Genomic DNA, 50,278 nt, shown 5'->3' with positions numbered 1-50,278 from the left:
TATAAAAATGATATTTTACAAACATTGTAACAAAATATAGAATCATAATCATCGATTCTGAGTGATTCCTTTGTAACCTTGTTAAATAATTTATATAGGGCGAAACGTAGGATGATTTATATCCTTTATTTATGTAAAATAAAGGATGAGGATTTGAAAAGGGGAGATTGCATGATCTATAACAAGTTGGTAAGGGATAAAATTCCTACAATCATTGAGCAGTCTGGGAAAATAGCAATACATAAAAAACTATCTAATGCTGAACATATGAAATTCGCAGCTCATAAACTTCATGAAGAAATCAAAGAGTACGAGGAAACAAACATCGATGAAGAATCACTCGAAGAACTTGCCGACGTACTGGAACTTGTCTATACGCTCGGGAAGATGCACGGTGCGAGTTTTGAAGAATTAAATCGCATTCGTGAGGAGAAGCGCGAGAAGCGGGGCGGTTTCGAAAAAGGTATCTTCTTGGAAGAGGTCCTTGATCATGAGTGAGTTACGTCTGCACACCAGTCATTTACGAATTCCATTACAGAATCAAATCAACGCGGCGACTGAAATTTATATGGTCGTCGCGTTTGCGCAAGTATCAGGTGTTCAAGAACTCACCGCTTCACTTAAAAACGCAGTCAATCGAGGTGCCCAAGTCCGGATTTTGATTGGGGATTATCTCTATTTGACGAACCCGGACGCGCTCGAGATGTTAATGAACATTCAAGGAGCGGAGCTACGGCTCTACCGCTCGAAGGGCCAATCGTTCCACCCGAAGGCGTATTTGTTCCGCACACAAGATGGAGGAACGTTCTTTGTTGGCTCGTCCAATCTGTCGCACAGTGCCTTGAATCAAGGCGTTGAATGGAACGTCGAGATTCCGGCAAGCATCTCAGAAGACGTGTTCGAGCAATCGGTCGATGCTTTTCACGAGCTGTTTTATAGTGAGTATGCTCAAATCATGAATCCAATCTCGTTACAGCCTTATCGCGAAGAGTATATGGCCCGTCAAGAGCGGATGAAGGAAGCTGAACAAGTAGCAGAGGCAACTCCGGTCTATATCGAGGACGACACGATCACGCCGAACACCGTCCAAGATGCCGCTTTGAAGGCGTTACGTGAAACGATAGAAGAGGGCAGACGGAAAGCGATGCTCGTGCTCGCTACCGGTTTAGGGAAGACATATTTAAGTGCCTTCTTCGCTCGACAGTTCAAACGGGTGCTCTTCATTGCTCATCAAAAAGAAATTCTGCTTCAAGCTGAGGCTTCTTATAAGAAAGTCTCGACTGAATGGAAAACGGGATTATTGCTCGGTGGTGACTCGAGAGGGGAAACGACAGCGGACGTCTTGTTCGCGTCGATTCAAACGTTGGCCTCCAAACATCGGATGCAACAGTTCGCGCCTGATCAGTTCGATTTGATTGTCGTCGATGAATTCCATCACTCGGCCGCGCCATCCTATCGTCGTGTCCTCGACTATTTCGAGCCGAAGTTTTTGCTCGGATTGACGGCGACGCCGGACCGACTGGATGGGGGAGAAGTTTACGCTCTCTGTGATGACAATGTCGCCTATCAAATGCACTTTACTGAAGCGATTGAAGAATCTTACTTAACACCGTTTCATTATGTCGGCATTTATGATGAAATCGATTATTCGCAAATTCGATTGATCAATGGCCGCCGTTATGACCAGGACGAACTATTGGCTGAACAGTTAAAGGAAAGTGTCGCTCAAAAAATCTTCGAAGCGTGGCAGATGCATCACCAGACGCGTGCGCTCGGATTCTGTTCTTCGGTCGCTCAAGCCGAATATTTAGCCGACTACTTCCGCCTCCAAGGCGTTCAAGCCGTCGCCCTACATAGCCAGACCGAATATGACCGAGCGGACGTCATCAAACAATTGAAGCAAGGACACCTTGATATCATCTTTGCGGTGAACTTGTTCAATGAAGGCGTAGACATCCCTGAAATCGATACGTTGTTGTTCTGCCGTCCGACCGAATCATTGACCGTCTTCACGCAACAGATTGGCCGTGGACTCCGATTGTTGAGCGGGAAGACGCATTGCACCATCATCGACTTGATTGGGAACTACAAGAACATCGACAAGAAGTTGGCGCTCTTGACGACAAAGCGACAACCAATTGTCAAAGCACTTCCGACAGAAGTCGATTTACCGTACGGATGCACAATCGAATTTGATTTACATGCCATCGATTTGTTGAAGCGGATGGTGACTCGATCTTCAACCCGCCAGCAGCAGTTAGAACGGAACTACTTCATGGTGAAAGAGGAACTTGGAAGACGACCGAGTTATATGGAGTTGATTCAACGAGGCGAGTACTCGATGGACGCCTATCGCTCTCTATGGAAGAAAGACGGGGGCTACTTCGGTTTCTTGAATCGAATTAGTGAGTTGGGAGAGGAAGAAAGTCATCTGTTTGAAGGTGCGAAATCATTGTTAGTCGAAGTTGAATACACCGACATGACGAAGAGTTATAAGATGATTGTACTATCGATCATGTTGAACCGCGGGCTAGAAGGATGGCTCGGACCACTTTCAGCGAGCGAGGCAGCTCGGCCGTTTTATGACTTCATCAATGCAATCCCGTACCGTCAACAGATTGACGGCCAGACAAAAGACTTCCAATCACCGTTCCATCAGCAAAGAATCGAAAAGTTACTGTTACGGATGCCTTTTGATAAAATAGCGAAAGGACCGTTCTTCGTCTCAGAGGAATCGCTACATATCGAGCATAACGAAGCGTATGCTCATCCTTTGGTTTACGAATGGGTCAGTCAAATCGTTGAAGTTCGACTGCATCACTACTTCAGTCGGAAAGCTTCAGAGTGATTGGGAAAGGAGTCTTTAACTTGAAACGCGCACTACTTCGCAAAATCCAATTCGCCCTCCAGCACTACGGTGGGACGGCGTCATTGAAAGAAATCTACGACTATATCGAAAAGTCGTATTATCAACTCGAGCTCGATCGCTACAAAGATTGGAAGGCTCACGTCAATAAACAGATTCGCGCCCATTCGAGCGATTCAGCCAGCTTCAATGGCAAAGATGACTTGTTTTATGCCACGGGAAATAAAGGGATCTGGGGCCTTCGCCAACCGAATATCTAACCGAAAGCGGAACCATTTCAGTTGGTTCCGCTTTCAAAGTTTACAATACGTCACACCCCCTTGTCACAGAATGTTCAATCCTGTAAAATTCGAAACAGTGTGAAAAAAATGTATAAGGGGTTACTTCATGGAAATCGTTCAGCAATTATCGCAAATGCAATTACTCAACCAATTCTGGTTACTTGTGGCCTTCATCATCCCGATGGTCATTTTATCGCGGATGGTCGTGGCCGGTTCACGGTTCTCACCAATCCTCGTCATCGTCATCTTCGGCCTCGGCCTCGGCTTCGCCATGGTCGAGATGGGCATCGCGACACCGGGTCTCCCTGAGTTCCCGCTCGTCGACTTCCTGTCGCGGACGACGATCATCGCGCTCGTTGTCTCATTCTTCGTCGGTGGGCAAGAGCTTCGTAAGATCTTAAGCAAGCAAGCGCTCGAGATGAAAGACATCGTCGTCCCATCTAAAGAAGAGATGTTCCTCGGAACAGGTCGGACGCAGTTCATCTTCATCGTTCGTTCGTTCTTCTTGCTCGTCGGACTCGAAGGGTTCTTCCGCATGATGATCCAACCGGGAACGGCAGAGGGCATCACGCTCTACTACCCAATCCTCGCGTTGATCGGTCTCGCGGCATCGTTCCTCTTGATCGACCATAAGGCACAGATCGACGACAAGCACGTTTATATGAAAAAGGGCTTGATCGAGACGGCGTTACTGCTCGTCATCTTGTTCATCTCGTACGCAATCGCCATGGCCGTTCAACCGGTCATCGCCTTGCCGCAAATCTTCTTTGCGATGCTTTTGTCATCAGCACTCGGTGCCATCTTCCAAAACTGGACGTACGGACCGACCGTCCGCGCGCTCTTGTTCGCCGGGATCCCGGTCGTGTTGGCGGCCAACTTCATGGTCGGTGGTTCGCGGATCGGTGACGCCTTCGCCATTGAAGGCATGAACTCGATTCTCGTTTACGGTTTCTTCGGTCAATTGTTCTGGATGTTCGGTGGGATCGCGCTCCTCATGTGGTTCGCCCGCACGGGGCACATCCGTAACCTCGCACCAGGTATGGCCGGTTCGCTGTCGCACAGTGGTCTCACAGGTGCATGTACGGCCGGTGACTTCGGTCAAGTGGCGGCAAAACGTGCGCCGATCATGATCAACATCCCGTTCTTCGGTCACATCTTCGTGTTCTCGATCTTGGCAGTCAGTGCCGACAACGGGGCGCTTTGGATCTGGCCGACGGCGATCATTGTCTTGGTCGGTCTCGTCTTGACGGCACTCGCGCTTAAAAACTTGCGCGGTGCGAACGGCGAGGACTTCAAAGAAGTGAAGGCGCTCATGCAGTTCTCGTTCGGTTGGCAGATGATGGCCGTCTTCGGCGGTCTCGTCATCCTCAGCTTCAGCACGATCGCATTCGACTACACGACGATGGCGCAATCGTCAGCCATCTCACACTTTGGCCTCTTCGCAGCGGTCCAAGGTGGCATGTTCGGGACGGAGGCATCACTTCTCATCCCGCTCATCTTCTCGATGCCGTTCCTCGTGCATCCGATCGTGTTCTTCATGTTCGGGAAAGCACTCGACAACAACGGCGAGATGCCGCGCGTACCCGTTTACGCGATGGCGCTCATCGGTGTCGTCGGCGTATCGTTCGCCATTCTCGGTATATAATAAACAGCCGCTTCTACACATGTAGAAGCGGTTTTTGTATGCCTGCTAGTCGGATAAGGGTTGCCAATGGTCGGGATCATGCTAAAGAGTGTACAGAAAAACGGCCGACACGAGGTCGACCGTCTGCTGATTAGTTGACTTCCGTCACATGGAGCACCGGTTTCGCCGTCACGTAGTTGGCTACGTTTTGGGCGAAGGCGATCAAGTCCGGGTTTTGGTTGTGCTGCTCGAGAGCGGCTTGGTCGGCCCAGTTCTCGATCATGACGAACCGGTTCTCTGACGTCGTCGACTGATAGAGCTCATAGCCTAGGCATCCTGCTTCTTGTTTCGACGAGTCGATGAGCTTGTTGATATCGGCTAAGAAGTTTTCGAACTCTGCTTCTTTCACATCAAAAATGGCGTTGACTAAGATCATGTTGAATTCCTCCGATTATTTGAAGTTTGTGATTTTTTCAGCGTCGAGACGGACTGATTTGTAGCCTGTTTCTGCCGCTTTGCCGACCGAGAGGATCATGACCGGCACGTAGCGGTCTTTGTCGAGTCCGAACGCTTCCGCCAATTGGTCTTTCTCAAAGCCGCCGATCGGGTTCGTGTCGTAACCGTGGGCACGGGCGACGAGCATGAACTGCATCGCTGCCAAACTTGAGTCGATTTTGACGATATCGTTCATCTCTGGCTTCGACAAGTTTTTGTAGTAAGGAATAAACATTTCCAACTGTCTGTCACGGACATCTTGTGGCATTTTGCCTTCCGCTACGGCTTGATCGTAGATCTCTTCGCCGAGTTCGTAGCATTCCATGTCACCGAAGATGAGCACCATCGCGGCCGACGTATCGTTTTGAAGCGTATTGAAGCGGATCAACGGTTTCAACGTCTCTTTTGCTTCCGGGCTCTCGACGACGACGAAGCGCCACGGTTGCATGTTGACTGAAGACGGGGCCGTCGTTGCTTCTTGGATCATCTCGAGCATCTCGAGTTGTGGGATCTTGACCGTTTCGTCATAGGCGCGGATCGACTTTCTGTCGAGCATTACGTCCGTTAATGTATTGTTTTCAAATGTAGTTGTCATAGTTAATCTCCTCTTTCTCTGTTCAAATAGTATTTAGCTTTTGTAATAGGGCGGATAGCTGTTGCATCTCCGACTCCGATAATACTTTGGCGATCAAATGGTTCGTCTGATCATGGTTTTGTTCACAGTGCTGCAACTCGCGTGCCGCCGTCTCCGTCAAGCGGACGAACACTTCGCGGTTGTTCGCGACGTTCCGTTCACGTTGGACATGGCCTTTCTCCTCGAGAATCTTCAAGTGACGGGTGATCGCCGCATTGTCGATCTTCATCTCTTGTTGGATCTCGCTTTGCGAGCAGACGCCTTTGTCGTTGACGACCATGAGCATCTCGTAGCGGGTCAGGCTGAAACCTGTCTCACGCTCGAACGATGTCGCGACGCGCTGGTCGGCGAGTTTGATTTGGTATAGCAACCGGCTCATCTCTCGTAGCTCCATTGCGTCCCACCTTTCATATTTGACTCATCAATCATTGACAAGTCAAATGTTAGCAAGTCGACCGCTGTCTGTAAAGCAAGACGACTCGAGAAAAGACACTACCGGATTAGTCAGCAGTGTCTCGCTCGATTTTCGTCCCATCAAATCGGTATTCGCTGATGAACGTCGTCTTGTCAAACCCATACAGGCGGTCGTGGCGGTTCAAGTCGTCGATCGTTTGGAGTGAATTGAACGACGGATCGCCAGATTGGGGTGTGCGTGACACGTTCAAATAACGCTCGGTGAAGTCGTCATCCTCATTCGGTGTCCCGTCGAACGAGAAATGGATCGACTTCACGTCGTCCTCGAGCAGACGGATGACGTCGAGCACGCGCTGTTTCTGTTCAGCGGTGTCGTTCCACGCTTCGTGCAGCATGACGGAGGCGCCTAAAAACGTCTCTGGATTCAATTCGAAGATGGACGTCGGTTCAGGCTTTGTCGTCACGTCGCGCATTCGCACCGCGTCTTCCGGTACGTTCGCCCGGACTGTCTCTTCACGTGACAAGACGTTCGCGGTGACGAGTCGGTCGTGTAGCGTCGTCTCGGCTTCTTTCACCCAGTAGGCGGGCATCACATCGTCATGGATCGAGCCGTCCCCATACGTCCGCGCGGAATACGTCCCGCGAAGCGGTGTCGTCTCCAGTTTGAACGTCGCCTTGTATCCAGTCAGTTTCCAGTCCTGTGATACGTCGACATCGACACGCTCCCCGTACGTGTCATAGATGTAGTCTGTATAGCGCTCCGTCGCTTCGCTTCTCCCGTACATCGATCCGGCGACGAGCAAGCCGACTGCGCCAATTAACAACCTTTTCTTCATTTTCTGTTCACCTCTACTACAATGTACCCGAAAAGACCGAATCCCGTCTCGGTCCAAAGTCGTATTCTATTTATTCCCAATTCCCTGTAAACTGAAAATGCCCTCTAAGAACTATTGCTATTACGTGTACTAATACATATAATACACTTATACCACGTTTACAAGAGAGGGTGTGACCCATGTTATATAAGATCGATATGAAAAGTGCGGAACCTTTATATGAACAAATCGTCAATCAGACGAAAGCGCTCGTTATCCGCGGCATCTTGCGACCGGGCGACAAAGTCATGTCGGTCCGTGAGCTCGCGACGGACCTCGTCATCAATCCGAACACCGTCAGCAAGGCGTATCAAGAGCTCGAGCGGCTCGGTTTGCTCGAGATGCATCGCGGGCGCGGGACGTTCGTCTCGATGGACTGGGTTGACCAAGACGCGTCACGAGCGCCGGTCGTCGCAGCCATCCAAAAGCTCGCCATCGACTGCCATTACGCGAACGTGTCGCTTAAAGAAGCGATGACGCTATTTGAGACAGAGTATAAGAAAGTAGGGGAGAACCATGCTGACAGTACAGCAACTGAGTAAGAGAATCGACCGCCAGACCGTGCTCGATGCGATCGACTTCTCGGTCAGACCAGGAGAGATCATCGCCCTCGTCGGTCGTAACGGGGCCGGCAAGACGACACTCCTCCGGACGATGGTCGGCATCATCCGACCGGACACCGGGGACGTCCGCTACGGGCCATCGAGCATTTTTGAGAAAGCTGAATTGAAGCGGGACGTCATTTTCGTTCCGGATTCAGCCGACGCGCTCAAACATTACACCGTCAACGAGGCGATGGATTTATACGCCTCGATCTATCCGTCGTTCGACCGGGCGGCGTTCACCGAGACGCTCACGCGCTACAACATCGGTAATAAAAAGATCCGTCAGTTGTCTAAAGGGCAGAAGGCGATGGTGACGCTGTCGCTCGCCTTCGCCGTCAAAGCGAGCTATTACCTGCTTGACGAACCGACCGATGGACTCGATGTCGTCGCCAAGGCCGACGTCTTGAAACTGATGATCGCCCAAGTCGAGGCACGCAACTGCTCAATCATCGTCTCGAGCCACCAGCTGCACGAGCTCGAACGGATCGCCGACCGCATCATCATGATCGAGAAGGGACGGGTCAAAGCGATCATGTCGCTTGAAGAGGCTCGTGAGTCGAGCGTCAAGCTGCAAGTCGTCTTCAACGACCAAGTACCCGTCGAACTGCTCGAACGAAAAGATATCGAAATCATCAACGTGACGGGACGCGTCGTCTTGTTCATGGCGAAAGAACGGACGCAAGAGCTCGACACGTTCGTCGACGCCCACGACCCGATGCTCGTCGAAGAGATCCCGATGTCGCTCGAAGACATTTTCCGGGTCCAATTAGGAGGTGAGGCAAGTGTCATTTAACGTGTTGTTGAAAAAAGATTGGAAACAAGTGTCGTTGTTATGGATTTTGCTCGTCTTCCTTGGGATTGTCGCGTACACGCTCCCGGTGTGGACACAAATGCAGTCGTTCGATGAACAAGTTCAGGACATTCAAATGAATCCGGACGAGTATGCTGAGTGGTTTAATGGTGATGCGTCGAACGCATCAGTTGAAGAGTTGTTCAACCCGCAATCTAGTTACTGGATTGGCGATTTACAGACACTCATCCCGTATGGTGGAGTCATCTTTCTCTATATCATCTTCGGCTTCTTGATGGCGTCTGTCTTGATTGGCAGTGAACGCAACAGCCAAATGTCTGACTTTGCGATGTCCCTCCCGTTCAACCGGAACCAGTTGTACATATCGAAATGGTTGATTGGGACGAGCGGCATCGTCGTCTCGACACTCCTTGGTGGACCGCTCATGCTTTGGATGATCCATGCGTCACGCTATTCGTTCTTAATTGAAGGACATTCGTTGAAAGTCGCAGCGCTCGTTGGTTTTATGCTATTGACCGGAATTGCTGTTTTCTCGTTGGCGTTATGGATGGGTTCGTTTGGCGGGGAGGCAATCTCGCAAGTGCTCTGGTCGGTCGTCGCACTATTGTTCCCTGTCGGCATCTTATTGCTGATTCAAGGATCGGTCATATCGTTCACTCAAAATACAGAGCGCGTATATAGTGTATTCGAACGTGCGATTGAAAGTGTGTTCTTGCGCGTGATTTCACCGCTTGCGAATGTAATTAACGTCGACACGTATAACTTATATACAGACAACAGCGTGTGGCAAGAGTTCCTAGCCGTTGCTCCATTAAGCGTACTTGCTTTTATTGTCCTATCGTTTGGATTCGGACTCCTTACATTCAACCGGGCCCCGCAAGAGAACAACGGCCGCTTCTTCATGTTCTCGAACTGGCTCTGGTTCGTTCACCTGATGATGGTGCTTTGTTTCGCCATGCTTGGTGGGATTATCTTAGCGAATATCGCGTATTCGACGAACAGCATCCTTTACGTCATCGGCTTCTTGATCGGCGGCTTCCTCGCCCACTTGCTCGCCAAACGCCTGCTCTACCGCTTCAACCTGCAACTCAAATCTTAAGGAGGACGTATCATGAAACGGTTCGGTCTGGTGCTCGTCGCATTACTGTTTGTACTTTCTGGGTGTAGTGATCCCTCGAAGCGGCACCCGAGTGCCTTTCAATACGAGGGCACATACGTCGGCGATATCAACGCCGTCGTCGGCATCGCCAAGACGTTGCCGATGCACGACTGTTATAAGTCGATCGAGCTGCAGACGAAAAAACGTCCCTATGGCTTGACCGTCCGTTATCATGATCCGGAGATTGAGCGCATCGAGCAGGAGCGGCTTGCCATCCGTAACGCGGCGACGTATTTCACGCTCGTACAAAATACGGAGATCGTCCGTTTCGCGTTCCCGAACCGGACGTACGCGTTCTCTCGCCCCGAGATGGAGGCGTGGCTCGGGATCGACTTCTCGACGATCGAGAAAGAAGAAGAGTTAATGGCCCGCTTGGATGAAAAAATTGGGAATGAAGAGCAAACTGAAGCGTACTTCAGACGCGTCTAAAGTGTATGGATTTTTAAATCCATGCACTTTTTTTCGATATTTTCTGAAAATTATCGGGTAAAGGGTAGATGAAAGCGTTTTCTTAGCATTATAATGGAATTAACTGAATGACTATTCATTATAAGGAGGAGAATCAATGGAAAAACCGTGGTTACAAGATTATCCAGCTGACATGCCTGAAACGATCGACTACGAGGTGAAGCCACTCTATGAGGCACTCAGCCGCGCCGCTAAAGATTTTCCGGACCGGACCGCCGTCTCGTTTATCGGCAAGGATTTGACGTTTGCCCAAATCGATGATGCGGCCCACCGTTTGGCGACGATGTTGCAGTCGAGAGGGTTGCAAAAAGGGGACCGGGTCAGCCTGATGCTCCCGAACTGCCCACAGTACGTCATCTCGTTCTACGCCGTCCTGTATGCCGGTGGGACCGTCGTCCAAACGAACCCGCTCTACACCGAGTACGAGCTTGAAAACTTGATCACCGATTCCGGCGCGAAGATCGTCATCACGCTCGACCTCCTCTATCCGAAGTCGCTCCGCGTGAAGGAGAAGACGGACATTCAAACGATCATTACGACGAGTATCGCCGACTACCTGCCATTCCCGAAAAATAAGCTGTACCCGATCAAAGTGAAACGTGAGCACAATATCGTCATCGATACGACGGGTTCGGTCGCGTTCAAGGACTTCAAAAACTTTGGACCGGTCAAGCCGATCGAGATCGACCCGAAACAAGACGTCGCCGTGCTCCAATACACGGGCGGGACGACCGGGCTGCCGAAAGGCGTCATGTTGACGCATTTCAACTTGACGGCGAACGTCGACCAAATTTCGAACTTCTTCTATAAATATAACCGCGGTGATGAGAAGCGCGTCTTGAGCGTCGTCCCGTTCTTCCACGTCTACGGCATGACATGCTGCCTCAACTTCGGGGTGGCGAACGGGTATGAACTCATCCTCGTGCCGCGCTTTGACGTCACCGACGTCTTGAAGACGATCAACAAGAAGAAACCACACTTCTTCCCAGGAGCCCCGACGATGTATGTCGGCATCTTGAACGACCCGAAACTGAAAAAGTATGACTTGTCGTCGATCGAGGCATGTATCTCAGGATCGGCACCACTCCCGGTCGAAGTGCAAGAACAGTTCGAAGACGTGACGGGCGGGCGCATCGTCGAAGGATACGGGTTGTCCGAGACGTCACCGGTGACGCACGCTAACTTCTTGTGGGATAAGCGCATTGTCGGCTCGATTGGGGTGCCGTTATCCGATACTTCTGCTAAAATTGTAAAGGCAGACGGCGAGACATTGGCCGAAGTCGGTGAGATCGGCGAAGTGTTCCTGAATGGACCGCAAGTCATGAAAGGCTACTGGCAAAAACCAGAAGAGACGGCGGCCGTCTTGAAAGATGGATGGCTCGCGACCGGTGACCTCGGCTATATGGGCGAGGACGGGTTCTTCTACATCGTCGACCGGAAGAAAGACATGATCATCGCCGGTGGCTTCAACGTCTACCCGCGCGAGATCGAAGAAGTGCTGTACGAACATCCGGCCGTCAAGGAAGCAGTCTGTATCGGTGTCCCGGACCCGTACCGCGGTGAGACGGTCAAAGCGTTCATCGTCACGCGGGACGGGGTGAATGTGACCGAAGACGAGCTCGACAAGCATTGCCGTGAGAAGCTCGCGGCGTATAAAGTACCAAAGCTGTATGAATTCCGTGACGAGTTGCCGAAGACGTTCGTTGGTAAGATCCTGCGCCGCGTCCTCGTCGACGAAGAGAAGGCGAAACAAGTGAAACAAAGCAGTTGACACCTCTCTTTGACATGATAGAATAATAAATGAATGAACCATCATTCATTTTTCTGCAGCAATAAGGAGCATGGGTGTCTATGAAAAAGAATGTATCAAAAAGTGACCGCATTATCGATGCGGCAGTAAAAGTGATCGCGGACCATGGTTATCACGGTGCAAAGGTGACAGCCATCGCCAAAGAAGCTGGTGTCGCGGACGGAACGATTTATTTGTACTTCAAAAACAAGGAGCATCTATTGATCGAGCTGTTCCAGACGAAGATGGGCCTGTTCATTGACTACTCGAAGCAACAGATCGAGCAGGAGACGACGGCAGGCGACAAGCTGTACCAGTTGATCGAGTCGCATCTCAAGCAGCTGTCGGTCGACTACGACCTCGCCGTCGTGACGCAAATCGAGCTCAGACAGTCGAACTTGGCGCTCCGCCAAAAGATCAGTGAAGTGTTGAAGCCGTATTTGAACTTGATCGATGCGGTCGTCAAGCACGGCATCGAGACCGGGGAGTTTGACCAGGACCTCGACTACCGGCTGGCGCGACAAATGATTTTCGGCACGATCGATGAAGTGGTCACGAGTTGGATGGCGAGCGGCTTCAAGTACGACTTAATGTCGACGTTACCGAAAGTACACCATATGTTAAAAAAAGGGCTTGCTTAACCGTAAGCCCTCTCGTTAGCTCAAAAAATGAATGCTGATTCATGAATGATGGGACGAACAACCTGAAGGGGGAACTGACATGAATATTTTTGTGTTGCTAAAACGTACGTTCGATACAGAGGAAGCGATCCAACTTGAGAACGGGGAGATCCAAGAAGACGGTGCCGAGTTCATCATCAACCCATATGACGAGTATGCGGTCGAGGAAGCGATCCGCAAGCGTGACGATCTCGGGGGAGAAGTCACGGTCGTGACGGTCGGACCGGACGACGCGGACAAAGAACTACGGACAGCGCTCGCGATGGGTGTGGACAGAGCGGTCCGCATCTCGATCGAGGATGACGTCGAGGACGCAGATCACGTGACAATCTCGAAAGTGCTCGCCGCATATTTGAAAGACCAAGCACCAGACCTCATCTTCGCCGGTAACGTCGCCATCGACGGCGGTAGCGGACAAGTGGCGCCGCGCGTCGCCGAGCTGCTCGACATGAACTACGTGACGACGATCACGAAGCTCGACATCAACGGCACGACGGCGACGGTCACGCGTGACGTCGAGGGGGACACGGAAGTGATTGAAGTCAACCTGCCGCTCCTCGTGACGGCGCAACAAGGCTTGAACGAACCGCGCTATCCGAGCCTTCCCGGTATCATGAAAGCGAAGAAGAAGCCGCTCGAAGAACTCGATCTCTCAGACATCGACCTCGACGAAGACGAGATCGGCGCGAAGATCGAGACGATCAAACGGTTCTTGCCGGAAGAGAAGAAAGCGGGACGTATTCTTGAAGGGGACACGTCGACACAAGTGAGCGAGCTCGTTCAACTACTTCGCACGGAAGCCAAAGTCATTTAAGGGGGACATCACATATGAAAGCTTTAGTACTCGCAGAAGCGCGCGAAGGCGCGTTACGGAACGTATCATTTGAAGCGATCGCCGCGGCGAAGCAACTGACGGACGACGTGACGGCGGTCGTCATTGGGGATAACGTCAAAGCACTCGCGACTGAACTCGGGGAGCACGGCGCAGCGCGCGTCCTCGTCATCGAAGACGAGCGACTCAAACATTACACGCCGGACGGTTACGGCCAAGTACTCCGCCAAATCATCGACCAAGAAGGACCGGATATGATTGTCCTCGGCCACACAGCACTCGGAAAAGACATCGCACCGAAACTCGCGGCCCGTCTTGACGCCGGCCTCATCAGTGACGTCGTCTCGATCGAAGGCTCGGGACGAGACGCCGAGTTCGTCCGTCCGATCTACTCGGGTAAAGCGTTCGAGAAAGTGAAGTTCAAAGATTCGGTCATGTTCTTCACGATTCGTCCGAACAACATCGACGCACTTCCACGTCAAGCGGGGGCGAGCGTGTCGGTCGAGACGCCGGCCGTCGAATTGAAAGATCTCGCCATGATCGTCAAAGAAGTCGTCCGTAAGGCGACCGGAAAAGTCGATCTCGCGGAAGCGAAAGTCATCGTCGCCGGAGGACGCGGCGTCAAGAGCGAGGACGGTTTTAAACCGCTCGAAGAGCTCGCTGAACTGCTCGGTGGCGCTGTCGGTGCTTCACGTGGAGCATGTGACGCGGACTACTGCGACTACGCACTCCAAATCGGTCAGACGGGTAAAGTCGTCACGCCGGACTTGTATATCGCCTGCGGAATCTCCGGGGCAATCCAACACTTGGCCGGGATGAGCAACGCAAAAGTCATCGTCGCCATCAACAAGGACCCGGAAGCGAGCATCTTCAGCGTAGCCGACTACGGCATCGTCGGCGACTTGTTCGACGTCGTGCCGCTCTTGACTGAAGAGTTCCGAAAACACCTCGTCAATAGCTGATGGGCATAACGTTTGGGGAAAGTTACCCTCCGTGGTATACTCTGAACATGAAATGCAAGAGAGTTCTTAATTGAACTGTCTCATCTTACTGGGGAGGTATTTACCAAATGGCTATTAAACACGCAACGACTCAAACGTTCGAACAAGAAGTGAAAGAGGGCGTCGTCCTCGTCGATTTTTGGGCAGCATGGTGTGGACCGTGCCGCATGATCGCACCGGTTCTTGAAGAACTCGATCAAGAGATGGGCGACCAAGTCCAAATCGTTAAACTCGACGTTGACGAGAACCCAGAAGTAGCGGGCGCTTTCCAAATCCAAAGCATCCCGACACTCATGATGTTCAAAGACGGACAACCTGTCTCGAAAACAATGGGCTTCCAACCAAAAGAAGCGCTTAAAGAGTTTATCGCGTCAGCAAAATAATAAACGTACAGCCGATCGGGAGACCGATCGGCTGTTTTTTGTTGGCTTCGTTAGGGAACAAGGAGTTTAGTGAGCGAGCAAAGAATAAGATAGGTTAAGGTTTACCATCGATTCGGGAGCGGCAACACGTTTGAGAGAGCTTACATATGCAATCCAAACCCAATTTTTTTTAGTCGTTTTTTGTCGACTCCCTTCATATTTAACAGTTCAGTTTTTTTTAACCATGGCTAGAAAAGCGAGAAGCTTTTATCATGGAAACAGCCTGAAAATTTAAGCTATACTCATGAGGAAGACGTGATGGCGTCAAATGAACTTAATATTTGATGTCATCGTTGTAAGACTCTGTTCGAAGGAGGAATTTTCTTGTCGGTGTTACATTTAGCTATCTTGTTGCCGCTCCTCGCGGCACCGTTCATCCCGTTTTTGTTTCGGGCGTTGAAACGGATCCATACGGGCTGGTTCGTACTGGTCGTCCCGGTGCTCCTGTTCGTCTACTTCTTCCGCTTCATCGGAATCACGAGTGCGGGAGACGTCGTGAGCGAAACGGTCGAGTGGATGCCGTCGCTCGGGATCAACTTTACCGCTTACGTGGACGGGCTTGGACTACTGTTTGCCCTCCTTATTACAGGGATCGGGGCGCTCGTCGTCCTGTATTCGATTTACTACTTGAACAAAGATAAAGAGTCGCTCGGTCACTTTTATGTGTACCTGCTTCTCTTCATGGGTGCGATGCTCGGTGTCGTCCTCTCGGATAACATGGTCGTCATGTACATGTTCTGGGAACTCACATCGATTTCGTCGTTCCTGTTGATCGGGTATTGGTATGAGAAAGAACGCTCTCGCTACGGGGCACGCAAGTCGATGCTGATCACCGTGTTCGGTGGTCTGTCAATGCTCGGCGGGATCGTCATCTTGGAGTCGATCGTCGGATCGTTCAGCATCCGCGACATGGTCGCAAATCAGGCGCTTATCGCCGAAAGTCCGTTCTTCGTCGCCGCCATGATTTTGATTTTGCTTGGGGCGTTCACGAAGTCGGCGCAATTCCCGTTCCACATCTGGTTGCCGGACGCGATGGAAGCACCGACCCCGGTCAGTGCGTACTTGCACTCGGCGACGATGGTCAAGGCCGGGCTCTACTTGGTCGCCCGGATGAGTCCGGTGTTCCAAGAATCATCGCTCTGGCTATGGATCATCGTCTCGGTCGGGACGTTCACGTTGTTCTGGGGAGCCTTCAACGCCGTCAAACAGACGGACTTGAAAGGGATACTCGCGTTCTCGACGGTCAGTCAGCTCGGTCTCATCATGTCGCTGCTCGGCCTTGGCGCCGCGGCGCTTCATTACGACGGGATCGACGACAACATCTTCATGGTCGCGACGATCGCGGCCATCTTCCACTTGATCAACCACGCCACGTTCAAAGGATCGTTGTTCATGATGGTCGGGATCGTCGACCACGAGACGGGCACACGTGACATCCGTAAGCTCGGCGGTCTCATGACCGTCATGCCGATCACGTTCACAATCGCCGTCATCGGCTCGTTGTCGATGGCAGGGTTACCGCCATTCAACGGCTTCCTCAGTAAAGAGATGTTCTTGAAGGCGACGACGAAAGTGTTCTCGATGGACTTCTTCGCGCTCGACACGATCGGGATCTTGATCCCTGTCGTCGCGTTCATCGCGAGCGTGTTCACGTTCATCTATAGCTTGATCATCTTTACACGGACGTTCATGGGGAAAGCCAAGTTCGACGAATTGCCGAAACAGCCGCACGAGGCACCAATCGGGATGCTCATCCCGCCGGCCATTTTAGCCATCCTCGTCGTCGTCCTCGGCTTCGTTCCGAACGTGTTGTCGAACTCGCTCATCAAGCCTGCCGTCGAGTCGATCTATCCGACGCTCGTCGCGAGCGGGCAAGAGGTCAAAGTCGACATCTACTTCTGGCACGGACCGACTCCAGAGCTATTTATGACGCTCGGGATTATCGCCCTCGGGACGCTCATGTTCTTCATGATCAACAAGTGGATGGGGATCTACAACCATATCCCGAACCGGCTGACGCTGAACGGCATGTACGACGGGTCGCTCGTCTGGTCGAACAAAGCGGCTTATCGCTTTAAAGACAACTACATGACCGGCTTCATCCGGTCCTACTTGATCTACATCTTCCTGTTCTTATCTGGGATGCTGTTGTTCTCGATGTACTGGTTCGACTTGTTCAACTTCTCGTTCGGCGAGATGGAGGCTGTCGCGCCGTATGAATATGTGCTCGGGGCGGTCATCATTTTGGCGGCGCTCGCGATTCTGTTCATGGGTTCACGCCTGCCATCGATCATCTTGCTCGGGGTCATCGGCTATTCGGTCGCCTTGTTCTTCGTGTTCTTCGGAGCGCCGGATCTCGCTTTGACGCAGCTCGTCATCGAGACGGTATCGGTCGCCTTGTTCTTGCTCGTGTTCTATCACATGCCGGAGATCAGCAGAAAAGAAGTTCGCGTCAAATTTAAAGTGGAGAACGCGATCGTGTCGGTCATCGTCGGGGTGACGGTCATGTTGCTCAGCTTCATGGCACTGTCGAACCGGTCGGTGTCTTCGATCTCTGAGTATTATAAAGAGAACGTCTACGACTTAGCAGCCGGGAAGAACATGGTCAACGTCGTCCTTGTCGACTTCCGGGGCTTTGATACGCTGTTCGAGATCGTCGTCCTCGCCGTTGCGGCAATCGGGATCTATACGATGATTAAATTTAGAACGACAGAACGCACGAAAGGAGCACATGAACATGAATCGGAAAAATGATCAAGTGAATGACGTCATCTTACAGACGGCCGCGGTGATCATCTTCTTCATCATCATCATGTTTTCAATCAACCTATTCTTCGCCGGGCACTATTCGCCAGGCGGCGGGTTTGTCGGTGGATTGATGACGGCTGCTGCTCTCGTGTTGTTACTGCTCGCGTTCGACTCGAAGACGCTTGCGAACGTCTTACCGTTCGACTATCGGATCATGACGGCACTCGGTCTTGTCATTGCGATGCTAACATCGCTCCACAGCATCTTTTGGAATCGTCCGTTCCTGACACACGCTTATGACAAGTTCGATTTGCCGCTCCTTGGTGAACAGACGCTTCACACGGCCATCGCCTTTGACTTAGGCGTCTACCTTGTGGTCATCGGTGTGACGATGACGATCATTCAAACGATTGGAGAGAGTGAATAATGGAAATCTTCGTTAGCATCATCATCGGGGTACTGACGATGAGCGCGGTCTACATGATTCTCTCAAAGAGTTTGTTGCGCATCATTATCGGTACCGGCCTGCTCAGTCACGCAGCCCACTTGCTCGTCTTGACGATGGGTGGACTGAAGACGGGAGCGGCACCTGTCCTCGTCGACGGGGTCACGGAATATACCGACCCGCTGCCGCAAGCGCTCGTCTTGACGGCGATCGTCATCAGCTTCGGTGTGACGGCGTTCTTCTTGGTACTCGCTTATCGGGCGTACCAGGAGTTGACCACGGATAATATTGAGGAAATGAAAGGAACGGAATCGAATGATTAACTTACCGATCTTTCCGATTGTCATCCCTGCACTTGCAGCCGTCATCCTGATGTTCGCACCGAAACAGGTACGCCTACAACGTGTGATGGCACTCGGGGCTTTACTTGTCACGTTCGCGGTATCGGTGTTGCTCGTCTTCACCGTATCGCAAGACGGTATCTTGACCGTCAACCTCGGGAATTGGCCCGCACCGTTCGGAATCACGCTCGTCTCGGATATGTTGTCGGCGCTTCTCGTCACAACATCGACGTTGATCGTGTTCTTCATCGTCTGGTTTGCGACGCATTATTTCTCGGACGCTTATGAATCGAACTACGTGTACGTCGCGATGTTATTTTTACTCGTCGGTGTCAACGGCGCCTTCACGACGGGCGATATTTTCAACTTGTTCGTCTTCTTTGAAGTCTTCCTCATCTCTTCGTACGTCTTGATCGTACTCGGTGGGAAAGGCGTCCAGTTGCGCGAGTCGATCAAATACTTGCTCGTGAACGTCATCGCGTCGGCGCTGTTCGTCATGGCCGTCGCACTTCTTTACGGCGTCGTCGGGACGCTCAGTCTCGCTGACTTGGCCCAGAAGATCCCGCTCGTCGAAAATCAAAACGTCATCACCGTCATCGGTGTCTTGTTCGTCATCGTCTTCGGTATGAAAGGGGCGCTTGTCCCGTTGCACTACTGGCTGCCTGGATCGTACGTCGTTGCCCCGACGCCGATCCTCGCCATGTTCGGTGCCTTGCTCACGAAAGTCGGCGTCTATTCGATCTTACGGACGTACACGCTCTTGTTCGACACGGGGTCGTTCATGCAGACGTTCTTGATCGTGCTCGCCGTGCTGACGATCGTCATCGGGATGACCGGGGCGATCGCCTATAACGATGTGAAGTTGATCATCATCTACAACATCATGATCGCGGTCGGCGTCATCCTTTACGGGATCGCCCTCAATACGCAGACGTCGCTTGAAGGGGCGCTCTACTATTTGATTCACGACATGCTCATCAAGGCCGCCTTGTTCATGCTTGTCGGGATGATGATCGGGATCACCGGTTCCGGTCAACTTCGCGACATGGGTGGATTGATCACCCGGTTCCCGCTGTTCGGATGGACGTTCTTCATCGCCGCGTTGTCACTCGCCGGCATTCCGCCGCTCAGTGGCTTCTTCGGTAAATTGTTGATCGTTCAAGGCGGGGTGGCCGACGGCGACTTGTTCGGCCCGCTGCTCATCTTGCTGTCGAGCTTGTTCGTCTTGTTCTCGGTCATTAAGATTTTCCTCTATGGGTTCTGGGGAGAAGAGAGACGCGTCTATGACGGTCCGCTCGTCCCGTATACGAACCGACTCATCGTGCCGACGTTGTTACTCGTCGCAGTGGCCGTCGCGTACGGATTCGGGGCCGAGGCGATGCATCCGTTCATTACCCAGGCAATCGAACCGCTCGTCGAACCGGAAATCTACATCGATGCCGTGATTAAGGAGTGATTTAGACATGGCTTACCAACTACTCATCAACTTTTTCTTGGCGTTCATCTGGATGTTCTTCTCCGGTACGTTCACGACGAGCGGGTTTCTCATCGGTTACTTGCTCGGACTGCTCGTCATCTTTATGATGCGGCGGTTCTTCAAATCTGAAGGTACGGGCTTTTACTTCACACGTGTGATCAAGCTGTTCAAGCTGTTCTTGATTTTCGCACGTGAGCTCGTCATGGCGAACTTCGAGGTGTTACGTCTCGTCTTGAGCCCGAAATTGAAGATTCAACCTGGTATCTTCCGATATGAAACGTCACTGCGCACGGGTTGGAAAATCAGCCTGTTGTCGATGCTGATCTCGCTCACCCCAGGGACGCTCGTCGTCCAAGTCTCGAAAGATAATAAAATACTTTATATCCACGCGCTCAACATGCCGGATAAAGAGGCGCTCAAACGCGACATCTACAATAACTTTGAATCAACCATTAAGGAGGCGACGGAATGAGCATATTAGATATTTTAATTTACATTGCGCTCGCCATTCTCTTGCTTGCCATGCTCGGCATGTTGTATCGGGTCATCAAAGGGCCGACGACGGCTGACCGTGTCATCGCGCTCGATTCGATCGGGATCGCGTTGATCTCGGTCGTCGCGCTGTTGTCGATCTTGCTCGACACGACGATATTCTTCGAGGTTATTCTTTTGCTCAGCATCCTCGCCTTCATCGGTACGGTGGCGTTCTCGAAATTCTTAGAGAGAGGGGAGATCATTCATCATGACCGCGACAACGATCTTTGATATATTGACCGGCGTTTTCACGATCATCGGAGTGTTCTTCACGGTCGTTGCGGCGATCGGCCTCATCCGTTTGCCGGACGTCTATTCGCGGACGCACGCGGCATCGAAGTCGGCGACGCTCGGCGTCATGTTCGTCTTGTTCGCGGCGGTGCTCCACGTCTGGGTCGACCAACGTATCTTCGACGCACGTCTCTTGCTCGGTTTGTTCTTCGTCTTGTTGACCGCACCTGTCGGCGGACACTTGCTCGCCCGGGCGGCTCACGCTAAAGGCGTCCCGCTCTGGGAGAAGTCGTTACAGGACGCGCTCAAAGAAGATAAAGAAAAAGGGATCGAATGACGAAAGGCTCTTCCATACGACATGGAAGAGCCTTTTTTTTACATCAAGTGCGTCAAATCAGAGGCGGACGTCGGATAGGCGAACTCTAAGTGCTTAACGTGTTGATGGCTGATATTGTTTTGTATAATGAACGAGAACAAGTTGATAAGCTCGGGCGCGTGTTGCCCGATCAAGTGAGCGCCGATGACGTGGCCGTCTTTGCTGAGCAAGACGCGCGAGAAGGCGGTCGCGTCATTGACCCGTTCATACGTAAGAAAGTGGGATATGTCATTATCCCTGCATTCATAGTCGATCCCGAGCGATTTCGCCTCGTCGACCGTCAGACCGACTTTGGCGATTGGCGGCGTCGTGAACACGACCGTCGGGGCCGGACGCTCCGGCAACGGACGTGTGTTGTTCCGCAACAGGTTAAGGGCGGCGATCCGTCCTTCTTGCCCGGCAAACGGGGTCAGCGCCGGGTTCGGGCTTTTGGCGACGTCGCCGGCCGCATAGACGTTTGCATTCGTCGTCTGTAAATAGTCGTTGACGGTGATCCCGTCCTTGTCCGCCTCGATGCCGGCCGCATCCAACCGCAGCCGCTCGATGCTCGGGATACGCCCCGTGGCGTTAAGGACGAGTCCTTCTAGGGTAGAGTCATCTGATAATGTCAAGATGTTCCCGTCGAGCTTGACGGGCTCGAGCCCGAACCGGACGTCGACGCCGATGTGGACCGTCTCATCGATGAGCCGCTTCACAATTTTTCGGTCGAACTGTTTAAGCGCCCGCGACCGGATGAGGAGCGTGACAGCGCTGCCGAACCGGCGGAGAATGTGCGCGAACTCGAACGCGATATATCCGGCACCGACGATGGTGATCCGCTCGGGCACGTCCTCGAGGTCGAACACGTCGTCGCTCGTGATGGCGCCGCCTCCGCCCGGGATGTCGAGCGGGCGCGGGATTTGGCCGGTCGCGATCAAAAACTGATGCGCCGAGATCTCATGGCCTTCGATGACGATCGAGTCTTCATCAATAAAGTGGGGCTCGCCCTCGTATAAGTCGATGTCATCTTCTTTCCACTTGTGCATCTTCGTCGTCGGGATGGCGAAGCGGTATTCATCGACACGGCGCTTGAAGGCGTGCCAGTCGAGCGTGATGTCTCCTTTGACGCCGAGCGGTTTCATGCGTTCGACTTTGGCGATGAGTTCCGCCCCTTCCGCGAGCATCTTTTTCGGATCGCACCCGCGTTGTGGGCACGTCCCGCCGAACGTCCAATTCTCGACGATGGCAATCCGTTTACCGGCGTCGCGTAAAATGTTCGCGGCTTGGCTCGCTGCCGGACCGCTGCCGATGATGATTACGTCATATCGTTTCATCAAAAACCCTCCCTCTGAGACTACACCAATTTTTTCCCGTCTTGGAGGAAGCTAAACTGAGGTGATAAAATTTGAGTCAAACTGACCACATTAAACATAAATTGGCGCTGCTCCCGGACGACCCAGGCTGTTACTTGCATAAAAACGAGTATGGCGAGGTCGTCTACGTCGGGAAAGCGAAAAACTTAAAGAACCGCGTCCGCTCGTACTTTACCGGGGCACACGACATTAAGACGATGCGTCTCGTCGCCGAGATCCGTGACTTCGAATATATCGTCACGGCGAGCGAGCTCGAGGCGCTCTTGCTCGAGATGACGCTCATTAAAAAGCATGACCCGAAATACAACATCCGGTTGAAAGACGACAAGTCGTATCCGTATATTAAAGTCACGAACGAGCCGTACCCGCGGCTGCTCACGACGCGGAAGCTGAAACGGGACGGGGGCCATTACTTCGGCCCTTACCCGAACGCCTACGCCGCCAACGAGACGAAACGGTTGCTCGACAAGCTGTATCCGCTCCGGAAATGTCAGCCGATGCCACGGAAGCTCTGTCTGTACTACCACATCGGCCAATGTCTCGGACCGTGTGAACTCGCGGTCGACACCGACGAGCAGAAGTCGATCGTCCAAGAGATTCGCCGTTTCTTGAACGGGGAGACGAGCGAGACGCTCGCCAAGCTCCAAGTCGATATGCACCGGGCGGCCGAGGACATGCAGTTCGAGCGGGCGGCCGAGCTCCGCGATCAGATCCGGGCCGTCGAATCGATCATGAACAAACAGAACATGATCACGGCCGACCCGACGGCGCGCGACGTCTTCGGCTATACGCTCGACCGCGGCTGGATGTGCGTCCAAGTGTTCTATATGCGCGGCGGCAAGCTGATCGAACGCGACGTCTCGCTGTTCCCGCTCCACGGGGAACCGTCAGAAGAACTCGAGAGCTTCATCGTCCAGTTCTATGAGCAGAACGTGTTGCCGAAAGAAGTGCTCGTCCCGGAGATCGTCCGCATCGATCTATTGAACGAGGCGCTCGGGACGAAAGTGATGCAACCGAAACGCGGGGCGAAACGACAGTTGCTCGAGCTCGCGACGAAGAACGCGAGCATCGCCTTGAACGAGAAGTTCGAGCTGCTTGCGCGCGATGAAGAACGGACGTTGCTCGCGATGCGTGAGCTCGGTGAGGCGATCGGCATCCCGAACTTATCTCGCGTCGACATCATCGATAACGCCAACATCCAAGGGGCTGACGCCGTCTCGGCGCTCGTCGTCTTCGAGGACGGCAAGCCGCTCAAAAAAGAATACCGGAAGTACAAGATCCGGACCGTCCAAGGACCGGACGATTACGAGACGATGCGTGAAGTCGTCCGCCGCCGTTTCCGACGGCTGTTGACCGAGGAGAAACGTCTGCCGGATCTTTTATTGATCGATGGGGGACTCGGCCAGTTAAACGCCGCCCTTGACGTGTTGCAGAACGAGTTCGGCCTCGATTTGCCGGTCGGCTCGCTGAAGAAGGATGACCGCCACCGGACGAGCCAGCTTCTGTTCGGCGAAGGCGGCGATGTCGTCGAATTGAACTCGCGGTCAAGCGCGTTCTATCTGCTCCAGCGGATGCAAGACGAGGTTCACCGCTTCGCCATCACGTTCCACCGCAGCTTGCGGACGAAGAAGATGACGCAGTCGGTACTCGACGATATCCCGGGTGTCGGACCGAAGCGGCGTCAGCAACTGATCCGTCATTTCGGGTCGATGAAACAGATCCGCCTCGCCTCGCTCGAACAGTTGAAAGAAGCGGGGTTACCTGAGAAGCTCGCCGAGATCGTGCTCGAGCATGTGCACGAGGAGACGGACGAATGAGAGAGAGTGTGTCGCAAGCGATTCCTGCAATCGCCCGTCCTGTCGTCGCGGCATTCATTAAACGCGTGCACAAGATCGTATTTCCCCTTGAGCACCTGTATTTACATGGGTCCATCGCGATGGGAGGGTTTCATCCGGAACATAGTGATCTTGATTTTTTGATTGTCACAAGCCGTCCGCTGTCTCCTGAGGAGAAGCTGGCACTGACGCGTCTTTGTCTCGTGACATCAAACGAGCCATATCCAATCGAGCTGAGCGTACTCACGGTTCGTGATTTGACCGCCTGGCGACATCCGAGTCCATTCGATTTTCACTATAGCGAAGGATGGCGTACGCGCTTCGAGTCGGCGCTTCGGAACCGGGGCGTGGCGATGCTCCAATCAGGGATGACCGACCCAGACTTGGCGGCTCATGTGCGAGTCACATGTGAAAGAGGTCTCGTCCTCTATGGCGAAGCGCTCAAGGATGTGATTGTCGGCTTCAAGGAAGCAGATTATATGGACGCTCTTATGTGCGATGCAAACGACTGTCTCGACTCGATTCATGACACGCCGGTGTATAGCGTGCTCAATCTTACCCGCGTTTTGGCATACTGCTCAGATCGCCTCGTGTTATCGAAACAGGAAGCACTCGACTGGGCGAGCCACAGGAAGTTTCCGTCAGATTATGTCCAGACACTCAAGAAAGCTTCGGTGTCTTATGCGGGTGGTGAAATCTACTTTTCCGCAAACGAGTTGGATGCGTTCCGCGAATTTGCACACCGGAAACTCCAAGCTATATGAAGAAGAGCCGATGCGGTCGCATCGGCTCTTCTTATTCGTACGTATCTTTTCGGTCTAACTGGACGGTGATGTGGACGGTCTGACGCCCCGGATCGGCATAGCCTTCGGCGACGCATTGGAAACGACCGGCAATCTGTTCGGCCAAAAAACCAGCCTCGAGCTGGTAATATCCGTTCGCTTTCTCTTGGGTCGCAGGCGGCGGAGTGAGTTCAAACACGAACTTGCTCTCTTTTTCTTTCACGAGCGTCAACTGCCCCCAACCGGCTTCCGAAAAGAACGCGGTCAGTTCTTCATTCGGCATCGTCGGGAATTTGCGGGCGACCCGTTTCCCGGACCAATAGATGACTTGGGCGTAATCGTCTCCAAGCAAATCTGTCAACACATAGTCGCGAAGCAGTTCGATCGCGAAAGTGGGTTGGCTCATCGTTTCCATTTTTCTTCCATCACTCCAATCTCTCTATACTATTATAACGACCAATTTGGATTTGGTCACCGGGTATTTTCTAAAAGAATGTGGGACAAATCGGCTAGGTTATCTTGTCATACAAATTTCACAAGAGTAGAATAGGAGACATAAAGCTATATTTACATTTGAAAACGCTTTTATTTACAAAACGAGCCAAGGGCTCGTGAAAAGGGGGAACTAGAATGGCAGCGCGTCGTGACTATTTCAGTCGTAAAGTCCATTCGCTACTTGGGGTCATTCCAATCGGTCTGTTTTTGATCGTCCATTTGTCGGTCAACTACTATATCGTCGATGGGGTGGAGTCGTTCAACAAGGCAGCAAAATTTATGGAGAGCTTACCGTACTTGTACTTCCTTGAAGTGACAATCATTGCTTTGCCGATGATTTTCCATGGTGTGTACGGCGTGTATTACGCCTTCCTCGGTTCGGTCAACACGAACCGATACTCGTACGCGCGGAACTGGATGTACATGATTCAACGCTTCACGGGTGTATTCCTCGTCATCTTCATCGCGTGGCACGTTTGGGAAACGCGCTTGGCGAAGTTGCGTGGCGTCGAGGTCAATGCGGAGATGATGCAAAACATCGTCGACAACCCGCTCATGCTCATCTTCTACATAGTCGGGATCCTCTCGGCTACGTTCCACTTCGCGAACGGTCTCTGGTCGTTTGCCATCACGTGGGGAATCACACAGTCGCCGCGTTCACAACACTTCATGAGCTACGTCTCTGGAGCTGTGTTCTTGGCACTATCTTTTGTCGGCATCCGTTCAATCTTGACGTTCGCGGGCATCTTGTAATAGGGGGAAATGTATATGGCAAATCAAAGTTTGATCGTCATCGGTGGCGGTCTGGCTGGACTCATGGCGACAATCAAGTCGGCAGAGATGGGTGTTCCGGTTAAACTATTCTCGCTTGTACCGGTCAAGCGTTCACATTCAGTTTGTGCTCAAGGTGGTATCAACGGAGCCGTCAACACGAAAGGGGAAGGGGATTCTACTTGGCAACACTTCGATGACACGGTTTACGGCGGGGACTTCCTTGCCAACCAACTGCCAGTCCAAAAGATGGCGGAAGCGGCACCGAAAATCATCCACATGTTCGACCGGATGGGCGTCATGTTCAACCGGACGCCGGAAGGTCTGCTCGACTTCCGCCGCTTCGGGGGCACGCTCTATCATCGGACGGCTTACGCCGGCGCGACGACAGGGCAACAGCTCTTGTACGCGCTAGACGAACAAGTCCGTCGCTTCGAGGCGCAAGGTCTCGTCGAGAAATATGAGGGCTGGGAGTTTCTCCGTGCCATCGTCGACGAAACGGGTATTTGCCGCGGTGCGGTCTGTCAGGATTTACGCTCGATGGAAATTAAAGCGTTCCCATCGGATGCGGTCATCCTCGCGACAGGCGGCCCAGGTGTCATCTTCGGCAAATCGACGAACTCGGTCATCAACACAGGGCAAGCGGCCGGAGCGGTTTACCGCCAAGGTGCCGTCTACGCCAACGGGGAGTTCATCCAAATCCACCCGACGGCGATCCCAGGGGACGACAAGCTTCGGCTCATGAGTGAGTCGGCGCGTGGAGAAGGCGGACGTGTTTGGACATACAAAGACGGAAAACCTTGGTACTTCCTTGAAGAGAAGTATCCGGACTACGGCAACCTCGTACCGCGTGATATCGCGACACGTGAGATTTTCGAAGTCTGCGTCAACCAAAAGCTCGGCGTCAACGGCGAGAACATGGTCTATCTCGATTTGTCGCATAAAGATTCGAAAGAACTCGACATCAAGCTCGGCGGTATTCTTGAAATTTATGAGAAGTTCGTCGGCGACGATCCGCGTAAAGTACCGATGAAGATCTTCCCGGCCGTTCACTATTCGATGGGCGGACTATGGGTCGACTACGATCAAATGACGAACATCCCAGGGCTGTTCGCAGCCGGCGAGTGTGACTATTCGATGCACGGGGCGAACCGTCTCGGCGCGAACTCACTCTTGTCTGCTGTGTACGGCGGGATGGAGGCCGGTCCTGCGGCGGTCAACTATATGCGCGGTCTTGACCAAGCGACCGAGAGCGTGCCAGAAGCGCTCTTCAACTTCAACGAACGTGAAGAAATCGAGCGGTTCAATGACATCCTCGCGATGGAAGGTACGGAGAACGCCTACCAGATTCACCGGGAACTCGGCGAACTCATGACTGACAACGTCACGGTCGTTCGTTACAACGATAAGCTCGAAGCGACAGACTTGAAGCTACGCGAGCTACGCGAACGCTTCAACAACATCTCAGCGACCGATACGGCGCGCTGGAGCAACCAAGGTGCCTCGTTCATCCGTCAACTCGACCACATGCTCGACCTCGCGCGCGTCATCACGCTCGGCGCCCTTAAACGCGACGAGAGCCGTGGCGCTCATTACAAACCGGACTTCCCGGAACGGAATGACGAGTTGTTCATGAAGACGACGATGGCACGTTACAACGAAGGGGAAGTCGATATCTCGTTTGAAGAGATCGACGTTTCGTTAATCCCGCCACGTAAACGGGATTACTCGAAGAAAGGGGCGAAGACGAAATGACGACGCCGATGCAGTCTGAGCATAAAGATATTCGTTTTATCATCGAACGCCAGGACGGTCCGGATCAAGCGACCTACTCGGAAGAGTTCTCGGTCCCATATCGTCCGAACATGAACGTCATCTCGGCGCTCATGGAGATCCGCCGCAACCCGGTCAACGCCGAAGGCAACAAGACGACACCGATCAACTGGGATATGAACTGTCTCGAGGAAGTGTGCGGCGCTTGTTCGATGATCATCAACGGCAAGCCGCGCCAGTCGTGTACGGCGCTCGTCGATAAACTCGAGCAGCCGATCCGCCTTGCTCCGATGAAGACGTTCCCGGTCATCCGTGATCTTCAAGTCGACCGTCAGCGCATGTTCGACGCTTTGAAAAAAGTGAAGGCATGGGTACCAATCGATGGCACGTACGACCTCGGTCCAGGGCCGCGGATGCCAGAGAACAAACGTCAATGGGCGTATGAACTATCGAAATGTATGACGTGCGGTGTCTGCCTCGAGGCTTGCCCGAACGTCAACGACAAGTCGAGCTTCATCGGCCCGGCCGCGATCTCACAAGTCCGTCTCTTCAACTCGCATCCGACCGGCGCTTTCCACGCGGAAGAACGTCTCGAAGCGCTCATGGAAGACGGGGGCATCATGCAGTGCGGAAACGCACAAAACTGTGTCGAAGTTTGTCCGAAAGGCATTCCGCTCACGACGTCAATCGCCGCGATGAACCGTCAGACGACGCTTCACTCGTTCAAACAGTTCTTCGGCAGCGACAAAGGTCGTACCGGTTCTGCGGTCGAGGCGTAACGTTTGTCGATGCCAAAGTATTTTCGGGAACCCGGTTGGGAAACGCGTGTCAGGTCAGGAATCGAGCTCGACGTCAAAGTCCGCTTTTCGGAGTGCGACCCGTACGGCCATATGAATAACACGATCCCGTTCATCTATTTTGAGGATGCGCGGATTGAGCTGCTCGAAGCGACAGGATTTTCCTTGAAAGACGGCTTCGTCGTCGTGGCAGACGCCCAGTGCGATTACGTCCGACAAGTGATGCCGCGGCAACTGTTGAAAGTGTATGCCAATGTCTTGACGGTCGGAAACACTTCATGTGATATTCATTACGGCGCATATGATGGAGATCAACTCATGTTCGCGGGCCGTACGAGCCTCGTGCATTTGTCAAAAGCCGGTCGCCCGGCCGAATGGACTCCAGAATATAAAAATCGCTTGCAGAATTTTTGCGAATCCGCTATCATTTGATAATGAGTTCACAAACAAAAATTTCTGCCGGTTCGCCTGCAGAATTCAGATTTGAAGGGAGACTATCACGTCATGGAAAAAACATTCACAGTCGTTGCTGATTCAGGAATCCACGCTCGTCCAGCTACTCAGTTGGTCAACACAGCTTCTAAGTTCCAATCAGATATCAACCTTGAGTACAACGGTAAGACAGTTAACTTGAAGTCGATCATGGGTGTACTTTCACTCGGAATCGCTAAAGATTCAACAATCAAGATCACTGCAGCAGGAGACGATGCAGAAGAAGCGGTTAACACGCTTTCTGACATGCTCACTAGCGAAGGTCTTGCTCAGTAATTCGGGCAACGGACGAGGCGGCCAATCGGCTACCTCGTCTTTTTTTGTTTGTCATGACACCGTTTCTTTTTTGGATACGGCTTTTTTGGTAAGATAGATGGGAATGGAAGTGATATTCATGAAACGAGCGATTGGAGTACTCGATTCAGGTGTTGGCGGTTTGACCGTGGTCAAAGAACTGATCCGCCAGCTGCCGAAAGAAGAAATCATCTATATCGGCGACACGGAGCGCTGTCCGTATGGGCCGCGCCCGCACGATGAGATTGAAGCATATACGTGGGAATTGATTGAATTCCTATTAGAGAAAGACGTCAAGATGATCGTCATCGCCTGCAACACGGCGACGGCCGTCGTCTTGAAAGAAGCGCGCAAACGCCTCAACATCCCGGTCATCGGTGTCATCGACCCGGGCGCCCGGGCTGCCGTCAAAGGCACGCGCAACAAACATATCGGTGTTATCGGCACGAAGATGACGGTCGAAAGCAATTCGTACGAGACGGCGCTCCGTCACGTCGCGGGCGAGATTGATGTCTATTCGCTCGCTTGCCCGCCGTTCGTCCCGCTCGTCGAAGCGGGCGAACTGAGCGGCGAACGCGTCCGGTCGATCGTCGCCGAGACGATCCTGCCGCTCCAAGCTTCGGAGATGGACACGCTCATCCTCGGGTGCACCCATTATCCGTTGCTTGCGCCGGTCATCCAAGACGTCGTCGGACCCGATGTCCATTTGATTTCGTCAGGTGATGAGACGGCGCTCGAAGTGGCGGCGATCCTTGATTTTAAAGAACTTGAGAACGATTTGGATACCGTCCCGACGCATCAGTTTTATGCGACCGGGGATGTCGCCATCTTCAACCGATTGGCGACAGAGTGGCTTGGCCAACCCGTGAAAGCGGAGAAAGTAGAGGTGTCTGGTGTCGATGCGTAACGAAAGACAACATGATGAACTGCGGACCGTTGAGATCATTCCGCACGTGAACAAACATGCCGAAGGCTCGGTCTTGATCTCGATCGGGGACACGAAAGTGATCTGTACGGCGACGGTCGAAGAACGCGTCCCGAACTTCCTGCGCGGGAAGAAACAGGGCTGGATAAACGCGGAGTACGCGATGCTGCCACGGGCGACGGGTAACCGGACCGTCCGGGAATCCGTTCGCGGTAAGCAGACAGGACGGACGATGGAGATTCAACGGTTGATTTCGCGTTCACTCCGTTCGGTTGTCGATTTGAACAGACTCGGCGAACGGACGATCTGGATCGATTGTGACGTCATCCAAGCAGATGGCGGCACACGGACAGCGTCGATCACAGGGGGTTTTTGTGCGCTCGTGCTCGCGGTCGACGCGCTCATCCGTCAAGGCAAGCTCGGCGACACGCCGATCAAAGAAGGCGTCGCCGCCATCTCGGTCGGTCGGACGAACGAGCTGTTGCTCGACTTGAACTATGAAGAAGATGCGGCGGCCGAAGTTGACATGAACGTCGTCATGACGGCGAGCGGACGCTTCGTCGAAGTGCAAGGCACGGGTGAAGAAGCGACGTTCACGCTGCAAGAAATGAATGAGATGCTACAGATGGCCCAAGGTGGGATCGAGACGCTGTTCAAAGCAGCAGAAGACGCGCTCGGTGCCTCATGGTGGTATGTCGGGGAACAAATGGAGGAAACGATATGAAACTGATTGTCGCGACACGCAACAAAGGGAAAGTGGTTGAAATCGAAGGGATGCTCACGCCGCTCGGCTTTGAAGTCGAGTCGCTCTTGGACTATCCGGATGCACCGGAAACGGATGAGACGGGCACGACGTTCGAAGCGAACGCCGAACTGAAAGCGACCGAGGCGGCCCGTTACTTTGGGCACGCCGTCCTCGCCGACGACTCGGGGCTTGAAGTCGATGCGCTCGACGGTGCCCCAGGTGTCTATTCGGCCCGCTTCGCCGGTCCTGAGAAGTCGGACGCGGCGAACAACGCGCTCCTGCTCGAGAAGTTGAACGGGGCGAACGACCGCTCGGCCCGCTTCGTCTGCGCACTCTGCCTCGCCAAACCGACAGGCGAGACGTTGACGGTGCGCGGGGCAATCGAAGGCACGATCGGCTATGCGCCTCACGGGGAAAATGGATTCGGTTACGACCCGCTCTTTATCGTCCCGTCGCTCCATAAGACGGCAGCAGAGCTCGAGCGTGACGAAAAGGCGGCGGTCAGTCACCGCGGTCAGGCGTTAAGAAAACTAGAGGCAGAAATCATTCCATTTATGAAAGGTTGAGGTGTATGCGTTTTCTCGTAGTCAGTGACAGTCACGGATTGACAGACGAACTATCGACTATCTTTACTCGGCATGAAACTGAGATTGAGGACGCGTTTCATTGCGGCGACTCCCAGCTCGCGCTCGTCGACGAGCACTTGCTGCCGTATCGGACCGTCCGCGGGAACTGTGACTTCGGGGGCGACTTGCCGCTCGAACGGGTCGAAGAGACGCCTGAAGGCACGGTTTTAATCGTCCACGGCCATCACCATGACGTGAAGTTCGATTTGAACCGGTTGCGTTATCGGGCCGAGGAAATCGGGGCGAACGTCGTCTTGTACGGCCACTCGCACGTGGCCGGGGCCGTCATCGAAGACGGTGTGCTCTACGTGAACCCTGGCTCGATCCGGATGCCGCGCGGACGCTCGGACAAGACGTACGCGTTGATCGACCTTGACGCCGGTCAGGCAGCGGTCCGGTTTTACCGGTCGGAGGACGGGACGCACGTCGAAGATTTAGACTTGTCCGGACAACTTTGAACAAAACAGAAAGAACCAATTGACAGCAAAGCATTTTTCTATTATAGTTTTCTTGTCAATGTCCCAATAGCTCAGCTGGATAGAGCAACGCCCTTCAAGACAAATAGGAGCCTTTATAGGGAAACAGAAACCTATAGAGTGGACGACACTATATCGGTGAAGCCTTAACAGATCATGCTGATGGTAATACCGAGGAAACTTACGATCTCTTCTGAAGGAGTAGTGATACTTATGTATCATCACACGAAGAACAAAGGAGATTTAGGCGTTTTAAAGGCTCAAGCAGATTTATGTGAGAAAGGTTATATGATTTTAACTCCTCTTACGGAACATTCCTCGTTTGATTTAGTTGCCTATAAAGACAATGTTTTCAAACGGGTACAAGTTAAGTATCGAGCGTTAAATTCAAAAGGTGTGTTAGAAGTAAGATTCAGCTCATCTTATAGTACGGCAAACGGAGTAATGACAAACATCGTAGATAAGCGAGAAATTGATGTCTATTGTGTCTATTGTCCTCAAACAGATGCCTGTTACTATTTTGACCCGTCTCTATTCAACAAATCAATTGCTTTGAGGGTAGAAACACCGAAGAATAATCAAAAGCAGAATGTATTGTTCGCTTGTGATTATCGTGAGGTTCCGTAGAGACTACACGTGTCGCACCTGAAATGGTGAAGATATAGTCCAGACTACAAACAACATGCGTTGGTGGCGAAAGCCATGGTGGTAAGCTAAGGCGTCGGTCGGGGGTTCGAATCCCTCTTGGGACACTTCCATTTAAAATAGAGATAGCCTCCACGGAGGTTGTCTCTTTTTTCGTTTTCCGGGGTATTGATTGACAACGCAGCAATTCCTAAGGAAGATGGAGATGGATGGAAGAAAGGGTGTGTGAAGATGGAAAAAGAGCGGGAGTACCCGTTTCCAGGGAACTGGTCGCGGCTGCAGAAGATGATTCAAGAAGCGGACGCGGCCGGGGAGCGGCAACGGGTCGAGCCGATCCTATGGGATTGGTACGCGGCCGTCAAAGGCGATCAGTTTATTTTCATGGAAATTTTTCAATGTTTGATGGAGCGTCCGGAAGAGCCGGAAACGCTTGAAAAACTCGAAGAACTCGTCACGACGCAGATTCATGAGGCAGAAGAACCGGCAGCCGGCGGGCTTCAAATTGCCCAGTACTACATCATGCGTGACCAACCTTTCGAGGCGGCACACTGGATCCATCAATATTTAGAGTGGCAAGACAAGGCCGATCAAGTGAACACCCAAGCTTACCAAGTGCTCCAAGTACTTAAGATGACCGAGTTTCCGGCGGCCATCGCCAAACTGAAACGGACGGTTCATCGTGGCAGTGTCGGGGAACAGATTGAACTGCTCGAGCACGTCCATTTCAATATCGATGACGTACTCGACAACGTATTGAAGGGACTGCTCCTTGAAGATCGCCCGAAATTGATGAAGCTGATCGTGCTCGAAAAAGCGTTCGAAGAACTGTCCGTCATCGAATGGGTCGACCTCGAAACGCATCATCGGCTGACGCAGGCAGAGGCACAGGTGAAGATGGACGAATGGGAGCATGTGGTCCACGATTTGCAGAAGGCCGTCAAAGGCGACGAAATCGCGACGCAACTGCTCATGAACTACATGTATACGCACTATCCGTTCACACCGGGTGAGGCATCTGAAATCGAAACAGCCGTCGTGAGAGCGAAAGCAGCGATCCTGAACGATGAAGGAACAGACGGGCTCGCGGCTGAAATTTTAGAGGCGGATATCCGTTTCACGCAAGCGTTTCTAGACTAAATCCTTGTGTGCAGTCACCGGATTTATGCTATAATACTGATTGTTGTACATTTTTGTACGGTATAGAAGAATAAACGAATTTGTTGGAGGGACTTAGCATGACAGCAAAATGGGAAAAAACATCAGGTAGCCAAGGCGTACTCACGTACGAAGCACCTGCAGAAGCATTCAATAAAGCAGTCGACGCAGCATTTAAAGATGTCGTCAAAAACTTGAACGTACCTGGCTTCCGTAAAGGGAAATTGCCACGTCCAATGTTCAACAAAATGTACGGAGAAGAAGCACTCTTCCAAGATGCGCTTGATATCCTCTACCGTGACACAATCCAATCTGCAGTCGAAGAAGCTGGTTTCGAACCAATGGCTCTCGAAAACATCGACGTTGATGGCACACTCGAAAAAGGTCAGCCGGTTACTTTCAAAGTAACATTCGTGGTTGAACCAGAAGCTGAGCTCGGCGACTACAAAGGTCTTGAGTACGATGCTGTAGAAACGAACGTCACAGACGAAGAAGTCGCAGCAGAACTTGACGCCCTCAAAGAGCAAGGCGCAGAACTTGCTGTTAAAGAAGGCGCAGTCGAAAACGGCGATACAGCTGTCTTTGATTTCGCAGGTTTCGCTGAAGGCGAGCAATTCGAAGGTGGCACGGCTGAAAACTACACACTTGAAATCGGTTCAGGTCAATTCATTCCTGGATTCGAAGAGCAAATGGTAGGCATGACTGCTGGTGAAGAAAAAGACATCGAAGTAACATTCCCTGAAGAGTACCACGCTGACAACTTGGCGGGTAAACCAGCGACGTTCAAAGTCAAACTTCACGAAGTAAAAGCGAAGCAAGTTCCTGAGCTCGACGACGAGTTCGCAAAAGACATCGACGAGTCAGTAGCATCACTCGACGAGTTGAAAGCGAAAATTCGTGAGCGCTTAGAAGCTGCGAAGCAACAAGAAGCTGATGGCACGATGCGCGACCAACTCGTTGAGCAAGCAACTGCTAACGCGACAATCGACGTACCTGCAATCCTCATCGACCAAGAAGTAGACCGCATGGTTCAAGAGTTCGGTACTCGTGTATCTTCACAAGGCATCGACCTCAACATGTACTTCGAACTCACTGGCACAACAGAAGAAGCTATGCGTGAAGAGATGAAAGAGCAAGCTGAAGAGCGCGTTAAAGCTCGTCTCGTCTTGAAAGCAATCGCTGAAAAAGAAGCGATCGAAGTAACTGATGAAGATGCTGAGAAAGAACTCGAAGAAATGTCTAAACTCTACAACATCGCACCGGACCAACTCCGTACGATGCTCGCACCGCAAGGCGGAATCGAGACACTTAAAGGTGACCTCAAATTCCGTAAGGCGATCGACATCCTCGTTGAAACTGGTAAAGCGAAGTAATTAGATGAGAGGAGGGCGACTGCCACGCAGTCGTCCTTTTTTCTGTAATGACACTTTGTATGTGTTAATCTTTGATGTCGCTATATGTTCATGCTACAATTATTGCAACGCAGAGATGTAAATGTTTTTTCGTGAGTGCTTTGCACCTGAAAATACAAATAGGCGATTTATCGCACTTACATCCATTTTCATTCAGAAGGGGTGTACCGAATGTTCAAATTTAACGAGGAAAAGGGACAACTTAAATGCTCGTTTTGCGGGAAATCGCAAGAACAAGTCCGTAAACTAGTCGCCGGTCCTGGCGTATACATTTGTGACGAATGTATTGAACTTTGCAATGAAATCGTTGAGGAAGAGCTCGGTGTCGAAGAAGAAGTCGAATTCAAAGACATTCCAAAACCACAAGAGATCCGTAACGTCCTTGACGAGTATGTCATCGGCCAAGACCGGGCGAAACGTGCGCTTTCGGTAGCTGTCTATAACCACTATAAACGCATCAACGCCGGTGGCCGTTCTGATGATGTCGAACTTTCGAAGTCGAACATCGTCATGATCGGACCAACTGGTAGCGGTAAAACGCTTCTCGCTCAGACGATGGCTCGCGTCTTGAACGTCCCGTTCGCAATCGCGGATGCGACGAGCTTGACGGAAGCCGGTTACGTCGGGGAAGACGTCGAGAACATCTTGCTCAAGCTGATCCAATCGGCTGACTACGATGTCGAGAAGGCTGAAAAAGGGATTATCTATATCGATGAAATCGATAAGATTGCCCGCAAGTCGGAAAACCCATCGATCACGCGTGACGTGTCTGGTGAAGGGGTCCAACAAGCCTTGCTCAAGATTCTTGAAGGAACGACTGCGAGCGTACCGCCACAAGGTGGACGGAAGCATCCGCATCAAGAGTTCATCCAAATCGATACGACGAACATTCTCTTCATCGTCGGCGGCGCATTCGCCGGCATCGAAGCGGTCGTCAAACGCCGCATCGGGAAGAAAGTCATCGGCTTCGGGAACGAACAAGAAAATCGCGAGATGACGCAAGAAGACTTGCTCGCCCGCGCATTGCCGGAAGACCTTCAAAAATTCGGCTTGATCCCTGAATTTATCGGACGTCTACCGGTCATGGCGACGCTCATGACACTCGACGAGTCAGCGCTCGTCGAAATCTTGACGAAGCCGAAAAACGCGCTCGTCCGTCAGTACGTGAAGATGCTCGAACTCGACGATGTCGAACTCACGTTCACAGACGAGTCGTTGATTGAAATTGCCAAACTTGCGATCAAACGTAAGACAGGTGCACGTGGTCTCCGCTCGATTATCGAAGAAATGATGCTCGATGTGATGTTCACCGTCCCATCGCGTGACGATATCGAGAAAGTCATCATTACAGACGAAACGATTACGGGTCTTGCCGGTCCGAAATATGTTCTCCGTGATGGTACTGTCGAACAGACAGGGGACAACCAAGAAACAGCTTAAAGTTCTTAACGAAAAAGGCTCAAACACTCGGCACAACCGAGTTTTGGGCCTTTTTGCACAGGAGGCGTTGTAATGGAACAATTACCAATTCTTCCTTTGCGTGGAGTTGTCGTTTATCCGCTGATCGGGGTGACGATCGACGTCGGGCGACCGCTCTCATTACGAGCACTCCTTGCCGCAAAGGAACACGAGACAGATTTGATTGTCGTCACACAAAAAGAGACAGGCAAAGAATCACCTGAACCGGAAGACCTTTACGCGATCGGGACGCGGGTCCATATCGCCAAGATGAGCGAACTGTCGAACGATACGGTACGGGTCCGCCTCGTCGGGAAAGAACGCGTCAAAATCAACGCCGTCGAAGCGACGAAAGACGGCTGGTTTGCTGACGTCGACTCGCTCGAACTCGTTGAAGGGGAAGAAGTCGAGCGGACGGCACTCGTGCGGCTCTTGAAAGAACAGTTCGGCAAACTCGTCGGGACGATCAAAGGCTTGTCACCGGACGAGCGTCGTCGGTTTGAGATGTATGAGCGGCTCGAGTCATTGACCGACTACATCTCATCGAAACTCGATGTCGATGTCGACATTCGCCAAGCGATGCTTGAAGAACCAGACGCGGTCAAACGCGGGCTCGAACTGCTCGAGATCATGACGCACGAAGTCGAGATCATCGAGCTCGAACAAGAACTGCGTGAACGGACGAAGAAGACGATTGAACAAGCTCAAAAAGAGTACTACTTACGTGAACAGATGAAGACGATTCAACAAGAACTCGGGGACCAGTCGCAAGAGTCGGAACCGAACCGTCTCCTCGAGAAGCTCGAGGCGCTCGACTTGCCGGAAACGACACGGAAGAACGTCATGCGGGAAGCGGAGCGGTTGAATGTCGTCCCGGCGACGTCACCTGAGTACGCCGTCATTCGCAACTACCTCGATTGGATCGTCTCACTGCCGTGGGGAATTGAGACCGAAGATAAATTGGACGTCAAACATGCGGCCGGCGTCCTCGACGACGACCATTACGGGCTCGAGTCGGTCAAAGAGCGAATCCTCGAATACTTGGCGGTCCGTCAATTGACGAACTCGCTGCGTGGACCGATCCTTTGTCTCTCCGGACCTCCCGGGGTCGGGAAGACGTCGCTCGCCCGCTCGATCGCTTCGGCGCTCGAACGTAACTTCGTCCGCGTTTCGCTCGGCGGGGTGCGTGACGAGGCCGAGATTCGCGGTCACCGCCGGACGTATATCGGCGCGATGCCAGGCCGGATCATCCGTGGCTTGAAGCAAGCTGAAAGTAAGAACCCGGTGTTCTTGCTCGATGAGATCGACAAGATGGCGTCGGACTTCCGGGGTGACCCGGCTTCGGCCATGCTCGAAGTGCTCGACCCGGAACAGAACGTCTCGTTCTCGGACCATTACATCGAGGAGCCGTTCGACTTGTCGAACGTGCTGTTCATCGCGACGGCGAACGACGTCTCGCAAATTCCGGCCCCGCTCCTCGACCGGATGGAACTCATTCAAATCGGCGGCTACACGGAGCTCGAAAAAGTCGAGATCGCGAAACGCCACTTGATTCCGAAACAATATAAAGAACACGGCTTGAAAAAGAGCCAGCTCACGATTAAAGAAGACGCGCTCTATGAAGTCGTCCGCCGCTATACACGCGAGGCGGGCGTCCGCAACCTTGAGCGCGTCATCGGATCACTTTGCCGGAAAGCGGCGAAACAGATTGCGATCGGCGAGAAGAAACGTGTCACCGTGTCACTTAAAGGCTTAAGCGACTACCTCGGGAAACCGAAGTACCGTTACGGTAAAGGCGAGACGGAAGACTCGATCGGAGCGGTCACGGGCCTCGCCTACACGGCGTTCGGTGGCGATACGCTCACAATCGAAGTTGCGCTCGCACCGGGCAAAGGCAAGCTGCAGTTGACGGGGAAACTCGGCGACGTCATGCAGGAGTCGGCACAGACGGCGTACAGTTACGTCCGCTCGAACGCGGAACGGTTCGGGATCGACCCGACGTTCTACGAGCGGCAAGACGTGCACATCCACGTCCCGGAAGGTGCTGTCCCGAAAGACGGGCCATCCGCCGGGATCACGATCGCGACGGCGCTCATCTCGGCCTTGACCGGGAAGAAAGTTCGGCGTGATATCGGGATGACCGGAGAGATCACGCTCCGCGGCCGTGTCCTGCCGATCGGCGGCTTGAAAGAAAAAGCGCTCGCCGCACATCGGGCCGGACTCACGACCATCATCATCCCGAAAGACAATGAACGTGACATCGATGACATTCAAGACACCGTCCGTGAAAAACTGACGTTCGTCCCGGTCACGATGCTCGATCAAGTATTAGAAGTAGCATTTGGAGGAAAACAATGAAAATCAATAAAGCAGAATTTATTACGAGTGCCGTGGCACCGGACCACTATCCGGTCCACGAGTTGCCAGAAGTCGCACTCGCCGGCCGTTCGAACGTCGGAAAATCGTCATTCATCAACAAGATCTGTCAGCGTAAAGCACTCGCCCGGACATCATCAAAACCGGGGAAGACGCAGACGCTGAACTTCTTCAACATCAATGACGAGATCATGTTCGTCGACGTCCCGGGCTACGGGTATGCCAAAGTTTCGAAGACCGAGCGTGAGAAGTGGGGCGTCATGATGGAGCAATACTTGACGTCGCAAAGCGCACTCAAAGGTGTCGTCCTCTTGGTCGATATCCGACACGAGCCGTCGGGTGATGACGTGACGATGTACAATTTCTTGAAACATTATGAGATTCCGGTTATCGTCGTCGCGACGAAACTCGATAAAATCAAGAAAGCGCAGCGCCAAAAACATGAGGCGGCTGTGAAACGGAAGCTTCAATTCGAATCGACTGACCGATTCGTCTCTTTCTCGGCCGAAACGGCGGAAGGAAAAGACGAAGCGTGGAAAGCCATCTACGATTTGTTGACGGACGACGAGGGATAACCCCCTCGTCTTTTTGTTTTTAGGGTTACGTGAACGGGCAAGTATCGTATAATTGTCATACTGTATAGCAATACATTAATGAACGAGGTGGAAAGATGCAGAAAATGTTTGAAAGCAAATGGTATCGCTTCTTATTTTGGACGTTGACGATTTTCTTAGTGATCTTGGTCGGGACAGAGATCTCATTCGTGTTCGAACCGATCCAAGTCATATTGGCGCTCGTCACGGTACCGCTTATTATTTCAGGACTTTTCTTTTATTTTCTCGTTGGAGTCGTCGATTATTTAGAACGACGGTCCGGGAAACGTGGCATATCAGTCGCAATCACGCTAACATCGCTTATCCTGATCATCACGCTCGTTTTCAGTATTCTCGGGCCCGTGCTCGTCGAACAAGTGACCGATCTCGTCAACGCGATGCCGAGCATCGCCAAAGAGTTGCAGCAACAAGCGTTCTCAGTGCGTGACTCGCTCATGCAAAACGAGTTCCTGTCGCGCTTCATGGCGGAGAACGATGACATGTTCACCGATTTGACCAACAATGTCACCACATACCTCGGTGATATTTTTGGCAATATCGCTTCTTCATTCGGCCAAGTCATCGGATTCATTACATCAGCTGTCATCACGATCGTCGTCATTCCATTCATGTTGCTCTATATGCTGCTTGACGGAAAGCATTTGCCGGACTCGATCGTCAAGCTGCTCCCATCGAGCTATGAGAAAGAGACACGTAAAATTTTGAATGACATGCATACGACCGTTAAAAACTACGTGCACGCCCAACTGATCGTCGCGTTCTTCGTTGGGATCACGTCGCTCATCGGTCTTTGGATCGTCGGTGTCGACTACGCCATCTTGCTCGCACTCTTCATGATGGTGACGAACATCATCCCGTACGTCGGACCGTTCCTCGGGGCGGCACCGGCCGTCGTCGTCGCCTTCATCCAAGATCCGATCAAAGTGCTCTGGGTCATCCTCGTCATCATCATCGTCCAACAGATCGAGGCGAACGTCATCTCCCCGCTCATTCAAGGGAAGACGCTCAAAGTGCATCCGCTCACGATCATCATCGTCTTACTCGTGGCCGGTAACCTGGCTGGGATCATCGGGATGTTGATCGCGGTTCCGACTTATGCGGTGGCGAAAGTCGTCGTCAAAAACATCGTCCGCATCTATAAATTGAAGGAGCGACAACATTACCTCGAGTCGGAAGAAGAAGACAAGCCGGAAAGTACGATTATCACAGATTCATCGTCACTAAAATGACGAAACAAGTAGAAATGGCCAATTTGACCGTTTCTACTTTTTTTCGTCACAAAAAGTTCTTAAATTATTTCACGAAAATCGAACAGAAGATTATAGTTCCTAAATAAAAATTGTTATAATGTACGATAGAGACGTAAAAAAAGACAACCGCCACTGTGATTTTAGATGAGGGGAAGAGGTACATGCATATTGTCGTCGTTGGACTAAATAACAAGACAGCCCCTGTCGCGATTCGGGAGCAGTTCTCGTTTGGGGAGCAAGAAATCGTGGACGCGATGATTGCGCTCCGCGAAGAGAAAAGCATTTTTGAATCGGTTATTTTGTCGACCTGTAACCGTACCGAGCTATACGTCGTCACAGACCAGCTCCATACGGGTCGTTATTATACAAAACGTTTTTTAGCGAACTGGTTTGATTTAGAGATGGATCAGTTCACACCATACTTGTCGATCCGTGAAGGCGAGGAAGCGATTCGTCACTTGTTCCGTGTCACGTCGGGTCTCGACTCGATGATCATCGGGGAAACGCAGATTTTAGGACAAGTCAAGTCAAGCTTCTTCCGCGCCCAAGAGAACGGGACGACGGGGACGGTGTTTAATAAATTGTTCAAAGAAGCCGTGACGCTCGCCAAACGGGCCCATACTGACACGCAAATTGGGGAAATGTCGGTATCGGTCAGCTCGGCTGCGGTCGCGCTCGCGCAAGAGATGTACACGCGCCTCGATGACAAACAAGTCGTCGTCGTCGGTGCAGGTGAGACGGGTGAGCTGACAACGCTCAACTTGTTCGAAGCCGGCGCCAAACAAATTGCCGTCTTCAACCGGACTGAAAGTAAAGCGAAAGCGGTCGCTGCCAAGTTCAAAGGCCGGGCCCACTCGATCCGCGAGATTGCCTGTGGACTGCTCGATGCCGATATTTTGATCAGCTCGACCGGCGCCAAAGAAGCCGTTATCGCGTATGATGACGTTGCCGCAGCGCAATTGCTACGTCGGGAACGACCACTTCTTCTCATTGACATTGCCGTGCCGCGAGATATCGATCCAGCGGTCCGGTCGCTTCCGGGCGTCCATTTGTTTGATGTCGATGACTTGAACGGGATCGTCAATAAAAACTTGGCAGCCCGTCTCGTCGAGGCAGAAAAGATTGAAGTGAAGATTGATGAGGCGATCCAAGAGTTCCAAGCATGGCTCGTCACGCTCGGTGTCGTGCCGATCATGAACGAGTTGCGCTCACGTGCGCTCACCGTCCAAGAAGAGACGATGGAAAGTCTTGAGCGCAAGCTCGACCATCTGTCGGACCGGGACAAGAAAGTCATCGGCAAGCACATGAAGTCGATCATCAATCAGATGCTTCGTGAACCGATCGACTACATTAAAGACGCGGCCGCTCAACCGGACGCGAACACGCGCATCGCCCAGTTCGTCGAAGCGTTCGCCCTAGACGTCGACGTTCCGGCTGCGGATACAGAACCGGAAGAGCTAGAAGCGATGGCGGCTAAAGCACCACTTCGCGCATTGATGCGCTAATACAAACCAAAAAGGCGGCGGATCTCGTCGCCTTTTTCTATGAAGGGGACTAAACATTATGCGTAAAATTATCGTCGGCTCACGCCGCTCGCAACTCGCGATGACACAGACGAAATGGGTCATCGAACAATTGAAGCAAGCCGGGGCCCAGAACGAGTTCGAGATCAAAGAAATCGTGACGAAAGGTGACCAAATCGTCGACGTCCAACTGTCGAAAGTCGGTGGGAAAGGCTTGTTCGTCAAAGAAATCCAACAGCAGATGCTCGCCGGTGACATCGATTTCGCCGTCCACAGCATGAAAGACGTGCCGGCCGAACTGCCGGAAGACCTCTTTATCAGCTGTATGCCAAAACGTGTCGACGCGCGTGACGTCTTGATTTGCGAGAACGGCTATACGCTCGAGACGTTGCCGCAAGGCGCGGTCATCGGGACGAGCTCGCTCCGTCGCGGTGCACAGATGCTCGCGGCCCGTCCGGACTTCGAGATCCAATGGATTCGTGGCAACATCGACACGCGCTTGAAAAAACTCGATACCGAGAACTTCAACGCCATCTTGCTCGCGAAAGCGGGACTTGAACGTATGGGTTGGACCGACCGCGTCAAGTTCGAAGCGCTCGACGCCGACATGATGGTACCGGCCGTCGGACAAGGTGTACTCGCGATCGAGAGCCGGAAAGACGACGCCGAAGTGACGCAGATTTTACAGCTCCTTCACGATGACGTGACGGCGAAAGCTGCCACAGCGGAGCGGACGTTCTTGAAGGCGATCGAAGGCAGCTGCCACGTACCGGTTGGCGGTTACGCGACGGTCGACGGGGACACGGTCACGCTCACCGGCTTGATCGCCTCGGTCGACGGCAAAGACGTGCTCCGTGTGACGAAAACGTCAACGGACGAAGTCGCGCTCGGTCAAGACGTCGCTGACGACTTGCTCGGACGCGGCGGACGCGAGATCCTCGCCTCGGTCAATGTGTGACGTCTGGTACACAGGGACAAAACGACTGACCGCTTCGCAACGGGCCTTGCTCGACGCGAGCGGTCTTTCCGTTCATCACGTCCCGATGATCGAGACACGCTTGACCGGGCATCCGATGCCTACGGTTCAGTTCGACTGGCTCGTCGTCACGAGTCAAACGGCCGTCCCGGCGCTCTATGCCGTGTCGCGTGACGTCCGTGTCGCCGCCGTCGGCGAGAAGACCCGGGACGCGCTCGAGGCAGAAGGATTCACCGTTTCGCTCATGCCGGAGACGTATACAGGCGAGGCGTTGTTCCGCGAGTTGGCGAACGTCGTCGGTGAGGACGATGTCGTCTTGTTCGCCCGTGGAGATTTGGCGAATACCGAGCATATGCGACAATTGCCGCATGTGTACGACTGGGTCGTCTATGAGACGGTCGAGAAAGCACTCACGGCCGATCAAGCGGCCGCGCTCGAACATGTCGAGGCGCTGCTCGTGCTCAGTCCGTCCGCCGTCCACGCGCTCACGCCTTACCTCGAGCGGTTCCACGGGACGTGGTACGCCATTGGTGAAGTGACCGAGCAGGCCGTCCGAGAAGTTTCGACGTTACCGGTCCGAGTGCCTGAGTGTTATACTATGGATGCATTAATACAGTGTGTAGGGGGAGATTTTTCATGAACCAATTCGACCGTCACCGTCGTCTGCGCTCGTCGAAGTCGATGCGTGCACTCGTACGTGAAAACCATGTTCGGAAAGAAGATTTAATTTATCCGCTCTTCGTCGTCGAAGGGACAAATATTAAACGCGAAGTCAGCTCGATGCCTGGCGTCTTCAACTTCTCGCTCGATCGTCTCGAAGACGAGATCCGTGAGCTCGTTGACCTCGGGCTCGAGTCCGTCCTCTTGTTCGGCGTACCTGAGCATAAAGACCCGGAAGGCACGGAAGCGTACCACGACCACGGCATCGTCCAAGAAGCGATCCGCAAAGTGAAAGAGTGGGCACCACAGCTCACGGTCATCGCCGACACGTGCCTCTGTGAATATACGTCGACGGGCCACTGTGGCATCGTGAAGAACGGTGACGTCGATAACGACGCGTCACTACCGCTTCACGTCCAGACGGCGATCACGCAAGCGCAAGCGGGCGCAGACATCATCGCGCCGAGCTCGATGATGGACGGCTTCGTCGCCGCCATCCGCGAAGGGCTCGACCAAAACGGCTTCAGCCACATCCCGATCATGAGCTACGGCGTCAAATACGCATCGGCGTACTACGGCCCGTTCCGTGACGCGGCGCAGTCGGCGCCTGGTGAAGGCGACCGCAAAGGCTATCAGATGGACCCGGCTAACCGCCGCGAGGCGTTCCGGGAATCACAGTCGGACGTCGAGCAAGGTGCCGACTTTATGATCGTCAAACCGGCGCTCGCGTTCATGGACATCATCCGCGACATGCGCGACTCGCTCGATATGCCGATCGTGGCGTATAACGTGAGCGGGGAGTATGCGATGATTAAAGCGGCGTCGATGAACGACTGGATCGATGAACAACGTATCGTCATGGAGACGATGGTCGGTTTCAAACGGGCCGGTGCCGATTTGATCGTCACGTATTTCGCAAAAGACGTCTGTCGCTATTTGGAAGGAGAATTCGCATGACATACAAGCAAACTCGCTCAGAAGCAGCGTTCAAACAAGCACTCCCACTCATGCCGGGCGGGGTCAACAGCCCGGTCCGTGCCTATAAATCGGTCGGGATGACGCCGATCTTCGCCGAACGCGGTGAAGGTTCACGTGTCTACGACATCGACGGCAACGAGTACATCGACTACGTCCTCTCATGGGGACCACTCATTCTCGGTCACCGCGACCCGGTCGTCATGAAAGCGATCCAAGATCAGGCTGAAAAAGGCTGGACGTTCGGGACACCGACGGAGCTCGAGACGAAGATGGCCGAGCTCGTCATCGACCGCGTCCCATCGATCGAGATGGTCCGCATGGTCAACTCCGGTACGGAAGCGACGATGGCGGCTCTCCGCCTCGCACGCGGCTATACGGGCAAGACGAAGATCTTGAAGTTTGAAGGCTGCTACCACGGCCACGGGGACTCGCTCCTCATCAAGGCCGGATCAGGTGTCGCGACACTCGGTCTCCCGGACTCACCGGGCGTCCCGAAAGACTTGGCGAGCCATACGCTCACCGTCCCATACAATGACCTCGACGCGCTTCGCATCGCGTTCGAGAAGCACGGCGACGACATCGCCGGCGTCATCGTCGAGCCGGCTGCCGGCAACATGGGCTTCGTCCCGCCGCAGCCAGGATTCCTCGAAGGACTGCGTGAAATCACGGAACAAAACGGCGCGCTCCTCATCTTTGATGAGGTCATGACCGGCTTCCGCGTCGGTTACAATTGCGCCCAAGGTTACTTTGGCGTGACGCCTGATCTTACGTGCCTCGGCAAAGTCATCGGCGGTGGCCTTCCGGTCGGCGCATACGGCGGCAAACGGGAGATCATGGAACACATCGCACCGCAAGGGCCGATCTACCAAGCAGGGACGCTTTCAGGCAACCCGCTCGCGATGATCGCCGGCTACACGACGCTGTCGCAACTCAAGCCTGAGCACTACGAGGAGTTCGAGCGCAAAGCCGACCGCCTCGCGGCAGGCTTCACGGCAGCGGCCGAGAAATATAACATCCCGCACGACACGAACCGGGCCGGCTCGATGTTCGGCTTCTTCTTCACGAACGAGAAAGTGACGAACTTCGAGAAGGCGAAAACGTCGAACCTCGACATGTTCCGCTCGTACTATCAGAAGATGGCGGCGCGTGGCGTGTTCTTGCCACCGTCACAGTTTGAAGGTTTGTTCTTGTCGACTGTGCATACGGACGAGGATATCGACGCGACGCTCGCTGCGGTCGATGCGACGTTCAAAGAGCTGCAACAAGAGTTTTCACTGTAATCTTGACTGAAACGTCTTCAATCGCTACAATTGTTTAACAGATACGTTTAAAAGCTATGATGAGGAATAGTACGCAACAACACTCCTTTCTAGAGACGCGGCCGCTTGGTGCAAGGTCGCGAGGGAAGTGTGCGGAAGTCGCCTCGGAGCTGACCTTTTGAATCAAGTAGGAAGGTCCGGTCCATCGACCGTTATTCGATTTTGAGGGCGCCACGTGTTGGCGAACTAAGGTGGTACCGCGGAAGATACGGCTTCTTTCGTCCTTAGCGTTAAGGACGAGAGTAGCCGTTTTTTGTGTAGACAGATAGAGGAGGATTGGCACAATGACCAACGAAACAAACGAAATCAGCATGCCGACGAAGTACGACCCGAGTGCGACGGAAGCGAAATGGTACGACTATTGGATGGAGAACAACGTGTTCAAGGCGGACGAGGACGACTCGAAACAGCCTTACACGATCGTCATCCCGCCACCGAACGTCACAGGGAAACTTCACCTCGGACACGCGTGGGATACGACGCTCCAAGATCTACTCACGCGCTTGAAGCGCATGCAAGGCTATGACGTCCTCTGGCTCCCAGGGATGGACCACGCCGGTATCGCGACACAGGCGAAAGTTGAACAGAAGCTCCGTGAGGACGGCATCATGCGTTACGACCTCGGACGCGAGAAGTTCCTCGAGAAGACGTGGGAATGGAAAGACGAGTACGCCGACACGATCCGTGCCCAGTGGTCAAAACTCGGCCTCGGCCTCGACTACTCGCGTGAACGGTTCACACTCGACGCGGGACTGTCAAAAGCGGTCCAGGAAGTCTTCGTCCGTTTGTATGAAAAAGGCTTGATCTACCGCGGCGAGTACATCGTCAACTGGGACCCGGCACAAAAAACGGCCGTCTCCGACATCGAAGTCATCTATCAAGAAGTCGAAGGCGCGTTCTACCATATGAAATATCCGCTCGCTGACGGCTCAGGCCACATCGAAATCGCGACGACACGCCCCGAGACGATGCTCGGCGATACGGCCGTCGCCGTCAACCCGAAAGACGAGCGCTACGCGCACCTCGTCGGGAAGACGATCATGCTCCCGGTCATGAACCGTGAGATCCCGATCGTCGCGGACGACTATGTCGACGTCGAGTTCGGTACCGGTTGCGTGAAGATCACGCCGGCGCACGACCCGAACGACTTTGAAATCGGGAACCGTCACGAGCTTCCGCGCATCCTCATCATGGACGAGTCAGGGACGATGAACGAGAATGCTGGCAAGTACGAAGGGCTCGACCGCTTCGACTGCCGCAAGCAGCTCGTCAAAGACTTAGAAGCAGACGGCACGCTCGTCAAAATCGAGCCGCACACGCACTCGGTCGGTCACTCGGAACGTTCAGGCGCAGTCATCGAGCCTTACTTGTCGAAGCAATGGTTCGTCGATATGGAGCCGCTCGCGAAAGCGGCGCTCGCAGCACAAGGCAACGACGAGACGAAAGTCAACTTCGTCCCAGAGCGGTTCGAAGGCACGTACCTCCGCTGGATGGAAAACATCCGCGACTGGTGCATCAGCCGTCAACTTTGGTGGGGCCACCGCATCCCGGCTTGGTACCATAACGAGACAGGCGAAGTGTATGTAGGCAAAGAAGCGCCGGCTGATAGTGAGAACTGGCATCAAGACGAAGACGTGCTCGACACGTGGTTCTCGTCAGCGCTCTGGCCGTTCTCGACGATGGGCTGGCCGGACACGGATTCAGCAGACTTCAAACGCTACTTCCCGACGAGCGCGCTCGTCACGGGTTACGATATCATCTTCTTCTGGGTATCGCGGATGATCTTCCAATCGCTCGAATTCACGGGCAAGCAGCCGTTCAACGACGTGCTCATCCACGGTCTGATCCGTGACTCGGAAGGCCGCAAGATGTCGAAATCGCTCGGTAACGGCGTTGACCCGATGGAAGTCATCGACCAGTACGGTGCCGACTCGCTCCGCTGGTTCCTGCTCACGGGCTCGACACCGGGGAACGACCTGCGCTTCTACTGGGAGAAAATCGAATCGACATGGAACTTCGCGAACAAGATTTGGAACGCGAGCCGCTTCGCCCTCATGAACATGGATGGGATGAAGTTTGAAGACATCGACCTCTCAGGTGAGAAGACGCTCGCCGACAAGTGGATCCTCACGCGCTTGAACGATACGGTCGACCAAGTGACGCGCCTCGTCGACAAGTACGAGTTCGGTGAAGCTGGTCGTTACTTGTACAACTTCATCTGGGAAGAGTTCTGTAACTGGTACATCGAGATGGCGAAACTCACGCTCTACGGTGAGGACGAAGCGGCGAAAGCGACGACACGTTCGGTACTCGCGCATACGCTCGACTCGATCATGCGTCTCATGCACCCGTTCATGCCGTTCTTGACAGAGGAAATTTGGCAGCACTTGCCGCACGAAGGCGACTCGATCGTCCGTGCGAGCTATCCGACGCGTCGTGACGACCTCCACTATGCGGAGTCGGTACCGGCGTTCGAAGCGGTCATGAACGTCATCCGTTCGGTTCGTAACATCCGTTCGGAAGTGAACGCACCGATGTCGAAACCGATCCAACTGTTCATCGCGACGAGTGACGACACGACACAAGGCTACTTGAGCGAGAACGAAGCGACGATCGGCAAGTTCACGAACGCGACCGAGCTCGAAATCGGTCGTGGCTTGACGGCACCGGACAAATCGATGTCAGCGATCATGACGGGCGCGGAGCTGTTCATCCCGCTCGCCGACTTGATCAACTTCGAAGAAGAGATCGCCCGTCTTGAAAAAGAAGTGACGAAGTACGAGAAAGAAGTCGAACGCGTGCAGAAGAAACTCGGTAACCCAGGTTTCACCGGCAAAGCACCGGCTCACGTCATCGACGAAGAGAAAGCGAAAGAGAAAGACTACCTCGACAAGCGTGACGCCGTGCGCGCGCGTCTTGAAGAGTTACGCAAGTAAGACATCAACCTTCTTTGGAGAATTTGTTCTCCGAGGAAGGTTTTTTTGTGGTTTGGGAGAATTTTGGCATCTAAACGAGAAGAACCACCGACGTCACGAACGACGTTTGGGGGTTCTTCGACGTAGCCATAAAACATAAAGTCCGATTCCCGTGATCCACAGGAAGTGCATGTAGAGCGAATCAGTCAGCCCGACTCGATACAAATGGACGAGATACACGGCATATAGGAATCCGGCAAGAAGCATCATCGTGAAATAAACGAGTTTCATGTGTCGTTCTCACCACTCCATTCAAGCTCATTCAAATGTTTCATGAACTGGAAAAACGAGACGATTAAGAAAAAGGCAGGCATAGACCAAATCCAACCACCATAAAACGGACCTTGCCATAGCTCGAGCGAGATCAGGCAAGCGAAACCGAGAGAAATGAGTGAAGCAAGTAGTCGCATAATGGACCTCCTAGTAGTTAGTGGTCTACTTTACGCAACGATGAGATAAAAGGTTC

The 50,278-nt window shown here is 53.0% G+C and carries 52 protein-coding genes and 1 other annotated feature; of the genes, 44 read left to right on the top strand and 8 right to left on the bottom strand.

Annotated elements, in window-relative coordinates; translation table 11 throughout:
- Positions 1 to 171: 171 nt before the first annotated feature.
- The 4 genes from EVJ30_RS12105 to EVJ30_RS12090 all read left to right on the top strand — a co-directional run bounded on the left by EVJ30_RS12105 (position 172) and on the right by EVJ30_RS12090 (position 4,792).
- Entirely contained in the window at positions 172 to 498 is a 327-nt protein-coding gene (locus EVJ30_RS12105) for a nucleoside triphosphate pyrophosphohydrolase (RefSeq protein WP_131469287.1), read from the top strand.
- Positions 491 to 2,848, top strand: coding sequence for a DEAD/DEAH box helicase family protein (locus tag EVJ30_RS12100; protein WP_131469285.1), 2,358 nt, complete (start codon positions 491 to 493; stop codon positions 2,846 to 2,848). Before EVJ30_RS12105 ends, EVJ30_RS12100 begins: the two co-directional genes overlap by 8 nt.
- A 20-nt stretch (positions 2,849 to 2,868) precedes the next feature.
- Positions 2,869 to 3,126 (top strand): hypothetical protein, encoded by a 258-nt coding sequence (locus tag EVJ30_RS12095; protein WP_131469283.1) that lies wholly within the window; start codon positions 2,869 to 2,871, stop codon positions 3,124 to 3,126.
- 127 nt (positions 3,127 to 3,253) lie between these two features.
- Entirely contained in the window at positions 3,254 to 4,792 is a 1,539-nt protein-coding gene (locus EVJ30_RS12090) for a hypothetical protein (protein ID WP_131457452.1), read from the top strand.
- 130 nt (positions 4,793 to 4,922) lie between these two features.
- Here EVJ30_RS12090 and EVJ30_RS12085 read toward each other — a convergent pair whose 3' ends face one another.
- The 4 genes from EVJ30_RS12085 to EVJ30_RS12070 form a co-directional block, all read right to left on the bottom strand.
- Complete coding sequence (locus tag EVJ30_RS12085) at positions 4,923 to 5,207, bottom strand: putative quinol monooxygenase (protein ID WP_070327752.1); 285 nt, start codon at positions 5,205 to 5,207, stop codon at positions 4,923 to 4,925.
- 15 nt (positions 5,208 to 5,222) lie between these two features.
- Complete coding sequence (locus EVJ30_RS12080) at positions 5,223 to 5,861, bottom strand: nitroreductase family protein (RefSeq protein ID WP_070327751.1); 639 nt, start codon at positions 5,859 to 5,861, stop codon at positions 5,223 to 5,225.
- 22 nt (positions 5,862 to 5,883) lie between these two features.
- On the bottom strand, positions 5,884 to 6,294 hold the full coding sequence (locus tag EVJ30_RS12075; RefSeq protein WP_131469281.1) for a MarR family winged helix-turn-helix transcriptional regulator: 411 nt from the start codon (positions 6,292 to 6,294) through the stop codon (positions 5,884 to 5,886).
- A gap of 106 nt (positions 6,295 to 6,400) precedes the next feature.
- On the bottom strand, positions 6,401 to 7,150 hold the full coding sequence (locus EVJ30_RS12070; protein ID WP_131457448.1) for a hypothetical protein: 750 nt from the start codon (positions 7,148 to 7,150) through the stop codon (positions 6,401 to 6,403).
- A gap of 179 nt (positions 7,151 to 7,329) precedes the next feature.
- Here EVJ30_RS12070 and EVJ30_RS12065 point away from each other — a divergent pair, with 179 nt between their 5' ends.
- From EVJ30_RS12065 to mnhG, 16 genes are all read left to right on the top strand, one after another.
- Complete coding sequence (locus tag EVJ30_RS12065) at positions 7,330 to 7,731, top strand: GntR family transcriptional regulator (protein ID WP_016510027.1); 402 nt, start codon at positions 7,330 to 7,332, stop codon at positions 7,729 to 7,731.
- The gene (locus tag EVJ30_RS12060) at positions 7,706 to 8,587 is read left to right on the top strand and encodes an ABC transporter ATP-binding protein (protein ID WP_070327748.1); all 882 of its coding nucleotides are present in this window, start codon (positions 7,706 to 7,708) and stop codon (positions 8,585 to 8,587) included. The genes EVJ30_RS12065 and EVJ30_RS12060 overlap by 26 nt, the downstream gene beginning before the upstream one ends.
- A complete protein-coding gene (locus EVJ30_RS12055) occupies positions 8,577 to 9,704 on the top strand; it encodes an ABC transporter permease subunit (RefSeq protein WP_131469279.1) in 1,128 nt (375 codons plus the stop codon). Before EVJ30_RS12060 ends, EVJ30_RS12055 begins: the two co-directional genes overlap by 11 nt.
- Before the next feature lie 12 nt (positions 9,705 to 9,716).
- The gene (locus EVJ30_RS12050; protein ID WP_131469277.1) at positions 9,717 to 10,193 is read left to right on the top strand and encodes a DUF4825 domain-containing protein; all 477 of its coding nucleotides are present in this window, start codon (positions 9,717 to 9,719) and stop codon (positions 10,191 to 10,193) included.
- 136 nt (positions 10,194 to 10,329) lie between these two features.
- Complete coding sequence (locus tag EVJ30_RS12045; protein ID WP_131469275.1) at positions 10,330 to 12,003, top strand: AMP-binding protein; 1,674 nt, start codon at positions 10,330 to 10,332, stop codon at positions 12,001 to 12,003.
- Positions 12,004 to 12,083: 80 nt separating this feature from the next.
- A complete protein-coding gene (locus EVJ30_RS12040; RefSeq protein ID WP_070327744.1) occupies positions 12,084 to 12,662 on the top strand; it encodes a fatty acid metabolism transcriptional regulator FadR in 579 nt (192 codons plus the stop codon).
- 79 nt (positions 12,663 to 12,741) lie between these two features.
- Complete coding sequence (locus EVJ30_RS12035) at positions 12,742 to 13,515, top strand: electron transfer flavoprotein subunit beta/FixA family protein (RefSeq protein ID WP_070327743.1); 774 nt, start codon at positions 12,742 to 12,744, stop codon at positions 13,513 to 13,515.
- A 14-nt stretch (positions 13,516 to 13,529) separates the two neighbouring features.
- The gene (locus EVJ30_RS12030; protein WP_131457438.1) at positions 13,530 to 14,495 is read left to right on the top strand and encodes an electron transfer flavoprotein subunit alpha/FixB family protein; all 966 of its coding nucleotides are present in this window, start codon (positions 13,530 to 13,532) and stop codon (positions 14,493 to 14,495) included.
- Positions 14,496 to 14,602: 107 nt separating this feature from the next.
- A complete protein-coding gene (gene trxA, locus EVJ30_RS12025) occupies positions 14,603 to 14,917 on the top strand; it encodes a thioredoxin (RefSeq protein ID WP_070327741.1) in 315 nt (104 codons plus the stop codon).
- A 363-nt stretch (positions 14,918 to 15,280) separates the two neighbouring features.
- Entirely contained in the window at positions 15,281 to 17,710 is a 2,430-nt protein-coding gene (locus EVJ30_RS12020; protein WP_131469273.1) for a Na+/H+ antiporter subunit A, read from the top strand.
- Positions 17,694 to 18,131: a Na(+)/H(+) antiporter subunit B gene (locus EVJ30_RS12015; protein ID WP_131469271.1), complete on the top strand. Its 438-nt coding sequence runs from the start codon at positions 17,694 to 17,696 to the stop codon at positions 18,129 to 18,131. Before EVJ30_RS12020 ends, EVJ30_RS12015 begins: the two co-directional genes overlap by 17 nt.
- Positions 18,131 to 18,472 (top strand): Na(+)/H(+) antiporter subunit C, encoded by a 342-nt coding sequence (locus EVJ30_RS12010; protein ID WP_131469269.1) that lies wholly within the window; start codon positions 18,131 to 18,133, stop codon positions 18,470 to 18,472. The genes EVJ30_RS12015 and EVJ30_RS12010 overlap by 1 nt, the downstream gene beginning before the upstream one ends.
- On the top strand, positions 18,465 to 19,946 hold the full coding sequence (locus EVJ30_RS12005; RefSeq protein WP_131469267.1) for a Na+/H+ antiporter subunit D: 1,482 nt from the start codon (positions 18,465 to 18,467) through the stop codon (positions 19,944 to 19,946). Before EVJ30_RS12010 ends, EVJ30_RS12005 begins: the two co-directional genes overlap by 8 nt.
- Positions 19,947 to 19,953: 7 nt before the next feature.
- A complete protein-coding gene (locus EVJ30_RS12000; RefSeq protein WP_131465514.1) occupies positions 19,954 to 20,439 on the top strand; it encodes a Na+/H+ antiporter subunit E in 486 nt (161 codons plus the stop codon).
- Positions 20,436 to 20,732: a Na(+)/H(+) antiporter subunit F1 gene (locus EVJ30_RS11995; RefSeq protein ID WP_201738315.1), complete on the top strand. Its 297-nt coding sequence runs from the start codon at positions 20,436 to 20,438 to the stop codon at positions 20,730 to 20,732. The genes EVJ30_RS12000 and EVJ30_RS11995 overlap by 4 nt, the downstream gene beginning before the upstream one ends.
- Positions 20,710 to 21,069 (top strand): monovalent cation/H(+) antiporter subunit G, encoded by a 360-nt coding sequence (gene mnhG / locus EVJ30_RS11990; RefSeq protein ID WP_016510023.1) that lies wholly within the window; start codon positions 20,710 to 20,712, stop codon positions 21,067 to 21,069. The genes EVJ30_RS11995 and mnhG overlap by 23 nt, the downstream gene beginning before the upstream one ends.
- A gap of 38 nt (positions 21,070 to 21,107) precedes the next feature.
- Here the strand turns inward: mnhG and EVJ30_RS11985 are convergent, their stop codons facing one another.
- Positions 21,108 to 22,421 (bottom strand): dihydrolipoyl dehydrogenase family protein, encoded by a 1,314-nt coding sequence (locus EVJ30_RS11985; RefSeq protein WP_131469265.1) that lies wholly within the window; start codon positions 22,419 to 22,421, stop codon positions 21,108 to 21,110.
- A gap of 71 nt (positions 22,422 to 22,492) precedes the next feature.
- On the opposite strand from EVJ30_RS11985, the gene uvrC reads away from it, so the two are divergent.
- A complete protein-coding gene (uvrC, locus tag EVJ30_RS11980) occupies positions 22,493 to 24,277 on the top strand; it encodes an excinuclease ABC subunit UvrC (protein WP_131469263.1) in 1,785 nt (594 codons plus the stop codon).
- The gene (locus EVJ30_RS11975; RefSeq protein ID WP_131457422.1) at positions 24,274 to 25,059 is read left to right on the top strand and encodes an aminoglycoside adenylyltransferase domain-containing protein; all 786 of its coding nucleotides are present in this window, start codon (positions 24,274 to 24,276) and stop codon (positions 25,057 to 25,059) included. The genes uvrC and EVJ30_RS11975 overlap by 4 nt, the downstream gene beginning before the upstream one ends.
- 31 nt (positions 25,060 to 25,090) lie before the next feature.
- Here the strand turns inward: EVJ30_RS11975 and EVJ30_RS11970 are convergent, their stop codons facing one another.
- The gene (locus tag EVJ30_RS11970; RefSeq protein ID WP_236635484.1) at positions 25,091 to 25,483 is read right to left on the bottom strand and encodes a YslB family protein; all 393 of its coding nucleotides are present in this window, start codon (positions 25,481 to 25,483) and stop codon (positions 25,091 to 25,093) included.
- Positions 25,484 to 25,707: 224 nt separating this feature from the next.
- On the opposite strand from EVJ30_RS11970, the gene EVJ30_RS11965 reads away from it, so the two are divergent.
- From EVJ30_RS11965 to EVJ30_RS11860, 22 genes are all read left to right on the top strand, one after another.
- Positions 25,708 to 26,325, top strand: a complete 618-nt coding sequence (locus EVJ30_RS11965; protein ID WP_070327733.1) for a succinate dehydrogenase cytochrome b558 subunit — start codon at positions 25,708 to 25,710, stop codon at positions 26,323 to 26,325.
- Between the two features lie 15 nt (positions 26,326 to 26,340).
- Complete coding sequence (sdhA, locus tag EVJ30_RS11960) at positions 26,341 to 28,098, top strand: succinate dehydrogenase flavoprotein subunit (RefSeq protein WP_131457418.1); 1,758 nt, start codon at positions 26,341 to 26,343, stop codon at positions 28,096 to 28,098.
- Between the two features lie 8 nt (positions 28,099 to 28,106).
- The gene (gene sdhB / locus EVJ30_RS11955) at positions 28,107 to 28,895 is read left to right on the top strand and encodes a succinate dehydrogenase iron-sulfur subunit (RefSeq protein WP_201738323.1); all 789 of its coding nucleotides are present in this window, start codon (positions 28,107 to 28,109) and stop codon (positions 28,893 to 28,895) included.
- Positions 28,896 to 28,904: 9 nt separating this feature from the next.
- The gene (locus EVJ30_RS11950) at positions 28,905 to 29,345 is read left to right on the top strand and encodes an acyl-CoA thioesterase (RefSeq protein WP_131469259.1); all 441 of its coding nucleotides are present in this window, start codon (positions 28,905 to 28,907) and stop codon (positions 29,343 to 29,345) included.
- 72 nt (positions 29,346 to 29,417) lie between these two features.
- Positions 29,418 to 29,681, top strand: coding sequence for a phosphocarrier protein HPr (locus tag EVJ30_RS11945; RefSeq protein WP_021066838.1), 264 nt, complete (start codon positions 29,418 to 29,420; stop codon positions 29,679 to 29,681).
- Positions 29,682 to 29,799: 118 nt separating this feature from the next.
- Positions 29,800 to 30,606: a glutamate racemase gene (racE, locus tag EVJ30_RS11940; RefSeq protein ID WP_131469257.1), complete on the top strand. Its 807-nt coding sequence runs from the start codon at positions 29,800 to 29,802 to the stop codon at positions 30,604 to 30,606.
- Positions 30,599 to 31,348: a ribonuclease PH gene (gene rph, locus EVJ30_RS11935; RefSeq protein WP_131457410.1), complete on the top strand. Its 750-nt coding sequence runs from the start codon at positions 30,599 to 30,601 to the stop codon at positions 31,346 to 31,348. Before racE ends, rph begins: the two co-directional genes overlap by 8 nt.
- Positions 31,345 to 31,935 carry an XTP/dITP diphosphatase gene (locus EVJ30_RS11930; protein WP_131457408.1) on the top strand — a complete coding sequence of 197 codons (591 nt, stop codon included), beginning with the start codon at positions 31,345 to 31,347 and terminating at the stop codon, positions 31,933 to 31,935. Before rph ends, EVJ30_RS11930 begins: the two co-directional genes overlap by 4 nt.
- A 5-nt stretch (positions 31,936 to 31,940) precedes the next feature.
- Positions 31,941 to 32,453 (top strand): metallophosphoesterase family protein, encoded by a 513-nt coding sequence (locus EVJ30_RS11925; protein WP_131457406.1) that lies wholly within the window; start codon positions 31,941 to 31,943, stop codon positions 32,451 to 32,453.
- A gap of 231 nt (positions 32,454 to 32,684) precedes the next feature.
- A complete protein-coding gene (locus EVJ30_RS11920; RefSeq protein ID WP_131469254.1) occupies positions 32,685 to 33,098 on the top strand; it encodes a group I intron-associated PD-(D/E)XK endonuclease in 414 nt (137 codons plus the stop codon).
- A 249-nt stretch (positions 33,099 to 33,347) separates the two neighbouring features.
- Positions 33,348 to 34,253: a hypothetical protein gene (locus tag EVJ30_RS11915; protein ID WP_131457402.1), complete on the top strand. Its 906-nt coding sequence runs from the start codon at positions 33,348 to 33,350 to the stop codon at positions 34,251 to 34,253.
- A gap of 98 nt (positions 34,254 to 34,351) precedes the next feature.
- Entirely contained in the window at positions 34,352 to 35,644 is a 1,293-nt protein-coding gene (gene tig / locus EVJ30_RS11910; RefSeq protein WP_070327725.1) for a trigger factor, read from the top strand.
- A gap of 210 nt (positions 35,645 to 35,854) precedes the next feature.
- Positions 35,855 to 37,123 carry an ATP-dependent protease ATP-binding subunit ClpX gene (clpX, locus tag EVJ30_RS11905; protein ID WP_016508522.1) on the top strand — a complete coding sequence of 423 codons (1,269 nt, stop codon included), beginning with the start codon at positions 35,855 to 35,857 and terminating at the stop codon, positions 37,121 to 37,123.
- A 72-nt stretch (positions 37,124 to 37,195) separates the two neighbouring features.
- On the top strand, positions 37,196 to 39,499 hold the full coding sequence (gene lon, locus EVJ30_RS11900) for an endopeptidase La (RefSeq protein WP_131457400.1): 2,304 nt from the start codon (positions 37,196 to 37,198) through the stop codon (positions 39,497 to 39,499).
- Positions 39,496 to 40,092, top strand: coding sequence for a ribosome biogenesis GTP-binding protein YihA/YsxC (gene yihA / locus EVJ30_RS11895; RefSeq protein WP_071399358.1), 597 nt, complete (start codon positions 39,496 to 39,498; stop codon positions 40,090 to 40,092). Before lon ends, yihA begins: the two co-directional genes overlap by 4 nt.
- Before the next feature lie 95 nt (positions 40,093 to 40,187).
- Positions 40,188 to 41,360 carry an AI-2E family transporter gene (locus EVJ30_RS11890; RefSeq protein WP_236635483.1) on the top strand — a complete coding sequence of 391 codons (1,173 nt, stop codon included), beginning with the start codon at positions 40,188 to 40,190 and terminating at the stop codon, positions 41,358 to 41,360.
- 182 nt (positions 41,361 to 41,542) lie between these two features.
- On the top strand, positions 41,543 to 42,886 hold the full coding sequence (gene hemA / locus EVJ30_RS11885) for a glutamyl-tRNA reductase (protein WP_131469252.1): 1,344 nt from the start codon (positions 41,543 to 41,545) through the stop codon (positions 42,884 to 42,886).
- Between the two features lie 58 nt (positions 42,887 to 42,944).
- A complete protein-coding gene (gene hemC, locus EVJ30_RS11880) occupies positions 42,945 to 43,862 on the top strand; it encodes a hydroxymethylbilane synthase (RefSeq protein WP_131440976.1) in 918 nt (305 codons plus the stop codon).
- The gene (locus tag EVJ30_RS11875) at positions 43,855 to 44,520 is read left to right on the top strand and encodes a uroporphyrinogen-III synthase (protein ID WP_131469250.1); all 666 of its coding nucleotides are present in this window, start codon (positions 43,855 to 43,857) and stop codon (positions 44,518 to 44,520) included. The genes hemC and EVJ30_RS11875 overlap by 8 nt, the downstream gene beginning before the upstream one ends.
- Positions 44,517 to 45,497, top strand: coding sequence for a porphobilinogen synthase (gene hemB, locus EVJ30_RS11870; protein ID WP_071399362.1), 981 nt, complete (start codon positions 44,517 to 44,519; stop codon positions 45,495 to 45,497). Before EVJ30_RS11875 ends, hemB begins: the two co-directional genes overlap by 4 nt.
- On the top strand, positions 45,494 to 46,798 hold the full coding sequence (hemL, locus tag EVJ30_RS11865; RefSeq protein WP_070327715.1) for a glutamate-1-semialdehyde 2,1-aminomutase: 1,305 nt from the start codon (positions 45,494 to 45,496) through the stop codon (positions 46,796 to 46,798). Before hemB ends, hemL begins: the two co-directional genes overlap by 4 nt.
- A gap of 47 nt (positions 46,799 to 46,845) precedes the next feature.
- Positions 46,846 to 47,066 (top strand) — a binding site (T-box leader).
- Positions 47,067 to 47,121: 55 nt separating this feature from the next.
- The gene (locus EVJ30_RS11860) at positions 47,122 to 49,773 is read left to right on the top strand and encodes a valine--tRNA ligase (RefSeq protein WP_131469248.1); all 2,652 of its coding nucleotides are present in this window, start codon (positions 47,122 to 47,124) and stop codon (positions 49,771 to 49,773) included.
- Positions 49,774 to 49,866: 93 nt separating this feature from the next.
- On the opposite strand, the gene EVJ30_RS15195 is transcribed toward EVJ30_RS11860, so the two are convergent.
- The gene (locus EVJ30_RS15195) at positions 49,867 to 50,043 is read right to left on the bottom strand and encodes a hypothetical protein (protein WP_161568842.1); all 177 of its coding nucleotides are present in this window, start codon (positions 50,041 to 50,043) and stop codon (positions 49,867 to 49,869) included.
- Entirely contained in the window at positions 50,040 to 50,222 is a 183-nt protein-coding gene (locus tag EVJ30_RS11855) for a hypothetical protein (protein WP_131469246.1), read from the bottom strand. Before EVJ30_RS11855 ends, EVJ30_RS15195 begins: the two co-directional genes overlap by 4 nt.
- Between the last annotated feature and the right edge of the window lie 56 nt (positions 50,223 to 50,278).

Source organism: Exiguobacterium sp. SH5S13, assembly GCF_004337085.1.
Classification (GTDB): Bacteria; Bacillota; Bacilli; order Exiguobacteriales; family Exiguobacteriaceae; genus Exiguobacterium; species Exiguobacterium aurantiacum_A.
Note: the sequence above shows the minus strand (reverse complement) of the source record. Positions and strands in the feature narration are given on the sequence as shown.

Coding starts and splice junctions, on each gene's coding strand:
- EVJ30_RS12105 (WP_131469287.1), top strand. CDS start 172: ATGATCTATAACAAGTTGGTAAGGGATAAAATTCCTACAATCATTGAG.
- EVJ30_RS12100 (WP_131469285.1), top strand. CDS start 491: ATGAGTGAGTTACGTCTGCACACCAGTCATTTACGAATTCCATTACAG.
- EVJ30_RS12090 (WP_131457452.1), top strand. CDS start 3,254: ATGGAAATCGTTCAGCAATTATCGCAAATGCAATTACTCAACCAATTC.
- EVJ30_RS12085 (WP_070327752.1), bottom strand. CDS start 5,207: ATGATCTTAGTCAACGCCATTTTTGATGTGAAAGAAGCAGAGTTCGAA.
- EVJ30_RS12080 (WP_070327751.1), bottom strand. CDS start 5,861: ATGACAACTACATTTGAAAACAATACATTAACGGACGTAATGCTCGAC.
- EVJ30_RS12075 (WP_131469281.1), bottom strand. CDS start 6,294: ATGGAGCTACGAGAGATGAGCCGGTTGCTATACCAAATCAAACTCGCC.
- EVJ30_RS12070 (WP_131457448.1), bottom strand. CDS start 7,150: ATGAAGAAAAGGTTGTTAATTGGCGCAGTCGGCTTGCTCGTCGCCGGA.
- EVJ30_RS12065 (WP_016510027.1), top strand. CDS start 7,330: ATGTTATATAAGATCGATATGAAAAGTGCGGAACCTTTATATGAACAA.
- EVJ30_RS12060 (WP_070327748.1), top strand. CDS start 7,706: ATGCTGACAGTACAGCAACTGAGTAAGAGAATCGACCGCCAGACCGTG.
- EVJ30_RS12050 (WP_131469277.1), top strand. CDS start 9,717: ATGAAACGGTTCGGTCTGGTGCTCGTCGCATTACTGTTTGTACTTTCT.
- EVJ30_RS12045 (WP_131469275.1), top strand. CDS start 10,330: ATGGAAAAACCGTGGTTACAAGATTATCCAGCTGACATGCCTGAAACG.
- EVJ30_RS12040 (WP_070327744.1), top strand. CDS start 12,084: ATGAAAAAGAATGTATCAAAAAGTGACCGCATTATCGATGCGGCAGTA.
- EVJ30_RS12035 (WP_070327743.1), top strand. CDS start 12,742: ATGAATATTTTTGTGTTGCTAAAACGTACGTTCGATACAGAGGAAGCG.
- EVJ30_RS12030 (WP_131457438.1), top strand. CDS start 13,530: ATGAAAGCTTTAGTACTCGCAGAAGCGCGCGAAGGCGCGTTACGGAAC.
- trxA (WP_070327741.1), top strand. CDS start 14,603: ATGGCTATTAAACACGCAACGACTCAAACGTTCGAACAAGAAGTGAAA.
- EVJ30_RS12015 (WP_131469271.1), top strand. CDS start 17,694: ATGAATCGGAAAAATGATCAAGTGAATGACGTCATCTTACAGACGGCC.
- EVJ30_RS12010 (WP_131469269.1), top strand. CDS start 18,131: ATGGAAATCTTCGTTAGCATCATCATCGGGGTACTGACGATGAGCGCG.
- EVJ30_RS12005 (WP_131469267.1), top strand. CDS start 18,465: ATGATTAACTTACCGATCTTTCCGATTGTCATCCCTGCACTTGCAGCC.
- EVJ30_RS12000 (WP_131465514.1), top strand. CDS start 19,954: ATGGCTTACCAACTACTCATCAACTTTTTCTTGGCGTTCATCTGGATG.
- EVJ30_RS11995 (WP_201738315.1), top strand. CDS start 20,436: ATGAGCATATTAGATATTTTAATTTACATTGCGCTCGCCATTCTCTTG.
- mnhG (WP_016510023.1), top strand. CDS start 20,710: ATGACCGCGACAACGATCTTTGATATATTGACCGGCGTTTTCACGATC.
- EVJ30_RS11985 (WP_131469265.1), bottom strand. CDS start 22,421: ATGAAACGATATGACGTAATCATCATCGGCAGCGGTCCGGCAGCGAGC.
- EVJ30_RS11975 (WP_131457422.1), top strand. CDS start 24,274: ATGAGAGAGAGTGTGTCGCAAGCGATTCCTGCAATCGCCCGTCCTGTC.
- EVJ30_RS11970 (WP_236635484.1), bottom strand. CDS start 25,483: ATGAGCCAACCCACTTTCGCGATCGAACTGCTTCGCGACTATGTGTTG.
- EVJ30_RS11965 (WP_070327733.1), top strand. CDS start 25,708: ATGGCAGCGCGTCGTGACTATTTCAGTCGTAAAGTCCATTCGCTACTT.
- sdhA (WP_131457418.1), top strand. CDS start 26,341: ATGGCAAATCAAAGTTTGATCGTCATCGGTGGCGGTCTGGCTGGACTC.
- sdhB (WP_201738323.1), top strand. CDS start 28,107: ATGCAGTCTGAGCATAAAGATATTCGTTTTATCATCGAACGCCAGGAC.
- EVJ30_RS11950 (WP_131469259.1), top strand. CDS start 28,905: ATGCCAAAGTATTTTCGGGAACCCGGTTGGGAAACGCGTGTCAGGTCA.
- EVJ30_RS11945 (WP_021066838.1), top strand. CDS start 29,418: ATGGAAAAAACATTCACAGTCGTTGCTGATTCAGGAATCCACGCTCGT.
- racE (WP_131469257.1), top strand. CDS start 29,800: ATGAAACGAGCGATTGGAGTACTCGATTCAGGTGTTGGCGGTTTGACC.
- rph (WP_131457410.1), top strand. CDS start 30,599: ATGCGTAACGAAAGACAACATGATGAACTGCGGACCGTTGAGATCATT.
- EVJ30_RS11930 (WP_131457408.1), top strand. CDS start 31,345: ATGAAACTGATTGTCGCGACACGCAACAAAGGGAAAGTGGTTGAAATC.
- EVJ30_RS11925 (WP_131457406.1), top strand. CDS start 31,941: ATGCGTTTTCTCGTAGTCAGTGACAGTCACGGATTGACAGACGAACTA.
- EVJ30_RS11920 (WP_131469254.1), top strand. CDS start 32,685: ATGTATCATCACACGAAGAACAAAGGAGATTTAGGCGTTTTAAAGGCT.
- EVJ30_RS11915 (WP_131457402.1), top strand. CDS start 33,348: ATGGAAAAAGAGCGGGAGTACCCGTTTCCAGGGAACTGGTCGCGGCTG.
- tig (WP_070327725.1), top strand. CDS start 34,352: ATGACAGCAAAATGGGAAAAAACATCAGGTAGCCAAGGCGTACTCACG.
- clpX (WP_016508522.1), top strand. CDS start 35,855: ATGTTCAAATTTAACGAGGAAAAGGGACAACTTAAATGCTCGTTTTGC.
- lon (WP_131457400.1), top strand. CDS start 37,196: ATGGAACAATTACCAATTCTTCCTTTGCGTGGAGTTGTCGTTTATCCG.
- yihA (WP_071399358.1), top strand. CDS start 39,496: ATGAAAATCAATAAAGCAGAATTTATTACGAGTGCCGTGGCACCGGAC.
- EVJ30_RS11890 (WP_236635483.1), top strand. CDS start 40,188: ATGCAGAAAATGTTTGAAAGCAAATGGTATCGCTTCTTATTTTGGACG.
- hemA (WP_131469252.1), top strand. CDS start 41,543: ATGCATATTGTCGTCGTTGGACTAAATAACAAGACAGCCCCTGTCGCG.
- hemC (WP_131440976.1), top strand. CDS start 42,945: ATGCGTAAAATTATCGTCGGCTCACGCCGCTCGCAACTCGCGATGACA.
- EVJ30_RS11875 (WP_131469250.1), top strand. CDS start 43,855: ATGTGTGACGTCTGGTACACAGGGACAAAACGACTGACCGCTTCGCAA.
- hemB (WP_071399362.1), top strand. CDS start 44,517: ATGAACCAATTCGACCGTCACCGTCGTCTGCGCTCGTCGAAGTCGATG.
- hemL (WP_070327715.1), top strand. CDS start 45,494: ATGACATACAAGCAAACTCGCTCAGAAGCAGCGTTCAAACAAGCACTC.
- EVJ30_RS11860 (WP_131469248.1), top strand. CDS start 47,122: ATGACCAACGAAACAAACGAAATCAGCATGCCGACGAAGTACGACCCG.
- EVJ30_RS15195 (WP_161568842.1), bottom strand. CDS start 50,043: ATGAAACTCGTTTATTTCACGATGATGCTTCTTGCCGGATTCCTATAT.
- EVJ30_RS11855 (WP_131469246.1), bottom strand. CDS start 50,222: ATGCGACTACTTGCTTCACTCATTTCTCTCGGTTTCGCTTGCCTGATC.